The organism is Streptomyces sp. NBC_00461 (genome assembly GCF_036013935.1).
In the GTDB taxonomy this organism is placed as follows: Bacteria; Actinomycetota; Actinomycetes; order Streptomycetales; family Streptomycetaceae; genus Streptomyces.
Genome location: NZ_CP107902.1, coordinates 4332090 through 4389760 on the forward strand (window position 1 = coordinate 4332090; position 57671 = coordinate 4389760).

General features: G+C 71.2%; 45 protein-coding genes and 3 pseudogenes (2 of these 48 cut by a window edge). 24 read left to right on the forward strand and 24 right to left on the reverse strand.

Features of this window, described 5'->3' with window-relative positions; translation table 11 throughout:
• A protein-coding gene (locus OG870_RS20210) for an MFS transporter (RefSeq protein WP_266583731.1) crosses the window boundary here: on the reverse strand, positions 1-1542 show its 5' portion. Its footprint begins 318 nt before the window's first position; the window shows 1542 of its 1860 coding nt (coding positions 1-1542); its start codon is at positions 1540-1542; the stop codon falls past the left edge of the window.
• A 219-nt stretch (positions 1543-1761) separates the two neighbouring features.
• Entirely contained in the window at positions 1762-4335 is a 2574-nt protein-coding gene (locus tag OG870_RS20215) for a D-alanyl-D-alanine carboxypeptidase (RefSeq protein ID WP_327691224.1), read from the reverse strand.
• Between the two features lie 232 nt (positions 4336-4567).
• Between OG870_RS20215 and OG870_RS20220 the strand changes: the two genes are divergently transcribed.
• The 3 genes from OG870_RS20220 (at position 4568) to OG870_RS20230 (ending at position 6992) form a co-directional block, all read left to right on the forward strand.
• Positions 4568-5329, forward strand: a complete 762-nt coding sequence (locus OG870_RS20220) for a GOLPH3/VPS74 family protein (RefSeq protein ID WP_266516296.1) — start codon at positions 4568-4570, stop codon at positions 5327-5329.
• Positions 5330-5728: 399 nt separating this feature from the next.
• Positions 5729-6586 (forward strand): helix-turn-helix domain-containing protein, encoded by an 858-nt coding sequence (locus OG870_RS20225; protein WP_266516297.1) that lies wholly within the window; start codon positions 5729-5731, stop codon positions 6584-6586.
• 214 nt (positions 6587-6800) lie between these two features.
• The gene (locus tag OG870_RS20230) at positions 6801-6992 is read left to right on the forward strand and encodes a DUF397 domain-containing protein (protein WP_266516300.1); all 192 of its coding nucleotides are present in this window, start codon (positions 6801-6803) and stop codon (positions 6990-6992) included.
• A 150-nt stretch (positions 6993-7142) separates the two neighbouring features.
• Here the strand turns inward: OG870_RS20230 and OG870_RS20235 are convergent, their stop codons facing one another.
• Positions 7143-7982, reverse strand: a complete 840-nt coding sequence (locus tag OG870_RS20235; protein ID WP_266583727.1) for a hypothetical protein — start codon at positions 7980-7982, stop codon at positions 7143-7145.
• Positions 7983-8067: 85 nt separating this feature from the next.
• Here OG870_RS20235 and OG870_RS20240 point away from each other — a divergent pair, with 85 nt between their 5' ends.
• From OG870_RS20240 to OG870_RS20250, 3 genes are all read left to right on the forward strand, one after another.
• Positions 8068-8853, forward strand: coding sequence for an SDR family oxidoreductase (locus OG870_RS20240; protein WP_266516305.1), 786 nt, complete (start codon positions 8068-8070; stop codon positions 8851-8853).
• 227 nt (positions 8854-9080) lie between these two features.
• Positions 9081-10655 carry a sodium:solute symporter family protein gene (locus tag OG870_RS20245; protein WP_266516308.1) on the forward strand — a complete coding sequence of 525 codons (1575 nt, stop codon included), beginning with the start codon at positions 9081-9083 and terminating at the stop codon, positions 10653-10655.
• A gap of 97 nt (positions 10656-10752) precedes the next feature.
• Positions 10753-11358 (forward strand): DinB family protein, encoded by a 606-nt coding sequence (locus OG870_RS20250; protein WP_266583724.1) that lies wholly within the window; start codon positions 10753-10755, stop codon positions 11356-11358.
• A gap of 29 nt (positions 11359-11387) precedes the next feature.
• Here OG870_RS20250 and OG870_RS20255 read toward each other — a convergent pair whose 3' ends face one another.
• Positions 11388-12506 (reverse strand): ADP-ribosylglycohydrolase family protein, encoded by a 1119-nt coding sequence (locus OG870_RS20255; protein ID WP_266583722.1) that lies wholly within the window; start codon positions 12504-12506, stop codon positions 11388-11390.
• Positions 12507-12677: 171 nt separating this feature from the next.
• Positions 12678-15068 (reverse strand): tetratricopeptide repeat protein, encoded by a 2391-nt coding sequence (locus OG870_RS20260; protein WP_266583720.1) that lies wholly within the window; start codon positions 15066-15068, stop codon positions 12678-12680.
• 138 nt (positions 15069-15206) lie between these two features.
• Here OG870_RS20260 and OG870_RS20265 point away from each other — a divergent pair, with 138 nt between their 5' ends.
• The 5 genes from OG870_RS20265 (at position 15207) to OG870_RS20285 (ending at position 21651) form a co-directional block, all read left to right on the forward strand.
• Entirely contained in the window at positions 15207-15515 is a 309-nt protein-coding gene (locus OG870_RS20265; RefSeq protein ID WP_266516319.1) for a trypco2 family protein, read from the forward strand.
• A gap of 25 nt (positions 15516-15540) precedes the next feature.
• On the forward strand, positions 15541-19521 hold the full coding sequence (locus tag OG870_RS20270) for a tetratricopeptide repeat-containing serine protease family protein (RefSeq protein ID WP_266583718.1): 3981 nt from the start codon (positions 15541-15543) through the stop codon (positions 19519-19521).
• A gap of 4 nt (positions 19522-19525) precedes the next feature.
• A complete protein-coding gene (locus tag OG870_RS20275; protein ID WP_266516325.1) occupies positions 19526-19978 on the forward strand; it encodes a DUF4913 domain-containing protein in 453 nt (150 codons plus the stop codon).
• A 71-nt stretch (positions 19979-20049) separates the two neighbouring features.
• On the forward strand, positions 20050-20562 hold the full coding sequence (locus OG870_RS20280; RefSeq protein ID WP_266516327.1) for a DUF2165 domain-containing protein: 513 nt from the start codon (positions 20050-20052) through the stop codon (positions 20560-20562).
• 204 nt (positions 20563-20766) lie between these two features.
• Entirely contained in the window at positions 20767-21651 is an 885-nt protein-coding gene (locus OG870_RS20285) for a pentapeptide repeat-containing protein (RefSeq protein ID WP_266583716.1), read from the forward strand.
• A 6-nt stretch (positions 21652-21657) separates the two neighbouring features.
• Here the strand turns inward: OG870_RS20285 and OG870_RS20290 are convergent, their stop codons facing one another.
• The 3 genes from OG870_RS20290 to OG870_RS20300 form a co-directional block, all read right to left on the reverse strand.
• On the reverse strand, positions 21658-22221 hold the full coding sequence (locus OG870_RS20290; RefSeq protein WP_266583714.1) for a hypothetical protein: 564 nt from the start codon (positions 22219-22221) through the stop codon (positions 21658-21660).
• Positions 22222-22296: 75 nt separating this feature from the next.
• Positions 22297-24882 (reverse strand): bifunctional FO biosynthesis protein CofGH, encoded by a 2586-nt coding sequence (locus OG870_RS20295; protein WP_266583712.1) that lies wholly within the window; start codon positions 24880-24882, stop codon positions 22297-22299.
• 69 nt (positions 24883-24951) lie between these two features.
• Complete coding sequence (locus tag OG870_RS20300; RefSeq protein ID WP_266583710.1) at positions 24952-25845, reverse strand: LLM class F420-dependent oxidoreductase; 894 nt, start codon at positions 25843-25845, stop codon at positions 24952-24954.
• 157 nt (positions 25846-26002) lie between these two features.
• On the opposite strand from OG870_RS20300, the gene OG870_RS20305 reads away from it, so the two are divergent.
• Positions 26003-27544, forward strand: a complete 1542-nt coding sequence (locus tag OG870_RS20305) for a CehA/McbA family metallohydrolase (RefSeq protein ID WP_327691228.1) — start codon at positions 26003-26005, stop codon at positions 27542-27544.
• A 39-nt stretch (positions 27545-27583) separates the two neighbouring features.
• On the opposite strand, the gene OG870_RS20310 is transcribed toward OG870_RS20305, so the two are convergent.
• Positions 27584-28627, reverse strand: a complete 1044-nt coding sequence (locus OG870_RS20310) for a saccharopine dehydrogenase family protein (protein WP_327691229.1) — start codon at positions 28625-28627, stop codon at positions 27584-27586.
• A 133-nt stretch (positions 28628-28760) separates the two neighbouring features.
• On the opposite strand from OG870_RS20310, the gene OG870_RS20315 reads away from it, so the two are divergent.
• The gene (locus tag OG870_RS20315) at positions 28761-29696 is read left to right on the forward strand and encodes a helix-turn-helix domain-containing protein (RefSeq protein ID WP_266516347.1); all 936 of its coding nucleotides are present in this window, start codon (positions 28761-28763) and stop codon (positions 29694-29696) included.
• A gap of 37 nt (positions 29697-29733) precedes the next feature.
• On the opposite strand, the gene OG870_RS20320 is transcribed toward OG870_RS20315, so the two are convergent.
• Positions 29734-30105: a hypothetical protein gene (locus OG870_RS20320; RefSeq protein ID WP_266516350.1), complete on the reverse strand. Its 372-nt coding sequence runs from the start codon at positions 30103-30105 to the stop codon at positions 29734-29736.
• A 696-nt stretch (positions 30106-30801) separates the two neighbouring features.
• Between OG870_RS20320 and OG870_RS20330 the strand changes: the two genes are divergently transcribed.
• Both OG870_RS20330 and OG870_RS20335 read left to right on the forward strand, forming a co-directional pair.
• Positions 30802-31197: a nitroreductase/quinone reductase family protein gene (locus OG870_RS20330; RefSeq protein ID WP_266516353.1), complete on the forward strand. Its 396-nt coding sequence runs from the start codon at positions 30802-30804 to the stop codon at positions 31195-31197.
• 15 nt (positions 31198-31212) lie between these two features.
• Positions 31213-31405 (forward strand): annotated as a pseudogene (locus OG870_RS20335) (TetR/AcrR family transcriptional regulator C-terminal ligand-binding domain-containing protein); the annotation flags it as partial.
• 74 nt (positions 31406-31479) lie between these two features.
• Here the strand turns inward: OG870_RS20335 and OG870_RS20340 are convergent.
• From OG870_RS20340 to OG870_RS20360, 5 genes and pseudogenes are all read right to left on the reverse strand, one after another.
• On the reverse strand, positions 31480-32961 hold the full coding sequence (locus OG870_RS20340) for an aldehyde dehydrogenase family protein (protein WP_405626796.1): 1482 nt from the start codon (positions 32959-32961) through the stop codon (positions 31480-31482).
• A gap of 5 nt (positions 32962-32966) precedes the next feature.
• A complete protein-coding gene (locus OG870_RS20345) occupies positions 32967-34697 on the reverse strand; it encodes an N-acyl-D-amino-acid deacylase family protein (protein WP_327691230.1) in 1731 nt (576 codons plus the stop codon).
• A 127-nt stretch (positions 34698-34824) separates the two neighbouring features.
• The gene (locus OG870_RS20350; RefSeq protein WP_323178403.1) at positions 34825-35943 is read right to left on the reverse strand and encodes an LLM class flavin-dependent oxidoreductase; all 1119 of its coding nucleotides are present in this window, start codon (positions 35941-35943) and stop codon (positions 34825-34827) included.
• A 145-nt stretch (positions 35944-36088) separates the two neighbouring features.
• Positions 36089-36859: an SDR family NAD(P)-dependent oxidoreductase gene (locus OG870_RS20355; RefSeq protein WP_266516359.1), complete on the reverse strand. Its 771-nt coding sequence runs from the start codon at positions 36857-36859 to the stop codon at positions 36089-36091.
• Positions 36860-37300: 441 nt separating this feature from the next.
• Positions 37301-38266: pseudogene (locus tag OG870_RS20360) on the reverse strand (non-reducing end alpha-L-arabinofuranosidase family hydrolase); the annotation flags it as partial.
• Between the two features lie 581 nt (positions 38267-38847).
• Between OG870_RS20360 and OG870_RS20365 the strand changes: the two are divergent.
• Positions 38848-39276 (forward strand): annotated as a pseudogene (locus OG870_RS20365) (S8 family serine peptidase); the annotation flags it as partial.
• A 138-nt stretch (positions 39277-39414) separates the two neighbouring features.
• Here the strand turns inward: OG870_RS20365 and OG870_RS20370 are convergent.
• Both OG870_RS20370 and OG870_RS20375 read right to left on the reverse strand, forming a co-directional pair.
• Positions 39415-40317, reverse strand: a complete 903-nt coding sequence (locus OG870_RS20370) for an LLM class F420-dependent oxidoreductase (protein ID WP_266520378.1) — start codon at positions 40315-40317, stop codon at positions 39415-39417.
• Positions 40318-40334: 17 nt separating this feature from the next.
• Complete coding sequence (locus OG870_RS20375) at positions 40335-41573, reverse strand: amidohydrolase family protein (protein ID WP_266583704.1); 1239 nt, start codon at positions 41571-41573, stop codon at positions 40335-40337.
• A 220-nt stretch (positions 41574-41793) separates the two neighbouring features.
• On the opposite strand from OG870_RS20375, the gene OG870_RS20380 reads away from it, so the two are divergent.
• Both OG870_RS20380 and OG870_RS20385 read left to right on the forward strand, forming a co-directional pair.
• A complete protein-coding gene (locus tag OG870_RS20380; RefSeq protein WP_327691231.1) occupies positions 41794-44748 on the forward strand; it encodes an AfsR/SARP family transcriptional regulator in 2955 nt (984 codons plus the stop codon).
• A gap of 215 nt (positions 44749-44963) precedes the next feature.
• Positions 44964-45149 carry a hypothetical protein gene (locus tag OG870_RS20385; protein ID WP_266516366.1) on the forward strand — a complete coding sequence of 62 codons (186 nt, stop codon included), beginning with the start codon at positions 44964-44966 and terminating at the stop codon, positions 45147-45149.
• A gap of 68 nt (positions 45150-45217) precedes the next feature.
• Here the strand turns inward: OG870_RS20385 and OG870_RS20390 are convergent, their stop codons facing one another.
• The gene (locus OG870_RS20390) at positions 45218-46786 is read right to left on the reverse strand and encodes a FadD3 family acyl-CoA ligase (protein ID WP_266520379.1); all 1569 of its coding nucleotides are present in this window, start codon (positions 46784-46786) and stop codon (positions 45218-45220) included.
• 130 nt (positions 46787-46916) lie between these two features.
• On the opposite strand from OG870_RS20390, the gene OG870_RS20395 reads away from it, so the two are divergent.
• Genes OG870_RS20395 through OG870_RS20405 form a run of 3 tightly spaced genes read left to right on the forward strand, consistent with a single transcriptional unit; the run spans position 46917 to position 49265 of the window.
• Positions 46917-48071, forward strand: a complete 1155-nt coding sequence (locus OG870_RS20395) for a lipid-transfer protein (RefSeq protein WP_266516369.1) — start codon at positions 46917-46919, stop codon at positions 48069-48071.
• A 7-nt stretch (positions 48072-48078) separates the two neighbouring features.
• Positions 48079-48495 carry a Zn-ribbon domain-containing OB-fold protein gene (locus tag OG870_RS20400; RefSeq protein WP_266516371.1) on the forward strand — a complete coding sequence of 139 codons (417 nt, stop codon included), beginning with the start codon at positions 48079-48081 and terminating at the stop codon, positions 48493-48495.
• The gene (locus OG870_RS20405; protein ID WP_327691232.1) at positions 48492-49265 is read left to right on the forward strand and encodes an enoyl-CoA hydratase/isomerase family protein; all 774 of its coding nucleotides are present in this window, start codon (positions 48492-48494) and stop codon (positions 49263-49265) included. The genes OG870_RS20400 and OG870_RS20405 overlap by 4 nt, the downstream gene beginning before the upstream one ends.
• Before the next feature lie 9 nt (positions 49266-49274).
• Here the strand turns inward: OG870_RS20405 and OG870_RS20410 are convergent, their stop codons facing one another.
• The 3 genes from OG870_RS20410 to OG870_RS20420 all read right to left on the reverse strand — a co-directional run bounded on the left by OG870_RS20410 (position 49275) and on the right by OG870_RS20420 (position 53252).
• Positions 49275-49835 (reverse strand): hypothetical protein, encoded by a 561-nt coding sequence (locus OG870_RS20410; protein ID WP_327691233.1) that lies wholly within the window; start codon positions 49833-49835, stop codon positions 49275-49277.
• Between the two features lie 140 nt (positions 49836-49975).
• The gene (locus OG870_RS20415; protein ID WP_266516378.1) at positions 49976-52333 is read right to left on the reverse strand and encodes an outer membrane protein assembly factor BamB family protein; all 2358 of its coding nucleotides are present in this window, start codon (positions 52331-52333) and stop codon (positions 49976-49978) included.
• A gap of 169 nt (positions 52334-52502) precedes the next feature.
• Positions 52503-53252 (reverse strand): VOC family protein, encoded by a 750-nt coding sequence (locus OG870_RS20420; protein ID WP_266583698.1) that lies wholly within the window; start codon positions 53250-53252, stop codon positions 52503-52505.
• Between the two features lie 135 nt (positions 53253-53387).
• Between OG870_RS20420 and OG870_RS20425 the strand changes: the two genes are divergently transcribed.
• Positions 53388-54023: a TetR family transcriptional regulator gene (locus OG870_RS20425; protein ID WP_266520381.1), complete on the forward strand. Its 636-nt coding sequence runs from the start codon at positions 53388-53390 to the stop codon at positions 54021-54023.
• Positions 54024-54092: 69 nt separating this feature from the next.
• Here OG870_RS20425 and OG870_RS20430 read toward each other — a convergent pair whose 3' ends face one another.
• On the reverse strand, positions 54093-54560 hold the full coding sequence (locus tag OG870_RS20430) for an Lrp/AsnC family transcriptional regulator (protein ID WP_266516382.1): 468 nt from the start codon (positions 54558-54560) through the stop codon (positions 54093-54095).
• An 82-nt stretch (positions 54561-54642) separates the two neighbouring features.
• On the opposite strand from OG870_RS20430, the gene OG870_RS20435 reads away from it, so the two are divergent.
• Entirely contained in the window at positions 54643-55269 is a 627-nt protein-coding gene (locus OG870_RS20435) for a LysE family translocator (RefSeq protein ID WP_266583696.1), read from the forward strand.
• Between the two features lie 39 nt (positions 55270-55308).
• Here OG870_RS20435 and OG870_RS20440 read toward each other — a convergent pair whose 3' ends face one another.
• On the reverse strand, positions 55309-55779 hold the full coding sequence (locus OG870_RS20440; protein ID WP_266516387.1) for a nitroreductase family deazaflavin-dependent oxidoreductase: 471 nt from the start codon (positions 55777-55779) through the stop codon (positions 55309-55311).
• Positions 55776-56969, reverse strand: a complete 1194-nt coding sequence (locus tag OG870_RS20445; RefSeq protein WP_266839882.1) for an acyl-CoA dehydrogenase family protein — start codon at positions 56967-56969, stop codon at positions 55776-55778. Before OG870_RS20445 ends, OG870_RS20440 begins: the two co-directional genes overlap by 4 nt.
• Before the next feature lie 119 nt (positions 56970-57088).
• Here OG870_RS20445 and OG870_RS20450 point away from each other — a divergent pair, with 119 nt between their 5' ends.
• On the forward strand, positions 57089-57671 hold the 5' end (the start) of the coding sequence (locus tag OG870_RS20450; RefSeq protein WP_266839880.1) for a thiolase C-terminal domain-containing protein. Its footprint extends 587 nt past the window's final position; only the first 583 of its 1170 coding nucleotides appear in the window; its start codon is at positions 57089-57091; the stop codon falls past the right edge of the window.

Genomic DNA, 57671 nt, shown 5'->3' on the forward strand with positions numbered 1-57671 from the left:
ACGCTCGACCACGGCGTTGGGCTCGGCGAGCGGGGTGGGGTCGGTGACCTTGAACAGCTGCCAGTTGGTGTCGCCCCACATCTGCTTCAGATACGGCATGCCCCGCTGGACGAGCTCCCGCTCGCGCTCCCCGCCGTCACCGTCCGGCTTGCCCTTCGGCAGGACGACGAAGTGGACGGACCAGCGCTGCAGCCACTCGTGGTAGTTCGCCGAGTTGAGCGTGTCGTCGTAGAAGAGGGGGTTGCGCTCCATGTCGGCCTGGCGGTTCCAGCCGCGGGCCAGGTTGACGTAGGGGGCGAGGGCGGAGGCCTCGCGGTGGGAGGCGGCGGGGACGACCTCGACCCGTCCCTTCTCGGCGCCGACGTCCTGGAGCTCGTTGACGAGGGGCGCGAGCTCGCGCGCCCAGGAGGCGGCCGGAGTGGTGTGCACGACGTCGTCGACCGCCTTGAAGCCGATCCAGCCGTTGAAGCCGACGCACGCCATCACGGTGACGTACCACTTCCGCGAGCGCGGGACCGTGAACGGGAGCGCGGCGAGCAGCGCGACGCCGGCGAACAGCATCGCCAGGCGCGTGATGTTGGAGCCGATCTGCGAGCTGACCAGCCAGACCGCGAGGACCGAGAGGCCGTACACCGCGGACGTCAGGCGGACCGTCGTCCAGTCCTTCGGGACGAGCACGAGGACGAGGACCGCGCTCAGGAACGGCAGTATCACCGAGCCGATCGTCATCGGCTGGGTGCCGGAGAAGGGGAACAGCCAGGCCGAGACAGCCACCACCGCGGCGGGGCTGAGCCCCAGGGCCCAGGCGCCGGGGCGGCGTTTCTGCAGGAACAGGGCGACCGCGACCAGCCCCACGAACAGACCGGCGACCGGTGACGACATCGTCGCCAGCGCGGCCAGCGGGGCCGCGCACAGGGCCTTCGCCCACCGTTTGTAGCGCCACCTGTACGGCCAGCAGAAGACGACGGCGACCGCGCCCAGCGCGAACACCGTGCCCAGACCGAAGGTCACCCGGCCCGAGGCCGCGTTGCACAGGAACGCGAAGACGCCCGCCAGCGAGGCCCACAGCGGGTTCTTCACCGACCGGCTGCGGATCAGGATCATCGTGAGCAGACCGGCCGAGACCGTCCCCGCGATCATCATCGTCGTACGGACGCCGAGCACCGACATCAGATACGGCGACACCATGCTGTACGACACCGGGTGCATACCGCCGTACCAGGCGAGGTTGTACGCCGAGTCGGGGTGCCGGCCGACGAACTCCGCCCACGCGTCCTGCGCCGCGAGGTCGCCGCCGCCGTTCGCGAAGGTGAAGAACCAGACGAGGTGCAGTACGCCGGACAGGGCGGTGACCGAGAGCACCGGGTGCCGCAGGAGCCGCTCACGCAGGGCGAGGACGGCGTGTGTCACCGCCTGCTTCACCTGCGGCGTCGTACGACCGTCCTCGTGGCTGTCCTCGCGCGGTACGGGCACGCGTATTCGCGGGCCGGTTCCCGGGCCCGGATCGGCGTCGTCTGCGCGTGTCGGCTCCGCAGTGGCCACCTGAAGGCACTCCCCGTGGTGTCCCGTCTTCTGTTCTGGGACGTGTTCCGTTGCCCGCCGGTTCGCGGCTGCGTCCCCGGGGATTTCCCGGTCGCGTCCCGTGAGCGGCGGCCTGCCCCGATTCGCGACGCTAGCACGCACCCCGCCGGGCAGCGCCCTGGTGGGCCCACCGACGGGATGCGGGCCGCCCCCCCGGTGGACGGGGGACGGCCCGCCGGGTCAGCCGAGGCGCTTCAGCTTGGCGGCGAAGTCCGGCTCGGCGAGATCCTTCTGCAGCGCGACCGGCACCTTGACCGCGCCGCTGGTGCCGTCGCCCACGGTGAGCGTGCCCACCCGGGTGCCGGCCTTCGCGGTGTGCGGTACGTCGTCGGCGGCGAAGGACAGCCTCACCTTGAGGCCGGCCCAGCCGACCGCCGTGACGTCCTTGGTGAGCACGATCGGGGTGTGGCCGCCGAGCTGGTCGTCCACGTACCCGACGACGTCGCCCTTCTTGAGGATCTTCGTCGAGGTCAGAGCGTCCTGCGCGGCGAGCATGGCCGTCTTGCTGACCGCGTTGACCGTGTCGATGATCGGCGCCGTGTGCTGGCCGAGGATCGCGCCGACCACGGTGACCGTCTCGCCGCCGACGTCCTTGGTGGCGGCGAAGAGGAGATTGCCGCCGGCCTTGGAGGTGGTACCCGTCTTGATGCCGATGGCGCCGTTGTAGGGGACGAGCCGGTTGTAGTTGTCCCACTTCTTGCCGGACGGGTCGATCCAGCTGGGCAACTTGGTGATGTCCATCAGGGCCGGGATCTTCACGAGTTCGTTGCCGAGCTTCACCTGGTCCTCGGCCGAGGAGACGGTGCTCTCCTTGAGACCGGACGCATCGGTGTACGTCGTGTTCTTCATGCCGAGTTCCTTGGCGGTGTCGTTCATCTTCTTGATGAACGCCGCCTCGGAGCCCGCGTCCCAACGGGCCAGCAGGCGCGCGATGTTGTTGGCCGACGGGATCATGACGGCCGACAGCGCCTGCTTCTCGGTGAGGACGTCGCCCTTCTTGACGGTGTTGAGGGTGGACTCGTTGGCCTTGTCGTAGCCGCCCTCCTTCTCCGCCAGCGCGTCGACCGTGATCTTCTCGCCCTCCTGGCCCGGCTTCAGCGGGTGGTCCTTGAGAACGATGTACGCGGTCATGGCCTTGGCGACGGAGCCGATCGGGACGCCGGCCTGCTTGCCGAAGTTCCCCATCGTGCCGATGCCGTTGACATCCATCCAGCCCTGGCCGTCGGTCGGCCACGGGAGGGCGGCCTTGCTGCCGTCGAAGCTGTACGAGTCGTCGGCGGTCAGCGCGAGGGTGGGGGTGGGCAGCGGGCGCGCGGCCTGCACGATCGCAAAGACGATCACGAGGAGCAGCACCAGCGGGGTCCAGATCTTGACCCTGCGGACGATCGTCCGGACCGGGGTCTCCGGCGGCGGCGGTGTGTTCGTCAGCTCGGCCAGCAGATCCAGCGGCGGCTTCGGCGGCAGGGGCTGCTGGGCGGTGCGCTCGGGCCCGACCTGCGGCACCTGGGCCGTGGCGTCCGCGGGCTTCCTCGTGGGCGGCTCGTCGAGCGGCTTGAGCGCTACGAAGGTGCTGGTGCGCTCGGCGTCGGACGGCTCGGAGGTCTTCCCCGGAGCCTTCGCGGGGCTCTTCGCCTGGTCCTTGGCCTGGTCCTTGCCCTGGTCCTTCTCGGCGGCCTTGGCGGCGGCGCCGAGCTTGAGCATGGTGGTGGGCTGGTCGACCTGGCGCGACTTGGCGGGGAGCTTGAAGACGGCGGTGGGCTGATCGACGTGCTTGGCACCGGCTCCGTCCTCGGCGGACCCCTCGGGGTCGCCGTCCTGGGACTCGGCCGAGGCGTCATCGTCGGGTTCGGCGTCGGCGTCTGCCGGGGAGTCGGCGGCCCCGGGGGCATCGCCCTCGTCATCGGCAACCGTCCCGGACGTCTCGTCCGCTTCCGCTTCGGCCTCGTCCGTCGCAGCACCCTCGGACTCGTCCGGCACGGAGTCCTCGGGCTCGTCGGGCACGGAGTCCTCGGGCTCGTCGGGCACGGAGTCCTCGGGCTCGTCCGGCACGGAGTCCTCGGGCTCGTCCGCGTCGCCGGCGTCCGTGTCGGAGTCGGACTCGGAGCCGGTGTCGGTGTCGACCTGACCGTTCTCCGCCGAAGCGCTGTCCGCGTCCCCGGCGTCCCCGGAATCATCGGCTCCGGCTGTCTCAGTGGCCGTCTCCGGGCCCGTCGCGCTCTCCGGGTCCTGGGAGTCGCCGGAGCGAACCCAGGCCGCCACAGCCGCGCGCAGCCGGTCGTCACCGGGCGGACCGCCCGCGTCACCGTCCGTCGCGGGGGTGTCGGCAGCGTCGTCGGCCGGCGCGTCGGTCACTTCAGGACCGGCCGAGGCGTCGTCAGCGGAAACGTCTCCGCTGCTCGCGGCACTCGTCCCGGAATCCCCGGAATCCCCGGAGTCGCCGGAGTCGCCGGAGTCGTCCGAAGGTCCGCCGTCCGGGTCCCCGGCGCCCTCGACCTCGCCCTCCGTCTTCACATCCCGTACCGAGAAGACCCGCGTCGCCGTGTCCACGCCTCCGCGCGCCCTGGCCTCGCCGGTCTCCCCGCTCTCCCGGGACGCCGAGCCGCCGGACGCCTCGGCGTCCCGGGCCACGGCCAGGCGAGGATCACGCGCCGTGCGTTCCTCGGTGCGGGCTTCGGGAACCGGGCCCGTGCTCCCCGACGTCGGTTCTACCGACGACTCACGCTGCTTCGACCTGTCGGGGGACTCGCCCGCCACCGATGCCTCCTCCGTGCCGCACGCTTTCCGTGCGTCTACCGAACCGTAAACCGCCCGAAACACCGCCCGCACGCGCTGTCCGAACCATGTACCAGTGTCCTGTGTGCGGGCTTAACCACTGCGGTAGACGAGAACGACATACCTACCGGTTCCCTCACAAACAGGTCACGCACCCTCGACAGACCAATGTGAGAGGGGTCACCCTGTCTTTCATCCACGCGGGGAGGCATGGATGGGCAGGAGCCGCAGAACAATTCCGGAGGAGCTTCTGCTGCTGGCGTTGGACCCGACCACGGGTACCACCGCACAGCCGCAGTCGCTCGACCTCGGTCTGGCCGGAGCACAGCTAGTGGAGCTGGCGCTGGCCGGACGGATAGCCCCAGACGGGGATCGTATCGCCGTGGTAGCCCCACGGCCGACTGGAGATCCAACTTTGGACTGCGCGTTGGAGTTGCTGCGAAGGCGCGGCGCTCCCGTACGTGCGGTGAACTGGATTGGCGGGCCGCGTCTCGGGCTGCGCCAGACCTACCTCTCGCATCTGGAGCGGTGCGGCATGGTGCATGCCGTGGCGGGTCAGATGTGCGGAGTGCTGCCAACGACTCGCTACCAGGCGACGGACACCGAGATCAGCCGGGAGATCAAGGCCCGACTGGATTCCGCGATCCGCACCGGCGTACCGCCGGACCCGCGGACCGCTGCGCTCGCCGCCCTGGCACACGCGGTCGGCCTCGGCAAGCATCTGTACCCGGGCAACGAGGGCCGGTCCTCACGTTCCCGGTTGCGGGATCTGATCAGGCACGACCCGATGGGCGGCCTCGTGGCGCACGCCGTGATGGACGTCCAGAACGGCGTGGCGGCCCAGCCGCGCCGCAGCCCGGCACCGGCTCCGGCCGGCCGCCAGGCCGTAGGCCCGGGCAGGTCCGCACCGGAACCGGCTCGTGGCGTTCCGATGCAACCGCACCGCGGTTCGATGGCGCGCGTCGTGGCCCACTGAGCCGCAGTCCCACGACGAGCAGCACGAACCGCAGCAGCACGCACGCACCATCACAGCATCACGTCATGACCCGCACCACGCACCGCAGCACCAGCACCACGCACCGCCGAGCGCCGCACCGAGCCTGAGAAGGCAGTCCCCATGAACCGGTACGGGAGCCGCTGGTCCGCGCGGGGCGGCGGGGCCGTTGCGCCACATCCGATCGTTCGGATGCCGTAACGGTTCCGCCGCCCCGCGCGGCCGCATGTGGAGGACGAAAAAGGCGAACTGGCGTGTGCGCAGCGCATATCCCCTGTTTCCCAGCGGTAGTAAGCACCTTGGTGGCAGTCTGCTCAACAGCAGATACGCAAAGTGGCAAATTACAGCTAGCGCAGGCACGCAGCCGGAGGTGCACGTCCCGTGGCGTCCAATGTCAATCCCACCGTCAGGCGACGCCGGTTGGGCCAGGAGCTGCGTCGGCTCCGTGAGCTCAAGGGCATGACGGCCGAGGAAGTGGCGGAGCGGCTGCTGGTGTCGCAGTCGAAGATCAGCCGGCTGGAGAACGGACGGCGCAGCATCAGCCAGCGCGACGTCCGCGACCTGTGCGGGGTGTACGAGGTGGAGGACCACCGGATCGTCGACTCGCTGATGCAGATGGCCAAGGACTCGCGCCAGCAGGGATGGTGGCACTCCTTCGGCGACATTCCCTACAGCGTGTACATCGGGCTGGAGACGGACGCGGCGAGCCTGCGGGTGTACGACCCCCAGGTCGTACCCGGTCTGCTCCAGACCCGGCAGTACGCGGAGGCACTGATCGCGGGCGCGTTGCCGGAGACGGCCGCCGCCGACGTCGAGAAGCGCGTCCAGGTGCGTCTGCGCCGGCAGGAACGAATCACCGCCCCGGAGAACCCGCTCCGGCTGTGGACGGTGATGGACGAGGCGGCGCTGCGCCGAGTGGTGGGCAACCGCTCGCTGATGCGCGATCAGCTGGAGCATCTCGTCGAGCAGTCTCAGCTGCCGCACGTCACCGTGCAGGTCATCCCCTTCGAGATGGGCGCCCACCCGGGACTCAACGGCCAGTACGCGATCCTGGAGTTCCCGGACGCGGCCGACTCCAGCGTGGTCTACATCGAGGGCGTCACGAGCGACCTGTATCTGGAGAAGGCCAACGACGTGCAGAAATACAGCGTGATGTACGAGCACCTGCGCGCGCAGGCCCTGAACCCGGACCAGTCACGGCAGTTCATCGCGGACATCGCGAAGGACTACGCGCGCTGAAGCGCCGCACCGTACACCTTCCCGGGGTCCCAGTGGAAGACCCACCTGGAATATGCCATCCAGTCGAGTGAATAGTCGCTTCGTAGGTCGAGGTTGGCGAGTAGCGTCGATCACGCCACCACACACCAAGGGTTGGCGCAAACCGCGCTGTGGGTTCGGAGACGAATCCGTCGTGCGGTGACAGCAACTCCACAACTGGTATTTCGGAGCAAAAATGGCAATTCGTCAGGGCGCCACGGACACGTGGACCAAGTCCTCGTACTCCACTGGCAACGGCGCGTGCGTCGAGATCAAGTCCCCCGTCCGCGCGGCGATGGCCGTCCGGGACTCCAAGGTCCACGAGGGCCCCGTACTCGCCTTCCCGGCCGCCGCGTGGAACATCTTCGTCGGCTCGATCAAGGCGTAGGGGGGAGGATCTTCTGATCCTCGGCCGCATACTCCTTCGACAGTTCCACAGGCAGCACCAGCAGCACAGGAAGAGCCCTCTCGTCCAGCTTCGCCGTCCTTGCCGAGGGGGCTCGGCTTGTGCCCCGGCACAGTCGTTCAGAGAAGTCGGTCAGCGCAGTCGGTCGACGTACGTGTCCGTCCCGGGCACGGTCGGGACGAACGGCGCCACCAGTTCCACCCTCCCCAGCCCCGCCTCCCGCACCGGCGCGTCCAGGTCCGCGAAGTACGCCTCCCAGCACTCCCGCGGGTCCGCCTGAAGGAACCACAGCAGGGTCAGCCTCGTCTCCACGCCCTCGACCTGCCTGACGTACGTCATGCGATCGCCGGGCAGCGGGGTCGGCCGGAAGACGGTCACCATCGCGGCCGGTGAGCCCGCGACCCGCTTGGGCAAGTGCCGCGAGCGCAGCCACCGGAGCAACTCCTCGCGCTGCTCCGCCGATTCGGCGTCGATCACCTCGACGACCAGGCCCGCGTAGGGGTGGTCGAGCGCGTGGAAGTCGCGGGGCCCCGCGGCGCCGTCCCGGTAGACCGTGGCCTCGTGGTCCTGGAACGCCGTGAAGACGTGCGTACGGTCGTGGTAGACCCGCGCGTCGCGGTTGAGGCGCTTGTTGATGGCGACGGTCCACTTCATGTGGTCGTCGTAGCGGCCGTCCGCGATCCAGTACGTGGAGATGTAGCAGCCGGCGGTGACCGGCTGGGCGATCGCCGACTTCTCGGGGTAGCGCAGGAGTTGCAGGTCCCGGGTCGCCACCCAGCGGCGCCCGGAGTACATCCAGGGCATGGCCATCGCGCCGGCGTAGTAGTGGTCGTCCTCGTACCAGCGGTTGTACGCGTACTCGTGGCCGGGGTGCGGTTCCACCATGGTGATCAGGGCGTGCCCCGGACGAACTCCGTACGGCCCCACGGCCGCCAGCTCGGCGTACATCTCACTTCGGGTGTCCTCGGACATGGGCGCTCCCCTTCCTTCGGCCGCCGGTCGCCCATACTCTGACGCCCCGTCAGACAATGCGCCAGAGGCAGGTCGGAGGTCGCTCATGTCGTTGCTCGCGGACAGGACGGTCGTGGTGTCGGGGGTGGGCGCCGGGCTCGGTCACCAGGTTGCGGCGGCCGTCGTGCGCGACGGAGGGAACGCGGTGCTCGGGGCGCGCACGGAGGCCCGTCTCGCCAAGAGCGCCGCCGACATCGATCCGGACGGGGCGCACACGGCGTACCGGGCGACCGACATCACGGACGAGGCGCAGTGCGACGCGCTGGCGGCGCTCGCCCGCGAGCGGTTCGGGCGGATCGACGCGGTCGTCCATGTGGCCGCCTGGGACAGCTACTTCGGCGGCATCGAGGACGCGGACTTCACGACCTGGCAGTCCGTGATCGACGTGAATCTGCTGGGGTCGCTGCGGATGACCCGGGCGTGCCTGCCGGCGCTGAAGACGTGCGGGGGCTCGGTGGTGTTCATCGGGACGCAGTCGTCGGTGGCGGCCCCCACACAGGTGAAACAGGCGGCGTACGCGGCCTCGAAAGGGGCGCTGACGAGCGCGATGTACTCGCTGGCGCGCGAACTCGGCCCGCACCGCATCCGCGTCAACACCGTTCTGCCGGGCTGGATGTGGGGACCTCCGGTCCAGGCCTACGTACAGTTCACGGCCCACACGGAAGGCGTCCCGGAGCCCGACGTCCTGAAACGGCTCACCACGCGCATGGCGCTGCCGGACCTCGCGACTGACGCGGACGTGGCGGACGCGGCCGTGTTCCTCGCCTCGGACCGGGCGCGCGCGATCACCGGGCAGTCGCTGCTGGTCAACGCGGGGGAGCTGATGCGCTGAGGGGTCGGTTCCCACACATCCAAATGTTCATGTCCGTGAACTAAGGTCAGCAAGACGAACATCTTTACTCCCTCTTGACCTTACGTCCGCTTGTCGTGTCCGCGCAACCGCACCCACGATGAGCGGGCGCTTCGCGGCCTCTCCCGGCTTCCCTCGCCTCCACCCCGCTCAAGCGAAGTGCCAGCCAACTGAGCGGAGTTCACAAGGCGGACCCTGGAAGGGGGCACATGAACAGTCTCGACTGGGCCGTCCTCATCGGCTACTTCGGCGTGATGGTGGCGATCGGCGTCTGGTCGCACAAGCGCGTGGACAACGTCAGCGACTTCTTCACGGCCGGCGGGAAGATGCCGTGGTGGCTGTCCGGCATCTCGCACCACATGTCGGGCTACAGCGCGGTGATGTTCACGGGCTACGCGGGCATCGCCTACACCTACGGCGTGACGTCCTTCGTCACCTGGTCCTTCCCGATCGCGCTGGGCATCGCCATCGGCTCGAAACTGTTCGCGCCGCGCATCAACCGACTGCGCTCCAGGCTCCATGTGGCCTCGCCCCTGGAGTACTTGAAGAACCGTTACGACCTCAAGACCCAGCAGGCGCTGGTCTGGTCCGGCATGTTGCTGAAGATCGTGGACGTGGCCGCGAAGTGGGCGGCGATCGCGACCCTGCTGTCCGTCTTCACCGGCGTCACGCTCAACCAGGGCATCCTCATCACCGGCGCGATCACCGCCGTCTACTGCACCATCGGCGGCCTGTGGGCGGACGCGCTGACCGAACTGGGCCAGTTCGTCATCCAGTTGCTGGCGGGCGTCTCGATGTTCGTCGCCGTCGTACTGAAACTGAACGACAAGGGCATCGGATTCCTCGACGCCTGGGACGAGCCGGCCCTGCACGGCCACGGCAAGGCCCTGGTCGGACCGTACGGAACCGTCTTCCTCCTGGCCTTCCTCTTCATCAAGCTCTTCGAGTACAACGGCGGCATGCTCAACCAGGCCCAGCGCTACATGGCGACGGGCAGCGCCCGCGAGGCCGAGCGCTCCGCGCGGCTGTCGGCGGCGCTGTGGCTGGTCTGGCCGGTGGTCCTCTTCTTCCCGATGTGGATGTCGCCGCTGCTGGTGCACGCCGCGAAGCCCGACGGTTCCGACTCGTACGGCCTGATGACCGAACAGCTGCTGCCGCACGGCCTGTTGGGCCTGGTCATCGTCGGCTTCTTCTCGCACACCATGGCCATGTGCTCCTCCGACGCCAACGCGATCGCGGCGGTGTTCACCCGGGACGCGGCGCCGGTGCTGTCCCGGCGGGCCCGGGAGTGGGGCAGTCGCACCGCCCTGATCGCGGCCCGTGTGACGACCGTGGTCTTCCTCGGCCTGTCCATGGCGGTGGCGACCCAGGTCAACTCCCCCGCCTTCAAGGACATCATCACCGTCGTCATCAAGTGGGTCGCGGGCCTGATGGGCCCGATCGCGATCCCGATGATGCTGGGCCTGCTGCGCGGGTTCCGCCGCTCCGGCCCGACGGCGGCGCTCACCAGCTGGTCGATGGGTCTGCTGGCCTTCTGGCTGGTCAACTACCCGATCAACTGGAGCGTCGACGGCGGCGTCCCGCTCGAATACCAGGTCTCGGTCCCGTTGGCCGTCTCCCTGGTCCTGTACGTCCTGATCGGCTATCTGAAGCCGGAGGACACCCCGGACCGCCTCGCTGTCATCGACCGCATCAACACGGACGACGACAGCGCGGCGGTCGCCGTACCGGCCCCGGCGGGCGGCGTGGAGGACGCGGTGGGCCGCACAACGGTGAAGGACTGACCACCGACGCGACACGGCAATCCGTTTCCCCGGTCCCTCCGTGGAGGGGCCGGGGAATTGCCGTGCCCGAAGATCGCCCGAGCGGCAGACTGGCCGTATGACCGCATCCGATCCCAAGGCCGACCTCCTGCGCTATCTGCAGGACGCCCGTGACGCGCTCCTGTGGAAACTCGAAGGACTCTCGGAGTACGACGCCCGGCGCCCGCTGACGCCGACCGGCACCAACCTCCTGGGCCTGGTCAAGCATGTGACCTTCGTCGAACTGGGCTACCTGGGCGACACGTTCGGGCGTCCCTCCGGCAGACCGCAGCCCTGGTCCGCCGACAACCCCGATCCCAACAACGACATGTGGGCCACCGCCGAGGAATCGCGGGAGCACATCGCCGACGGCTACCGCAGCGCATGGGCCCACTCGGACGCGACCGTCGAAGCGCTGCCCCTGGACACGGTCGGCACGGTGCCCTGGTGGCCGGACAGCAACGAGATCACGCTGCACCACGCCCTGGTACGGGTCATCGCCGACACCCACCGGCACGCCGGACATGCCGACATCCTCCGCGAGAACCTGGACGGGGCCGCGGGCATGCGCCGGGACAACTCAAGCCTGCCGTCGGACGATTCGGCGTGGTGGAAGGAGTACCGGGACCGGCTGGAGCGGGTGGCCGAGGAAGCGGCTCGCACGGCGCAGGACGGCAGGGCGTAAGGACGGCAGGGCGTACGTAGGACGGCCGGTCAGCTGCCCCGCGGGTACCTGGCGAGCCAGCCCGGCGCGGAGCCGGCCGGCCCGTGCAGGGCCGGGCCCTGGGTCATCTCCATGGCGAAGTCGTCGGCCAGTTCGAGGAGGGTGGCGCGGCCCTCCAGTTCGGCCAGCCAGGCCGGCGGGACGGCGGTCTCGCCGTGCAGGGCGCCCAGGAGGCCGCCGGTCACGGCGCCCGTCGCGCCGGACGGGCCGTCGTGGTTCACGGCGAGGCACAGCCCGAGCCGGACGTCCTCGGCGACCAGCGCGCAGTACACGGCGGCGGCCAGCACCCCCTCCGCCGTACCGTCCCCCGCCAGCTCGGCGACCCGGGCCGGTGTCGGCATCCCCTGCCGTACCGCGCCCAGCGCGTGCTGCAGCGCGTCCGAGACGGACTGGTGCCCCGGCCGCGCGGCCAGCAGCGCGAGCGCCCGCTGCACGGCGCCGTCGAGGCTCTCGCCACGGGCCAGACCGTGCACGATCACGGCGTACGCCCCCGCCGAGAGGTAGGCCATCGGATGCCCGTGGGTCTGCGCCGCGCACTCGACGGCCAGCTGGACCACCAGCTGCGGCTCCCAGCCGACCAGCAGCCCGAAGGGCGCGGAGCGTGCGGTCGCCTCGGGTCCGACGTCGCCCGGGTTCTTGGGCGCGTCCAGGGTCCCCATGGTCTCGTCGCCGAACCCGAGCAGCAGTGAGCGGGCCGGGTCCCGGCGGGCGTACAGCCACTCCTCGCGCGCCAGCCACCCGTCGTCCTTGCGGCGCTCGTCGGGCCCCCAGTCGCGCTGGGTGGCCGCCCAGCGCAGATACGCCCGGTGCAGATCGGTCGGCGGATGCCAGGCGCCCGTGTCCCGCCGCACCTGGGCCCGTATCAGCCCGTCCACGGTGAACAGGGTGAGCTGCGTGAGATGCGTGACGGCGCCGCGTCTGCCGTATGCGGGGGCGAGGTCCACGACACCCTCGGCGCCGTACGCCGCACGGATCTCGTCGAGATCCAGCCCGTCGACGGGTGCTCCCAGGGCGTCCCCGAGGGCGGACCCGAGCAGGGCCCCCCGCACCCGGCTGCGGAAGTCCTGCTGCTCGGCACGGCCCCATATGGCCCCGGCTGTCGCACTCACCAAGACCTCCCCGACGGCACCGCCCGACGCATGACAGCTCAGCACTGTAATCGAACGGGAACGGTCCGTTCAGGGGGCGGATTGCTATGTGAGATGTGACCTGAGTGGTCCCGAGTGATCAGTTTTCACCCTTACCGGGTGACATGGCAGACGTGGACGCACTGACCGCGTTCACGAGGCTTCGAGGACCGCCTCGCGCTGCTCGCGCGCCCAGGGGTAGTCCGGGTTGAGTTCCAGGGCTCGGTCCAGGGAGGCCAGCGCCTCCTCGTGGCGTCCCAGGTTGAGCAGCGAGGCGCCGCGGCTGGCGTGGGCCGACGCGTAGTCGGGGTCGACGGCGAGCGCTTGGTCGTAGGCGGCGAGGGCCTCCGTGTCGCGGCCGGCCACCCGCAGGGCGTCGCCGCGTTCGCAGTGGCCCCAGCCCCAGTCGGGCCAGAGGGTGAGGGCGTGGTCGAGGTCGGCGAGCTGGCGGGTGTGGTCGCCGAGGCCGCGCCAGACGCGGGCGCGGCGGCCGAGGGCCCAGGCGTAGTCCGGCTTGAGTTCGAGGGCGCGGTCGAAGTCCGCGAGGGCCGCGTCGAGCCGGCCCAGGCGCTCACGGGTCGCGCCGCGGGAGGCGCGGGCGAACGCGCTGGTGGGGTCGAGCCGGATGCCCTCGGACAGGTCGCGGAGCGCTTCCTCGGAATGGCGCAGGAGGCGGTGGAACTCACCGCGCAGGATGATGTTCCACGGGTTGTCCGGCTCCAGGGCGACCACCCGGTCGTAGAGGCCGAGCGCCGAACGGTGATCACCACGGACCTGGCTCAGCGTGACGGCCTTGGCGCGCAGGGCCCGCACCAGGCCGGGATCGAGGTCGAGGGCGTGGTCGTACTCCTGGAGCGCGCGCTCGTTGTCGCCGTCGCGCGAGAGGGCCTCACCCCGCGCGGCGTGGGCCCGGGCGCGCCACGGCTCGTCGGTCCGGGCCCGGCTCAGCAGCAGGCGCAGCGCCTCGGCGATCCCGCCCTCCGCGAGGGCCTCGGACAGGTCGCGGCCCCACGCCCGTACGGCATCCGCGTCCGTGTCCTCGCCCGCCTCGGTCAGCAGCCTCGCCCAGCGCCGGGCCGTGTCGTCGCCGTGGTCGCAGGAGGTGACGAAGTCCTCCAGGGCCGTGGGCAGTGCGGCCCGCGGCGTCGCGCACAGGAAGTGGTACGACTCGGCGAGGCGCAGCTCCCGCCAGCGCTCCTCCTGCCGGAACTCGGCGGGTTCCAGGCCCTCTTCGGCCTCCTGGCGCCACCTCGCGAATGTGTCGGCGAGCCGCCCGTGCCGCTCCGTCCACCCTCGCGGGGACCGGCTGCGCTGCAACCGAAGCATCGGCGTCCGTACGACGTCGTGGTACTGCGCTCGCGCTCCGCGCTCGTCGACGAACGGCAGGCCTCTCAACCATCCGTACAGTGCGTCGAGTTGATCGTCCGGGCAGTCGACGACGGCCCGGAACACGTCCGCGTCAAGGCGCCGCGGCAGTGCGCAGGCCAGCGCGACCGAACGCCGTACGGGATCGCGCTCCCACTTCAGGAACCGTTCCACCGCGTCGGCGCTCGGGTCCCCCACACCTCCGGGGTCGACGGGCCGGGTCCGGGCGAGGGTGGACACGAGCACCGGGAGGCCGGCCGTCAGCCGCAGCACCTCCGCCACCACGGGCTCGTCCACGACTCCCTCACCGGCCAGCAGGTCCCGCGCCTCCGCCTCCGTGAAGGGCCCCAGCGGCAGCTCGGTCATGAAGTCCGCGAAGCCGCCCCAGCGGGCCGTGCCGAAGGGGCGCTGCCCGGCCGTCACCACCATGGTGGTGGCGGGCAGGGTGCCGTATCTCTCGGTCGCCATCAGGTCGTGCAGCCAGCCGTCGAGGAACGGGCCGGTGCGCTCGTACGTGTCGAGGAACAGGACGAGCCACGGTGCGGTGTCCGCCGCCTCCGCGAGTTCGTTCAGCAGCACCGGGGTCAGGACGCGCTCGGGGGACAGCACGATCTGCACGTCCTCCTGATTGCGGAAGCGCGCGCTGAGCCCGGCCCGCAACCGGTCGGCGCCCTGGGCGAGTTGACCGGCGTCGACGGCACCGACGAAGGGGCCGGCGCCGGGCAGCAGCCCCAGTCCGGCGAGGCCGACGCGGACCGCCGTCGCGGTCACGGCGGAGGGCCCGTCGGGCTCGGGGTCCAGGGCCGCCAGGGCCGCCTCCGCCTCGTGCCGCCGCTCGCGGTGCGCGGCCAGCAGGCGGTCGAGTTCCTTGAACCTGGCTCCCTGCCCGGAGAGTTGCCGGCTGATCGCCGCCATCGCCTCCGGTACGCTCCCGGCGCTCTCGTCGACGTATGCCGTCAGCGCCCCGCGCTCCCGCGCGATCTGCTCCAACTCCCTGACCAGGAAGGTCTTTCCGACGCCCGCGTTGCCGTGCACGTGGAAGAGGAAACGGTGCCGCTCGTCCTCAGGGGGGAGGTCGAAGTTGGCCCGGAACGCGGCCCGTTCGTCGCTCCGTCCCACGAATCCGGCCCGCCTGCGCTGCCGGATCAGCTCCTGCATCGACGGCCGCGTCGGCCTCATCGGTCCCACCCCCGTAGCCGGTCCCGTGTAAGTCTCGCAGAGATGTTCACTGCCTTTGGTCGCCGACAACCCATCGCCGACCCGGAATCTCTACGATGCAGATGTATGCGTGCGATGACGGGGTGACGGAGGGTGAGCATGCCACGGGGTGGGCACGACGAGGACTGGCTGGACCTGGCTGACGCCATCGAGGTACTGCGAAACCAGCTGTCGGAGGCGCAACGCCGGGGTCAGGGCTCCCCGCTGCGCTTCGTGCTGGGCGAGATCACGGCGGAGTTCGAGATCGAGCTGGTGAGGGCGAAGAACGGCGGCGGCGCGCTGCGGTTCGGCGTCGTGGAGGCCGACGCCCGCCGGGAACGCTCGGCGCGGTCCACCCAACGCGTGACCCTCCGGCTGACCCCGGAGCAGGGCGGCAGCGGGCCCGTGGCCGTGAGCGACGTCGAGTGAGCCGGGTGACTCAGGGGGCGGCCCGATGCAGCTGAAGCAGGTCGTCAAGGTCCGCGGCGCGGGTTTCGGCACGGGCTATCTGATCGCGCCGCGGCTCGTCCTGACCGCCGCGCATGTGACGCCGCCGCTCCACGGGCGGGCGGAGATCGTTCTTCCCGAGTCGGACGATTCCGTCCCTGCGGTCGTGCGGTGGCGAAGGCATGACGACACCGTGGACGCCGCCCTGCTGGAGATCCCGGCCGACCTGGACTGGCCGACGCCCGAGCCGCTGCGCGGTCCCCGCGGCCGGCGCCCGCAGCGCTGGGGGCGGTTCGTGACGGGCGGCACCCAACTGCGGGTCTCCCTCGCGGGATTCCCCCGGCAACAGCGGACCAGCACGGTCCGGGACGGGGAGACGCTGATCAGCCGGGGCTGGGAGGCGCCCACCGGCTGGGTCAGGCCGCATGGCGGCACGAACCCCTTCGAGATCCTCGACGACGCCGGCACGCTGGCGGTCGACACCAAGGGACTCGACTACGGAAGGGCCGCGAAAACCACCTCCTGGTCCGGGATTTCGGGCGCGGCAGTCTTCCCGTACGGGGAGGAACTGCTGCTCGGCGTGGTGCGGGACGACCTCCGGCCCAGCCATGGCACCCGGCTGGCGTTCACCCGCAGCGAGGACCTGCTGGCCTCAGCCGAGTTCCGCGCGGTGGTCCGCGAGGCGACCTCCGTCGACCCGACGCCCGAACCGGCCGAGCTCACCGGCCTGTTGGAGCCGACGCCGCCCAAACGGGAGGTGACCTCCCCCACCATGCTGCTGCGGGCCGACGCCGAGGTCGTGTCGTTCCACGGCCGGGAGGACACGCTCACCGAGCTGGTGCAGTGGTGTGTGACAGATCGGGACGGTCTTCCCTCCGTCCGGGTGCTCACCGGCCCGGGCGGGCAGGGCAAGACCCGGCTGGCCAGGCAGCTGACGGCGCGGATGCGGGAACGCGGCTGGGTGGCCGGCCAGGTGGTCCGCGAGCCCCTCGACCTGCGGGTGCTGCGCACCGTCCAGCGCCCGCAGCTGCTGGTCGTCGACTACGCCGAGACCCGGCCCGAGCTGGTCAGGGAGCTGCGGGAGCAGACCGAGCGGGCCGGGCACACGGTGCGCCTGCTGCTGCTCGCCCGTTCGCTCGGCTCCTGGCAGATCAGGGCGACCGGCGCCCTGCGCGAGATCAGGCTGCACGCGCTCAGTCCCGCCGCCGCCGACCGGGCACACTCGTTCCGGACGGCGGCCCGCGACCTCTCCCGACGCCTGGCGGAGGTGACGGGCGAGACGGGCGTCGACTGGCCCGGCGTCGCGGACGCCCTCCCCGCGGCCCGCCCCCAAGGGAGCACAAGGACCGAGACGGCGCTGACCGCGCAGATGGCGGCACTGGCCGCCCTGCTGAGCCGGGTGCGGATCACCCCGCAGGACGGGGAGCCGCTGGAGGCCGAACTCCTGGGCCACGAGCTGAAGTACTGGCTGGAGAGCGCGGACGGGTGGGGCATGGGGCGAAGAGAGAAGAGCCTGCTCGACGTCGCCGTGGCGGCGGCCGTGCTGTGTCCCGTGCAGGACGAGCGGGAGGCCCGCGAGACCCTCGCACGACTGCTGCCCGACGAACCGCCGTCGCTGAGGGCGAACATCGCCGCCTGGCTGCGCGAGGTGTACCCGCCGTCCGAGGACCGTTACTGGGGCCAGTTGGAGCCGGACCGGCTCGCGGAGTACCACGCCTCCGACCAGGTCATCCAGGACGCGGGACTGCTCGGGAGGCTGTTCGCCCACGCCCCGGACCACCAGCGGGTGCAGACCCTCACCGTGCTGGCCCGGTCCGCCGTGGCCCACGTCAACGAGGGCCGCCCGGACAAGGCGCGCATCGTCATCGACCGGCTGCGCGAGGCGCTGCGCTCCGTGCCCGCCGACGTGCCGCTGACCGCCGCGATGCTGCGCGCGCACTCCGACACCCTGCCGGAACAGTCCCACGTACTGCGCGAGTACGCGCTCGACGTCGCCCGCGAACTGAGCCGTCTGTGCCACGCCACGGGAGACGATCCGCGGGCGCTCGGGGAGCGCGCGTGGGCTCTGCACAACCTGGCCGAGCGGCACCTGGCGGTCGGTGACTGGGAGGACGCGCGGGAGGCGGCCGGCGCCGCGGCGGCGATGCGCGCACGGACGGCGGACGACGGGGCGACGACGCACCGCACGGAGTGGGCCGACTCGCTGCTGGTGCTCTCGCGTGCCCTGAGCATGACCGGGCGCCTGATGGAGGCGCACCAGGCCGGGGACCAGGCCCTCGCCCTCTTCCGCGCATTGGCGGCGGAGGACGGCGAGGAGGGGGAGAAACGCGAGCACGGCCTGGTGCGGGCACTCGTCAACCAGTCGCGGGTGGTCTGGCAGCTCGATCCGAACGCGATCTCCTTCGACCAGATCGCCAGGTCCGACGACCACACCGACGAGGCCGTCCGGCGGGCCCGCGAGCTGGCGGACCGCCACCCCGATCTGGATCCGCTCCTGCTCCCCGACGCTCTGGTGGCACGGGGCACGAGTCTGTGGCGTTTCCAGCGGCATGCGGAGGCGTTGGCGCTGAGCGAGGAGGCCGCCGAGACCGCTCGGCGGCTGGCGGGGGAGAACCCGGACGCCTACACCGCCGACCTCGCGCGTGCTCTGATGGGCCTGGCGGTCGACTCCAGCATCGCCTCGCGGCCACGCGGCGAGCCGATGGCGCTCGTACAGGAGGCGATCGGACTGCTGCGCCCGCTGGCCCGGGATCTTCCCGCCGTCCACCGCTCCACACTGGCGCAGATGCTGCACAACCTCGCCTGGGAGCAGAGCGAGGCCGAGGACCTCGCGGCGGCACAGGAATCCATCGCGGAGGCCATCAGCCATCGCCGGGACCTGGCGCGCGATCCGTACGGGACCGCGGTGCCGGCCCTGGCCCAGTCGGTGAGCGCGCTCGCCTACTTCCATACGGACGCGGGGGACCACCGAGCGGCGGTGGAGCGTTTCGAAGAGGCTCTCGACATCTACGCAGCGGCCCCACGGCCGCTCAGCGCAAGCAACTTGAAGGACCGCTCCGGAACGGCTCTCTCACTCGGTCTCGCCTACGACGCGCTCGACCGCCCGACGGAGGCGCTGGCCGCCCTGAATCAGGCCCTCGACATCCGGCGCCGCCTCAGTGCGTACGCCCCCAGCCTCTACGCACAGGGGTACGCCCACACCCTCCACGACAGCTCCGACCTGTACCGCAGGCACGACCGGCAGGTCGCGGTACGCATCCTGCTGCGCCAGGCGCTGCCGCACTACCGCCGCCTGTCCCGCGAGGACGAACGGGGACGTCAGGGGCTGGCCTTCTGCCTGCACGACCTCGGCAGCAGCTATGCGGCGGCCGCCTGGGGAGTGACCGCCGCCCGCGCGGTTCCCGTGCTGCGGGAGGCGTACGAGCTGCGGGTGGAGCTCTCGGCCCAGGACCCGGGACACGAGGTCCACCTGGCCGACACCTGCGCGCAGTTGGGCCGTGCACTGATGTCGACGAGCCGCTTCCACGAGGCCGTCCGCATCGCGGAGCACGAGGTGCGCCTTCGGCGCGGGCTTTTCGGCACGGACCCGGCCGGCCAGGAGCAGGCTCTCTACCTCGCCCTGTTGCGGCTGGCCGAGGGGCAGGCCATGACGGGACACGACGCCGCCGCCTGGCAGACCGCCCTTCAGGCGGAGGAGGCCTGCCGGGCGCTGACCGATAGCCCCGGTCTCCCGCCGGTCCGGATCGCGTTCCTGCTGCAACGACTGGCCCGGGCGTTGAGCCTGTGCGGCAGGCAGGACTGGCGCCGGGCCGTCCGTGCCGTGGAGCCGGCGCGGCGGGCCGTCCGCATCTGTCGCGGCCTGGTGGATCAGGACCCGGACCAGGCCCAGGCCGACCTGACGTGGAGTCTCCGCGTGCTCGCCACCGTTCTGGACCGGGTCGGCCGCCACGACGAGGCCGTCGAAGCACAACTGCGAAAAGGAGCATGACGCCATGACGTCACCCCGCGACGAGGGTCAGGACGAGTCGCTCGACGACATCCGACGCGACGAGCAGGAGGCCGCCCGCTCGGGAGAGCTGTTCTACGGCAACGTCAACGAGTTCGTCGTCGACCGGCTGGTCTATCTGCTGACCCCGCCCGCGCCGGCGTCCGGACGGGTCTGGTGCACGGAGTGGTACCGGCACGCTCAGGCGCTGTCCCGGCTGGACTCCCTGTGGCGGGCCTGGGAGATGCTGCGCTTCGATCCCTCTCTGGGCATGTCGAACTGGTGGCTCCACCACGCGGACCCGCACTGGGCTGCCCTGACGGACCCGGTCACGGGGCCGTTCGCGCAGTGCGTGGGCGGCCACCGCACGCCTGCGCCCGTGCAGGTCATGGAGCCGCCGGACGGGCTCTTCTTCGACCAGAGGCAGTCGCCGTCCAGGGACCCGTTCGCCCTCGACTGAGTGGCCCGGGCCGCCCTGCAATCTGGCTCAACAGGCGTAGCCGGACCGGTCGTCACGAGAAGATGGCTGTCATGTCCACCAACACATCCCCCCATACCCGGGCCCTCTCGCTGACCGCCGCACTCCTCACCGCGAGCGTCGCCCTCTACATAGCCCTCGTGGCCTTCGGCAACATCACGGACTTCGGTACCAACCAGGCGTTCGTACAACACGTTCTGGCCATGGACACCACGTTCAAGGACGACGACCTGATGTGGAGAGCCATCACCAACAAGGGCCTGCAGAACGCTGCTTACGTCCTCATCATCGTCTGGGAGACCCTGGCCGCCCTCGTCCTCGCCTACGGCACCTGGCTCTGGTCCCGCCGCGACCACACCCGCGCCCGCACCGTCTCCACCTACGGCCTGCTGATGCTCCTGCTGCTCTTCGGCGCCGGGTTCATCGCGATCGGCGGGGAGTGGTTCTCCATGTGGCAGTCGAAGACGTGGAACGGGCTGGAGGCGGCAACCCGCGTCATCGTGTTCACCGGGTTCGTCCTGATCGTGAACCACCTGCCGTTCCGGGACACGGACAAAACCGCCTGACCGTTGCCACGACAGGACCCCCACGTGCGTGGGGGTCCTGTGAACCCAGCAGGTACATCCGCGTCCCGCCGACCGCGTTCCGTTCAAATAGCAGGCATGACCAGGGGCATACCGCGCGCGGGGGCACGCAGCAGACAGCTTCGGAGAATCGCGGAGCGCCGGGCTGGAGCGGGCCCATCCGCCGGGCAGCGGGCCGGAGTTCCGGTGGGAGCGCGTCGGCCGGGACAGCGCCGGAGGGCGCCGGAGCGCAACGGCGCCCGTGCCGCCCTGCCGACGGCCGCCGGAGCGGGGGATCCGTGGCAGCGGGCGGGTCTCGTCGCGGCGATGCTCCCGGGGCTGGCGGCGGTCGCCGCACTGGTCTTCACCTGGGTGTCCGTGTGGCAGGTGTCCCAGGAACTGACCATCTCCCAGCAGGGACAGAGCGCGGACCGGTTCGACAGGGCCATCGAGCGGCTGGACGACGGCTCCGCGAACATCCGCCGAGGCGCCGTCTTTTCACTGCAGGGCGTGATGGAGGACTATCCGCGGCTCCAGCCCGCGGTGATCTCCGCCCTGTCCGAGTACATCCACGACCATGCCTCCAAGAAACCGGTCACGCCGGACAAGGCGCCCGACATCCAGGCGGCGCTCTCCGTGCTCGGCCAGCGCGACCCGGCCCACGACCGCGGCCGCGCCATCGATCTCAGAGGCGTCCGGCTGGACGACATCGACCTCAGGCGGGCCAACCTGGGCGGGGCGAACCTCGCCGGCGCGGTCCTCTCCCACAGCAACCTGGAGGGCTCGGTACTGTCCGGCGCCGACCTTCACGGCGCCGTCCTCAACGCCACCGTGCTGACCGGCGCGGACCTGTCCAACGCCCGCCTCGACTCCGCCCGGTTGAGAGCCGCGGTCCTGGTGAGCGCGGATCTTCGCAACGCCTCGCTGCACAAGGCGGACCTGCGGAAGGCGGACCTGACCGACGCGGACCTGGGCGGAGCCGATCTCAGCGCGGCGGAGCTCGCCGGAGTCGACGGGGACCCGCCGACGTCGCAACCGAGCGCCACCCCCGGCTCCCCGCGCCCGGCCGGCCCGCGGGACGCGGCGCGATGACCGGCGTCAGCCGACCACCACGACCTTCGTCGCCGCCGTCCCGAACGTCCACACCGCCGAGCCGTCCGCCGCCCGCATCCGGATACCGCCCGTCGGGGTTCCGGAGGCGGGGGGCGGTGAGGTGCCGTCGACCGCGTTGGAGAAGGCGATGTTGGAGCCGGACCTGACCGTGAAGTACACGATGTGTTCGATCTTCACGCCGTCGGAGCCGGTGATGGGACCCTCGGTGCGCGTGCCGACCGTGTAGGTGCCGGGGTCGGGGCTGACGGTCCCCGGCCACACCGCGAAGGCACGGCGCGTCGCGTCGCTCGCGTCGACCAGCCACACCGTCTTCTGCCCGAGGGAGTAGACGATGCGCCGCCCGGTGCCGGAGCCGTCCGGCACCGTGGCCGGTGCCCTGGACCTGGTGGGCTTGGGATGCGCGCCCGCCGACGCCGACGCGCTCGGCCGGGCGGCGACCGCACGGGGCTTGGCCCCCTTGTCGGCCTGTTCGGCCAGGACGACCACAGCGGCGATCGCTCCCACCGTGAGACCGGTCACCCAGACCTTCGGGGCTGGCACGGCACGCATCTCCTCAGCTACGGATCCCCGTGGAGGAATCCCCGTCGTAGGAATCCCCGTCCAACGGGGGTCGGATCATCGTACTCAGTCCAGGACCGGCAGCAGCTCCGGCAGATGCCCGTCCGACACCGCCGCGGCCCGCTGCCGCTCCTGGGACACCTCGCCGTACAGCGTCGTGCGCGGCTTCGCCGGACGTCCCGCCGCCTCGGCCACCGCGATCAGGTCCTTGACCGACTTGTAAGAGCCGTAGGAGGAGCCCGCCATGCGGGAGATGGTCTCCTCCATGAGGGTGCCGCCCAGGTCGTTCGCGCCGGAGCGGAGCATCTCCGCCGCGCCCTCCGTGCCCAGCTTCACCCAGCTGGTCTGGATGTTGGGGATGTACGGGTGCAGGAGGAGCCGGGCCATCGCCGTCACCGCGCGGTTGTCGCGGGTCGACGGGCCGGGGCGCGCGATCCCCGCCAGGTACACGGGCGCGTTCGTGTGGATGAAGGGGAGGGTCACGAACTCCGTGAAACCGCCGGTCTGTTGCTGGATCCGGCCCAGGGTCCGCAGGTGCCCCAGCCAGTGCCTGGGCTGGTCCACGTGGCCGTACATCATCGTCGACGACGACCGGATGCCCAGCTCGTGCGCGGTCGTGATCACCTCGATCCATGTCGCCGCGGGCAGCTTGCCCTTGGTCAGGATCCAGCGGACCTCGTCGTCGAGGATCTCGGCCGCCGTCCCGGGCATGGTGTCCAGGCCCGCTTCCTTCGCGGCGCTCAGCCACTCCCGGATCGACATGCCGGTGCGCGTCGCGCCGTTGACCACCTCCATCGGCGAGAAGGCGTGTACGTGCATAGCAGGGACGCGCTCCTTCACCGCCCGTGCGATGTCGAAGTACGCCGTCCCCGGCAGGTCGGGATGGATGCCGCCCTGCATGCAGACCTCCACCGCGCCCACCTCCCACGCCTGTTGGGCGCGGTCCGCGACCTGGTCCAGCGACAGCGTGTAGGCGTCCGCGTCCGTGCGGCGCTGCGCGAAGGCGCAGAAGCGGCAGCCGGTGTAGCAGACGTTGGTGAAGTTGATGTTCCGCGTGACGATGTACGTCACGTCGTCGCCGACCGCCGACTTCCGCACGTCGTCGGCGATCCGCGTCAGGGCGTCCAGCGCGGGGCCGTCCGCGTGCAGCAGGGCGAGGGCCTCCTCGTCCGTGAGCCGCGTCGGGTCGTCGGCGGCGGTGCGCAGTGCCTCGCGCACGTCCGTGTCGATGCGCTGGGGCACCATCCCGGGTGCCGCCGCCTCCCGGAGCTCGGCCCAGTCGCCGTACACCTCGTCGAAGTCGTCGCGGCGGTCGGACGTACGGCCCTCGGTGTCGATGGAGGCGTGCAGGTCCGTACGGCCGGAGGAGATGAAGGCCTCCTCCGGTTCCTGCCACGCGTGGCCCTCGACCACCGCGTCGGGGAGCGCCAGGCCCGTCTCGGGGTCGGCCAGCGCCCGTACGTGCGGGCGCAGGCGCGGGTCCAGCCAGGGCTCGCCGCGCTGTACGAACTCCGGGTACACGCAGAGGCGTTCGCGCAGCGAGAAGCCGGCGGCCTGCGACCGCGCGGCCAGCTCCTCGATCTGCGGCCAGGGGCGCTCGGGGTTCACGTGGTCGATCGTCAGCGGCGACACCCCGCCCCAGTCGTCGATGCCCGCGCCGATCAGCCGCTCGTACTCGGAGTCCACCAGGTTGGGAGGGGCCTGGAGGCAGGCGCTCGGACCCATGATGAGCCGGGCCACCGCCACCGTCGCCACCAGTTCGTCCAACTCGGCGTCCGGCATGCCCCGCATCGCCGTGTCCGGCTTGGCGCGGAAGTTCTGGATGATCAGTTCCTGGATGGAGTGGTAGGCCCGGGACACCTTCCGCAGCGCGAAGAGGGACTCGGCGCGCTCCTCGTACGTCTCGCCGATGCCGATCAGGATCCCGGACGTGAAGGGTACGGAGGAGCGGCCCGCGTCCTCCAGGACGCGCAACCGCACGGCCGGTTCCTTGTCGGGGGAGCCGTGGTGCGGGCCGCCGGGCTCGGACCACAGGCGGGTGGCGGTCGTCTCCAGCATCATGCCCATGGACGGGGCCACGGGCTTGAGCCGCTGGAAGTCCGTCCAGGACATGACGCCCGGGTTGAGGTGGGGCAGCAGGCCCGTCTCCTCCAGGATGCGGATGGAGATGGCCCGGACGTAGGCGATCGTGTCGTCGTAGCCGTGCGCGTCGAGCCACTCGCGCGCCTCGGGCCAGCGGTCCTCGGGCTTGTCGCCGAGGGTGATCAGGGCTTCCTTGCAGCCGAGCGCGGCACCCTTGCGGGCGATGTCGAGGACCTCGTCCGGGGACATGAACATCCCGTGCCCGGCACGGCGCAGCTTGCCGGGGACGGTGACGAAGGTGCAGTAGTGGCACTTGTCCCGGCACAGGCGGGTGAGGGGGATGAAGACGCTCTTCGAGTACGTGATGACGCCGGGGCGGCCGGCCGCTTCGAGGCCCGCGTCACGGACCCGGCCGGCGGACGCGGCGAGGTCGTCGAGGGCCTCGCCGCGGGCCTGGAGGAGGACGGCCGCCTCGGTGACGTCGAGGGCCACGCCGTCCCGGGCACGTTTGAGGGCACGACGCATGGAGTTCTCGGTGGGGCCGGTTCCGGAGGTCGCGGAGGTCGTCATCCTTCGAGCATACGAGCGAGGTGATCAGGTCGGGCAGGCGCCGCCCGATCCGCCCTGGCCCCCCGCCCGTTACACGGTGTCACTGGCAGCGGGACCTCCGGCGACACGGAAACCCGGAGAACCCAGGGACCCCAGGGAGTCCAGCACCCTCAGCACCTCCGCCTCCCCCGCCGGCGGCAGCTGCACCACGACCTCCTCGATGCCGAGGTCCGCGTAGTGCGCGAGCTTGCCCGGGGTCGGGAAGACCGCGTACGGGACCACCTGCAGCGCCTCCGGGTCGCGGCCCGCCTCGGCCCAGGCCCTGCGGAGCACCGGCAAGGACTCCGACAGCCCGCGCCCGCCGATCGGCATCCAGCCGTCGGCGTACTCGCAGATGTGGGAGACGAGCTTGGGGCCGGCCGCCCCGCCGATGAGCGTGCGCGGGCCGACGACCGGGCCGCGCGGCTTCTGTACGGGCTTCGGGTACGCGGACGAGGCCCGCACGCTCCCGAACTCCCCCTCGTGGGCGGTCGGTTCCTCCGACCACAGCGCGCGCATCAGGGCCATCCGGTCGCGGACCAGATCGCGCCGCGTACGCCACTCCACTCCGTGGTCGGCGGCCTCCTCGACGTTCCAGCCGAAGCCGAGGCCGAGCGTGAAGCGGCCCGCGGAGAGGTGGTCGAGGGTCGCGATCTGCTTGGCGAGGTCGATCGGGTCGTGCTGGGCGACCAGCGTGATGCCGGTGCCGAGGCCGAGGCGCTCGGTGACCGCGGCGGCCTGGCCGAGCGCGACGAAGGGGTCGAGGGTGCGGCCGTACTCGGGCGGCAGCTCGCCGCCCGCCGGGTACGGCGTCACGCGCTCCACCGGGATGTGCGTGTGCTCGGGCAGATACAGACCGGCGAAACCGCGCTGCTCCAGCTCACGGGCGAGCCGGACGGGGGCGATGGTCTCGTCGGTGAGGAAGATCGTCACGGCGATGCGCATGTCCCATCTGTACCGGCCTGGAATCCAGATGTCCATACCGACCAGTCGGCCCCAATTACGGTCGGAATCCCCCCTGACCTCCGTGTACATGACATATCGTGGCGCCGATTCCCTTCCCGTTCACGGGAGTTCACGACCGGACCCGAAGGTGGCCCGTATGTGTGAGGACACGCACGGCATCGGGCGACGCGCTCTGTTCGTGACGGGCGCGGCCGCCGCACTTACGTTGGGAAGCGTGAGCTTCGCTGCGGCCGACGGCCAGGACCAAGGTGACCAGGGTGACCACGGTGACCAGGGCACCCGGAGGACGGCGACGATCCGCGGCACCCTGCCCCCGGGGTCGCCGGACTTCGTGTACGTGCCGGTCGAAGTCCCGTCCGGGGTACGGGAGATCAAGGTCGCCTACACCTACGACAAGCCGTCCGTCCCGGCCGGCACCCAGGGCAACGCCCTGGACATCGGCCTCTTCGACGAGCACGGCACCGACCTGGGCGGCCGGGGCTTCCGCGGCTGGTCGGGCGGGGCGCGCTCGGAGTTCTTCGTCCGGGCGGACGACGCCACCCCCGGTTATGTGCCCGGGCCCGTGCGGGAGGGCACCTGGTACGTGGCGCTGGGCCCGTACACGGTCGCGCCGCAGGGTCTGTCGTACGAGCTCACGATCACGCTGACGTACGGGGAGCCCGGCGAGACGCCGCGGCCGGTGTACCCGCCCTCACGTGCCGTCGGCCGGGGCCGGGCCTGGTACCGCGGCGACTGCCACCTCCACTCCTGGTACTCCGACGGGCGCCGCACCCCGGCCGAGATCGCGGCCCTCGCGCGGGCGGCCGGCCTCGACTTCATCAACACCTCGGACCACAACACGCACACCTCGCACCCCCATTGGGCCGGCGAGGCGGGCGACGACCTCCTCGTCCTTCTCGGCGAGGAGATCACCACGCGCAACGGGCACGTCGTCGCGCTCGGCACCGAGCCCGGCACCTTCGTCGACTGGCGCTATCGGGCCCGCGACAACCGCTTCGGCACGTACGCCCGCCGGATCCGCCGGGCGGGCGGCCTGGTGGTCCCCGCCCATCCGCACGCCACCTGCATCGGCTGCGGCTGGAAGTTCGGTTTCGGCGAGGCGGACGCGGTCGAGGTGTGGAACGGCCCATGGACGCCGGACGACGAGGTGAACCTGGCCGAATGGGACAACCTGCTGGTCGCGTCCGTGCGCGAGGGGCGCACGTGGCTCCCGGCCATGGGCAACAGCGACGCGCACCGGGACCCCGACGTCGTCGGACTCCCCCAGACGGTCGTCCTCGCCGACGACCTGACCCGGGAGGCGATCCAGGACGGCATCCGCGCGGGCCGCTCCTACGTCGCCGAGTCGAAGAACGTCTCGCTGTCCTTCACGGCGACCGGCGGCAAGGGGCAGCACGCGGGCATCGGCGAGCGACTGGAGGCCGGCCCCGACACCCCCGTCACCATCCGCGTGGAGGCCTCGGGCGCCCCGCGCTGCACGATCCGCATCGTCACCGACCAGGGAGTGCTGTTCACCAGCGACCCGCTGCCGGTCACCGGCTCCGGCACGGCGGAATGGCACACGACACCGGCGTACGCGGCCTACGCACGGGCCGAGTTGCGGCACGAGACGGCGGTGGGGCCGCTGCCGGGGGTGATGGCGGCGTTCACGAACCCGATCTTTTTGGGGCACCGGTGAGGTCGGGCGCGCGCCCGACGGCCGGGCGGATGGCTCGGGTCAGGCGTTCTGCTGCTGCGGGTGCAGGTCGAGTGTGATGTGCGGGTCGAGCGCGCGCAGGAAGTCGGGGGCGTCGAAGATCTCGCCCGCGGAGACGACGCCGACGGTCTTGGTGCGGCCGGTCAGAACGCGCTCAAGCGCCTCCGTGACGAGGGGCGCGGTGACGGCGTAGATGTCCTGGCCGCCGGCCGTGGCCCGGCGTTCGGCTCCGCCGGAGCGTACGACGACGTCGACGAGGAAGGTCTGGTCCGAGCGCCCGCTGTCGTCGGTGGCGGTCGGGGCCGGCGTGTGGGGGGCGGAGACGTCTCGGGCCGCATCGGCGGTCATGTAGGTGGTCACGTCGGGGATGGCGAGGTGCTGGGGGACGGTGACGACGTCCGCCATCGTGAACTCCCCGATCACCGGCCGGGGTCCCATCGGTTCCGGGAAGGTCCACTCCAGGGTGGGCGCGGCGTCGGTGCGGTGCTCCCACTGTCCGCCGCTGTAGCGCAGGCGGTGGTCGCCGCGTCGCTCGCGGGAGACCGCGCCCGAGAGCCGGGTACCGGCGGTGGGGTGCCAGTTGCTGAGCGCGTAGGCGATGTGTGCCTCGTCGGCTTCGGTCCAGTCGCCCATCGCCGCGGTGGCCAGCAGGTCGCCGAGGCCGCCGAAGAAGGCCATGGCCGGGACGACCACCGCTCCCGCGGCCCGGGCCCGCTCGCGGTAGTGGGCGAAGGTGTCGAGGTTGGCCTCCAGTTCGGCGGCCACGTCCAGGTAGGGGATCTTCGCGCGGAGCGCGGCCTCGATCACGGGGCCGACGGTCGAGGCGAAGGGGCCGGCGCAGTTGATGACCGCCGCCGTTCCCGCCAGGGCCCGGTCCAGCGAGTCCGGGTCGTCGACGGACGCCACCCGGGCCTCCAGCCCGTGCTCCTGGGCCAGCTCCGCCAAGGTCTGCGCGTTGCGCCCGGACAGCACCGGGACGAACCCGCGCGCGGCCAGTTCCGCGACCACGAACCGTCCGGTGTGACCGTATGCGCCGAACACCGTCACCAGCTGACCTGACCCCATGAGACCGACCCCTCCATGCACTCTCGAACGCCCGCTGCGATGTCGATCCGCTGCGGCCCGACACCCACAGCCTGCCCCTCCGACAGCACCCCGCGCGAGCGTCGGAAACGACACGCCGCGTACAGTTTCGGACATGCCCGCTGTTGCACTGGCCGTCACCGACGGCATGCTCCACTACGAACTGTCCGTGGCCGTCGAGGTCTTCGGAGCCGAGCTGACCCACGTCGTGGACCCCTGGTACGACTTCTCCCTCTGCGGGAGCGGCCCGGTGCACATCGGCCGCTTCCGCCTGGACCCCGACCACGGACTCGACCACCTCGCGCAGGCGGACACAGTGATCGTCCCCGGCTGGGCCGACACCGACCGCGAGCCGCCCGCCGAGTTGGTCGAGGCGGTGCGTGCGGCCCACGCGGCCGGTGCCCGCGTGGCCTCACTGTGCACGGGCGCCTTCGTCCTGGGCGCGGCAGGACTGCTAGACGGCAGGCGCGCCACCACACACTGGGCCCACACTCGGGAACTGGCCCGGCGCCACCCGGCGGCCACCGTCGATCCGGACGTCCTCTACGTCGACAACGGCGACGTCCTCACCTCCGCGGGCAAGGCCGCCGCCATGGACCTGTGCCTGCACCTGGTCCGCCTCGACCACGGCTCGGCCAACGCCAACAAGATCGCCCGACGCCTGGTGGTGCCACCCCACCGCGACGGCGGCCAGGCCCAGTTCATCGCCACCCCGCTCCCCGCCCCGGGCAACCACCCCCTGGGCCAGCTCTTCCCCTGGGCGCTGGAGCGGCTGGACCAGCCGCTGACCGTGGAGGACCTGGCCCGCCAGGCCCGTATGAGCTCACGCCACCTCGGCCGCCACTTCAGGCACCTCACCGGCACCACGCCACTGCAATGGCTCCACACCCAGCGCATTCGCCACGCCCAGGAACTGCTGGAGACGACCGACGCCACCGTGGACACCATCGCCGCGGCCACCGGCATGGGCACCGCCACTACCCTGCGCCGTCACTTCCACCGCAGCGTCGGCGTCCCACCCGACACCTACCGCCGCACCTTCCGTCCCTGAAGGAGCAGTTGCGAGAAGGTCGACGGGTGGGCGCCACTCAGCACTGGGGCAGCAGGTCTTGAGCGCGCCAGAAGTCCGCGTCGGTCAGGTTGACCATGTTGACGTACACGTTGGTGTGGCCGGTGTCATCGTCGGTGCGGAGCCAGGCACCAGAGGTGTGGTCGTTGCCCTGGTACCAGTCCCCGGCGGTCCAGCAGTAGAAGTAGTTGCGACCTGCGTAGAGCGTTCCTGCGTGGCTGTGCAGGTTGGGCTGGTAGTGGGTCCACTGGGTGACGGAGGTTGTCAGGTAGACCTTGGCTCGCGCCTGCGCGGGGGCTGCCTGCGCAGGACCGGCGCCGGCGATGGCACCGACCAGACCCGTAGCGGCCAGCAGACCAATGAGACTGTGGCGAAGGCGATGCTTGCGCATGTACTGGTTCTCCCTGAGGTGAGCACTGGATAGCGGTGTCATCTGTAAGCGATGCGCCGAGCGGCTGATCGGGCCCGACCAACGACATCGGCGTGCGGTCCGCCCCCGTCCCGAACCGCACGCCGTGGTGTTTCCTGCACCATCGTGCTCACGTGCCACGCACCGGAACAGCTCACGAACCGTTCACGTGTGACCGGTCGCCGGCATCGACGACCTGCTCGCGCGTCTTCCAGCGCCGTCATGACCTCAGGCGTTCCTGATCAGGACGCGATGCCGGTAGGCACGGACCACGGCCGCGGCGCCCACGAAGTCGTTGGTGGGGGGCGCGCCTGTGGCGCTGAGTCCAGATCCGCCACCGCCGCCGCATGGTCCGACGGTCACACCCCGTCGACCGGCCTGTCCCCGACCCGCCCTACGCCTCACACGGTCCCGACCCCGTCGGGTCCGGCCGGGCCGCGCGCGAAGAGGTAGTCGATACGGGCGCCGGGACCCCGACCGGCAACACCGCGAGGATCGCCTTCTGCTGCTCCGCCCAGGGACCGAACCGCCACCACAGGTTCCAGGTCACGACCCGCATCCGCCGACCGCCCGCCTTCCTCGCGCGCGCGTGGGAGACCATTGCAGCAACAGTTCGGGACTCGGACGTGCTCAGAAGTGAACCCGGGTCTCCTCGGATGCGAAGGAGTCGTACGGACCATGCCCCGCCCCACCGGCCTGCGCCACCGCGCCACCACCGCCTTCCAGCGTCACGTGGCCAACCCGTTCACGCGCCGGATGCCCCTGCAGACCCTGCTGGAGACCACCGGCCGGACCTCCGGACTGCCCCGCCGCACCCCATTGGGCGGTCGCCGGATCGGCGGCTCCTTCTGGCTGGTCTCGGAGTTCGGGGAGCTGTCCCAGTACGTCCGCAACATCAAGGCCGACCCGAGGGTGCGGGTCCGGATCCGCGGGCGCTGGCACACCGGCACGGCCCACCTCATGCCCGACGACGACCCGGTGACCCGTCTGCGCACCCTGCCCCGCAGCAACAGCACGGCGGTACGGCTGCTGGGGACGAACCTGCTGACGGTGCGGGTGGATCTGGACGACTGAGCGTCCGGTCCGACCGTCGGCAGGGGCGAGGTGCCTGAGGGCACCGATGTCCACGAGGTGATCCGTGCTGTCTCCGCAGCCCTCTACTACCGGCCTGCTGACCACCTGCGACCGCCTCGACGTAGCCGCCGCGGACCAGGCCGCCGAAGCCGCCGCGGCCGCGGCGCGTGCGGGAGCGTACGTGCGGGTCGACGAAGGCCGTACGTGACCGGCTTCCCTCATCCGCCGCCGAGCGCGGGTCACCGCGCGGGCTTGTCTCGGCGACCCCCTGACGGCCCGCGCCTACCCCGGCCACACGATCGCCTGCACCTCGCTGTACGCGTGCAGCGCGTACGACCCCACGTCCCGCCCCACCCCGCTCTTCTTGAACCCCCCGAACGGCGCCTCCATGTTGCGCCCGACGGTGTTGACGCCGATCCCGCCGGCCCGCAGCCGCCGGGCCACCCGGAAGGCGCGGGCCACGTCCCCCGACCAGACATAGTCGATGAGGCCGTAGTCGCTGTCGTTGGCGAGCGCGATGCCCTCGTCCTCCTCGTCGAAGGGGATGACCACGAGCACCGGTCCGAAGATCTCCTCGCGGGCCACGCGCATGTCGTTGGTGCAGTCGGCGAGGAGGGTCGGGGCGACGTGGAAGCCGCGGTCGTACGGCGGGCGTTCACCGCCCGTGACCAGCACTGCGCCTTCCTTGCGGCCCAGTTCGACGTACGACTCCACCCGCTCGCGATGGGCAGCGGAGATCACCGGCCCGACCACGGTGTCCGGCTGCCGCGGGTCCCCCACCTTCAACCGGCGTGCGTACGCGGCCAGTTGCTCGACGAGACGGTCGTAGACCCCGCGCTGCGCCAGGACCCGCGTCGGTGCCGTGCAGATCTGCCCGCTGTAGAAGGAGAAGGTGGTGCCGATGCCCGCCACCGCCGAGGCCACATCCGCGTCGTCGAAGACGAGCGCGGCTCCCTTCCCGCCCAGCTCCATCAACTGACGCTTCATGTCCCGCCCGCAGGCCTCGGCGATGCGCTGCCCGACCGCGGTGGAGCCGGTGAAGCTCACCATGTCGACGTCCGGTGACGCGACGGCCGCCTCGCCGACCGAGGCCGAGCGGCCGGAGACGACGTTCACCACACCCGGCGGCGCCCCCGCTGCCTCCAGCGCCTCCGCCATGCGGTAGACCGACAGGGGGTCCTGCGGGGCGGGCTTCACCACGACCGTGTTGCCCATGGCGAGGGCGGGGGCGATCTTGCCGGCCGGGTTCGCCCACGGGTTGTTGTACGACGTGACGCAGGTGACGACCCCGACCGGCTGCCGCACGGCCAGCGCCCCCATCACGCTCGCCTTCCCCGCCCCCACTGCCTTAAAGGCGTGGGAGGTGCCCCCAGCCGCCTCGTTGACCTGCGGCGGGATCGCCCACTCGGCGGGCTCCACACGTGCGTACCGCCGGAACCGGGCCACACCCACCCCGACCTGCATCGCCCGCGCCGTCCCCGTCGTGGCACCGGTCTCGGCCTGCGCGAGTTCGGCGTACGGCGCGAACCGGCTCACGATGATGTCCGCCGCCCGCCCGAGGACCGCCGACCGCTCCTCGGGCGAGGTCCTGGACCACGGCCCGAAGGCCTCGCGGGCCGCGGCACACGCCGCGTGCACCTGATCCCGCGAGGCCTCCGGAGCCCACCCGACGGTCTGTTCGGTCGCCGGGTCGACGACGGCGTAGTGCCCGTCGTCCGGCTCGACCCAGGCGCCACCGACGAACAGCGGCTGCCCGTCGGTCACTTCGCTCACCGGGTGCTCACCGTCCTGGTGTCCCGCCCGGACCTGAGCACCTTCCCGGGTACGGCGCCGCTCACCACGTCGTCCCGGATCGCCTCGACCCCGTTGACCCACACGGCCCGTATCCCGATCGCCCTGGCGTCGAGCCGCGGGCTGTCACCCGGCAGGTCGTGCACCAGGGTGGCCTGGCCCGCGTCGATCCGTTCCGGGTCGAAGAGCACCAGGTCCGCATGGAAGCCCTCCTCCACCCGTCCCCGCTCGCGCAGCCCGAACAGCCGCGCCGGATCGGCGGTCAGCATCTTCACCGCCTGCTCCAGGCCGACCAGCTTCCGCCGGCGCAGACAGTCACCGAGGAACCGGGTCGTGTACGGCGCCCCGCACATCCGGTCCAGATGCGCGCCCGCGTCGGAGCCGCCCAGCATGACGTCCTCGTGCTGCCAGGTCTCGGCCCGCAGCGCCCAGGACGCCGGGTCGTTGTCGGTGGGCATGGGCCACAGGACCGTACGCAGGTCGTCGGCGGCGCAGATCTCGACCAGGCACTGGAAGGGTTCCAGGCCCCGCTCCTCGGCGATGTCCCCGACCACCCGCCCGCTCAGCCCTCGGTTCGCCTCGCTGTAGGTGTCGCCGATGACGTACCGCCCGAAGTTCGCGAGCCGCCGGAAGACGCCCGCCTCCTTGGACCGGGCGCGGAGCAGCATCTCGGCCCGCACGTCCGCGTCCCGCAGCTTCGCGATCCGCTCCGGGACGGGCAGCCCCAGGATCGGGCCCCAACCGGGTATCAGGTTCAGCGCGCAGAACGTGCCCAGGGACATGTTCATCGGCGTGAGGATCGGCATGGTGAGCGCGACGATCCGACCGCCCGCCTTGCGCGCCTGCTCGCTCGCCAGCAGCTGCCGGGGTACGCGCTCGGGGACGGCGGCGTCGATGGTCAGGACGTTCCAGTTCAGGGGGCGTCCCGCGGCCGCGCTCATCTCCGCCAGCAGGTCGATCTCGGCGTCGCTGAACTGGTCCAGGCAGCCCGCCACGATCGCCTCGATCTGCGTGCCCTCGTGCTCGCCGACGGCACGTGACAGCGCGAGCAGTTCCGCCGGCTTCGCATGCCGGGAGGCGACCGGCTGCCCGTCGCCGTCGGAGTGGGTGGACGACTGGGTGGTGGACAAGCCCCAGGCACCGGCGTCCATCGCCTCATGGAACAGGCGGAGCATGGCGTCCAGTTGCTCGTCGGTCGGTTGCCCACCGACGGCGTCCGGCCCCATCACATACCGCCGCAGCGCACAATGCCCCACCATGAAACCCGCGTTGACGGCGATCCGCCCCTCCAGGGCGTCCAGATACTCCCCGAAGCCGTTCCAGCTCCAGGGCGCCCCCTCCTCCAGCGCGACCAGCGACATCCCCTCGACCTTGGACATCATGCGGCGCGTGTAGTCGGCGTCGTCCGGGCGGTCCGGATTCAACGGTGCCAGCGTGAACCCACAGTTCCCGGCCGCGACGGTCGTCACCCCGTGGTTCAGGGACGGCGTGGCATACGGATCCCAGAACAACTGGGCGTCGTAGTGCGTGTGAGGATCGACGAAGCCAGGGGCGAGGACGAGCCCGGCGGCATCCTCCGTCGTCCGGGCCTCCTCGGTGATGATCCCGACGGCGGCGATACGACCGTCCCGTATCCCGACATCGGCGGTGAAGCCAGGCGCGCCGGTCCCGTCGACGACGGTCGCGCCTTTGATGACGTGATCAAGCATGAGGGTGCCCTCCTCAAACCTCCGTTGCGCCGGCCTACCTGTCTTCAGGGGCGCGGGGCTGTATCGATATGCGGCTCCGCCGCGTGCGGGCGACCGGCCACAGCGCACCCGCACCCGCCGACGGCGATCAGACGGCGGCCCGGAACCGCGAAGTCCGATGAACGGGATCCGTATCGATCTTCGGAATCACGTGCTCCCCGATCAGCCGAATCGTCTGCAACGTCTCCTCCTTCGGCACCCCCACCGGCAACCCGAAGCTCAGCTGATCGGCCCCGGCCTGCTCCCACCGCTTGCACTGCGTGAACACCTCGTCGGGATCACCGCAGATCAGCAGCTCCTCCTCGATGAGCAGCTCCACGAACTCCGGCGTGTACTCCGGCAAGGTCTCCGGCCACACCGGGAACCCCTCGGGACGGGGAAACGTGTCGTGGTACCGGAACACCAGCGAGGGGAGGTAGTGCAGCCCCCCGTGCACGGCGATGTCGATCGCCTCGGCATGGGTCGGCGCGCAGATCGCCGTCGTCGTCACCATCACGTTGTCGTTGACGAACTCGCCGACCGGCTCCGCGTTCACGACCGCCGTCTTGTACTGCTCCAGCACCCACTCCATGTCGGAGACCTTCTGGATGCTGAAGCCCAGCACTCCGAGCCCCTTGCGGGCGGCCATGGCGTACGACGGGGGCGACCCGGCCGCGTACCACATCGCCGGGTGCGACTTCCCGTACGGCTTCGGCAGGATCTTCCGTGGCGGCAGCTGCCAGTGCTTGCCCTGGAAGCCGACGTACTCGTCCTGCATCCACATCTTCGGGAACTCGGCGATGGTCTCTTCCCAGATCTCCTTGGTGTAGTTCATGTCCGTCACGCCCGGAATGAACCCGAGGATCTCGTGCGAGCCGGCCCCGCGCCCGCTGCCGAACTCGAAGCGGTTGCCGGTGAGATGGTCGAGCATGGCGACCTTCTCGGCGACCTTCACCGGGTGGTTGACCTGGGCGAGGGGGTTGAAGATCCCCGAGCCGAGGTGGATGCGCTCGGTCGCGTGAGCGAGGTACCCCAAGAACACATCGTTGGCGGAGAGGTGCGAGTACTCCTCCAGGAAGTGGTGCTCGGACGCCCAGGCGTACTTGAAGCCCGACCTGTCCGCCTGGATGACGTACTCGGTCTCCTCCATCAGCGCCTTGTGCTCGGCGAGCGGGTCGGTCTCGGCGCGCTTGCCCACGTATCCCTGTACAAAGAGCCCGAATTCCAAGGCGGGTCACCATCCCTACATTCCTGACGCACCGTCAGATTCCCTGCCGCCCGACTGTTGCACCGCCCGCACGCACCGTCAATAGCTGACGGCCAGTCAGATAGTGGCGGGACGACCGGCCCTGAAGACCGACCCCGGCGACCGGTCAGAAGACCGACACGCCCGCCAGCCACCCCCCGTCGATCACGAACGGCTGCCCCGTGATGTACGAGGAGTCGTCAGCGGTCAGGAACAGCGCGAGGCGAGCGACCTCCTCCGGCCTCCCGATCCGCCCGAGCGGCACGAGCTTGCGGTACAGCTCGTCCAGGGCCCGGCCCGTCTCCGCCGCGTCCGCCGCCGGGTCCAGCCGGGCCGGGTTGGACATGGCGGTGTCGATGGCGCCGGGGCACATGGCGTTGACCCGGATGCGCCGGTCCGCGAGTTCCAGGGCGGCGACGCGGGTGAGGCCGAGGATGGCGTGCTTGGTGGCGGCGTACGTGCCGACGGCAGCCATGCCCGTCACAGCCGTGTAGGACGCGGTGTTGACGATCGTGCCGCCGTCCTCCATCACCGGCGCGACGGTCTTGATGCCGAGGAAGCAGCCGACCTGGTTGACCCGCACGACCTGCATGAACTCGTCGAGGGGTGTGTCGAGGAGGGAGTTGAAGCGCAGGATGCCGGCGTTGTTGACCAGTCCGTCGACGCGGCCGTACGCGTTCTTGACCGTGCTCACGGCGGACCGCCACTGGTCTTCCTCGCCGACGTCCAGGTGGACGTACCGGCCGCCGATGTCCCGCGCCAGGGCCTCGCCCTGTTCGTCGAGGACGTCGGCGACCACGACCTCGGCCCCCTCCGCCCTGAACAGGCGGGCCTCCTGCTCCCCCTGTCCGCGCGCCGCGCCGGTGACGATGACTACGCGTCCGTCGAGCTTGCCCATGACGGCCCCCTTCTACATGGTGGACACGGTGGACTCGGCATCGTAGCGCCATATCTGACGGAACGTCAGGTGTCAGATGCGCTGCCTGTCGTGACCGGGAACCCGAGGAGACTGACGTCATCCGCCTGCTCGAAGACCCTCAGGCCGCACGCCGACCCGGACCACCCTCGGCCGGAACCCGCCCGGCACATGGCCGAGCAGGTCACCAAGCAACTGAAACCGACCGACTCACCAGGCTTGACACGTTCCGCGTCTCGTGGTCGACGAGGACGAGGCCGCCACCATCCGAGTTCTCCGCGTGCACGGGCGGGCTCGGCCTTGCACCGAGCCCGCCGCTCCAACTCCACCCGTTCCTGATCGCTCGCTGTGACGCTCACCCGGTTCGGCGTACGTCGCTGCCCGCGAACGTCAGGAACACCAGGACCTGGGGCACGCCACCGGCTAGGGCTGCAGTGTCAGCACGCCCGGCCGGTACGGCAGGAGGCCGTAGTCCATGCCGTCGGTGCTGGGGTCGCGCCCCTGGTAGAGGAACTGGAGGTTGCAAGGGTCGATGGTCTTGGTCTGGTCGGGGTTGGTGCGAACCAGATCGCCGTGGCTGATGTCGTTGGTCCAGGCGGCGCCACTGTTGGCCTTGCCGGCGAAGGGGTTGCTCACGGTGTCGGCCTGCGGTGTCCACGGGCCGTCCAGGCTGGTGGCGGTGAACGAACGGAAGAAGCGCCCGTTGTTGCCCCCCTGCGCCTCGACGATCATGAGGTACTGGTTCTGGCCCTGGACTTTGTAGACCTCCGGCGCCTCGAACAGGTTGGCCGCCGTGTCGCTCATGATCTTCGTGAACGACGAACCGAAGCTGCCCGGGAAGTTCCCGATGGACATGTTGGACCGATAGATGTTGCCTTGGTCGTCGGCGAAGAACATGTACATGTTCGTGTCGTCGCCGATGAGGGTCACGTCGAGGGGGCCCCCAGCCGGGAGGGTGCCCGTGAACAGCGTCTGCTGCGCGGACCAGCCGTTGGGGTCGGTGGGGTCGCTCGAAGTGCGGTAGGAGAAGGCATCTGGCCAACCCCCGTTGTAGGCGAGCACCCAGATGTTCTTCGGGGCGAAGTAGAACAGCGTCGGCGCGATGCCATCGAAGGGAATCGTGTTCTGGGTGGCGGTGGCCATGTCGGACCAGTTCGTGAAGGGGCTGAAGGTCGTCAATCCCCAGCGCCCATCGTTACCGGCGAGGGTGTTGTGCGTCGTGGCATAGACGACGTGCTTGCCGTTGTAGACGACGCTGGTGAAGTCCTTGAGCGAGGCCCACCCCGACTTCGGCTGCGCCAGCGGGCCGGTCGATGTCCAGCGGTACGTCGACGGAAGAGCACACGCGTTGCTCGCCCGGGGCACGTCGGTCCCTTTCTGGTTGTCGCCGGCCGCCTGAGCCGGGCTGACGACGAGCAGCCCCGCCAACGCGGCCAGGGCCGCAACCGCGGCGGCTAGCACCACGGACGGACGTTTGAGACTGAACCTACTTCTGCGCATAAGGACCTCGTCATCCTTGGGCAAGCGACTCCGGTTTGGCCCGTCAGGGGCTGTCCGGGGGCGGTGTGGTGCGGCCCTGAGTGTTCGGCATAGCGAACATTGACCGAAGGGTCGAGCAACTGGATCATAGGGTTCCGGTGATCAGCGTCAATACCTCTCGCAAAATTCGCGGGCAGAAACGTTCGCAGGCCGAAACCAGTCGGCTTCAAGTCCCGTGGTTGTACGGGTCTTTGGCTGGGGGTCAGGTAGCGGTGCGGGCGCGGGCTTGGTGATCATTGCGGACCCCGACCAGGTCGCTCACCTGAGTCTCTGGTTCGGCTCGGTGCCCGACCCGCGCTCGCTTGCGGGGCCGGCGGCACTCACTGACGCCGGTCCGGTCGACGCGTGCCTGCGGCGGCCGTCTGCGGTGCGGGGAGCGTCGAGAACTCGCCGAGCGGGTGCGAGGGCCTCGGGTGGGCCGAGGAGGAGGGATCACGCATGCCCCCACCCCCCACCCCACTCGGATATCGGGCGCGCGACGCGTCGCCCGAGTCGCCGTGGCCGCCGGCCTCGTCTCCGCGCTCGCCGCGCTCGGCCCCCTACCCGCAGCCTTCGCCGCGGACGGCTCCACCGTCGCCACGGCCGACCCCGGCTTCAAGTCCGCGCACGCCAAGCTCGGTTCGGACGACACCCACCTCCTCGCGCAGGCCAAGGCGCACCGCGACAAGAACGTCACGATGATGATCGCCACCGCTCCCGGCGGGACCGAGCAGGTCGCCCGCGAACTGGACGCCGTCAAGGGCGGCTCCGTCGCCCGGACGTACGACAGGCTCGGATACATCCGGGCCACCGTTCCGACCGGCAGGGCGGACTCGGCCATCGCCGCCGCCGCGAAACTCACCTCCGTGCAGGCCATCGAGGCATGACAGCGAGCGGCTACCGAAGTCGCACGAGTGGCCCCATGCCGCTGCCCCCGCCGCCGGACCGGCCGGGGCCCGGCTCCCTGCAGCGGCTGAACGAGGGGCTGTCCGTCCTGTGGTCAACGGGAAGGGCAGCCTCTACAGCAGGGTCCGCACCTCCGCCCCGAAGGCCGCCATCTGGTCGGTGAGTTCGGTGCGTCCGCGGCACCGGAACCGCACCTGGATCTGGTGCACCCCCATGGCGCGGTAGGCGCGGAGGGACTCGGCGAGCGCGTCCGGGGAGCCGGTGAGGGTGCGGCGGCCGACGTCCCAGGTGGCCGTTCCGAGGTACAGGGGCTCGGTGATCGCGCCGATCACGAACGGCCCCTCGATGCACGCCTCTTCCCGCAGTCGCCGGATCCGTTCGATCTGTGCGGGCAGCCGGTCGCGCGGATCGCCCTGCGGCAGCCAGCCGTCGCCCTTGAGGGCGGCCCGGCGCACGGCGGCGGGCGAGGAGCCGCCCACCCAGAGGGGGACGTTCTGCTGGGCCGGCCTGGGGCGCTGGCCCAGGCCCGCGAAGTCGTGGAGCTTGCCGTGGTGCTCGGGGAACTCGTCCGGGCCGAGGGCGGCGCGCAGGGCGTCGATGTTCTCGTCGAGCACGGCCCCGCGCCGCTCGAAGTCGACGCCGAGCGCCTCGAACTCCTCACGCACGTGCCCGGCCCCGACACCGAGGATCAGCCGCCCGCCGCTGAGGTGATCGAGGGTGGCGTACTGCTTGGCCGTGAGCAGGGGGTGCCGTAGCCCCACGACGGCCACGTGACTGAGCAGCCGCACCCGCTCGGTCACCCCCGCGAGGAAGGCGAGGGTGGCCACGGGGTCGTACCAGACCGTGCTCATGGCGGCGGCCAGGCGCCGCGGAACGGCCACGTGGTCGCAGCTCGCGACGTAGTCGAAGCCGGCCCGGTCGGCGCCGCGGGCGATCTCCGCCAGGTCCTCGGGGCCGGCCCCGGCCTCCCACTGCTCGGCGTAGATGGTGCTCTGGGACTGGACGGGCAGCTGCATCCCGTACGAGAGGGCACTCACCGCGCCCAGAGCCCTTCGGGGGTGAGCCCCAGCAGCTCGATGGCGTTGCCCCGCACGATCCGCTCCACCACCTGAGCCTCCAGGTGCCCCATCTGCGCCTCGCCGACCTCGCGGGACTTGGGCCAGGTGGAGTCGGAGTGGGGGTAGTCGGTCTCGTACAGGACGTTGCCCGGGCCGATGGAGTCGAGGTTCCTCAGGCCGAAGGCGTCGTCGAAGAAGCAGCCGTAGACGTGCTCGGCGAACAGCTCGGACGGCGGGCGGTGGACCTTGTCGGCGACCCCGCCCCAGCCGCGGTTCTCCTCCCAGACGACGTCGGCGCGCTCCAGGATGTAGGGGATCCAGCCGATCTGCCCCTCGGCGTACATGACCTTGAGGTTCGGGAAGCGCTCGAACTTGCCGCTCATCAGCCAGTCGACCATCGAGAAGCAGCAGTTGGCGAAGGTGATCGTCGAACCCACCGCGGGCGGCGCGTCCTTGGACGTCGACGGCATCCGACTGCTGGAGCCGATGTGCATGGCGACGACCGTGCCGGTCTCGTCGCAGGCCGCGAGGAAGGGGTCCCAGTCGTCGGTGTGGACGGACGGCAGGCCGAGGTGCGGGGGTATCTCGGAGAAGGCGACGGCCCGGACACCGCGGGCGGCGTTGCGCCGCACCTCGGCGGCGGCGAGTTCCGCGTCCCACAGGGGTATGAGCGTGAGGGGTATGAGCCGCCCCTGGGCCGCCGGGCCGCACCACTCCTCCACCATCCAGTCGTTGTAGGCCTGCACGCAGAGCAGGCCCAGCTCGTGGTCCTTGGCCTCGGTGAAGGTCTGACCGCAGAAGCGGGGGAAGGTCGGGAAGCAGACGGCGGACTGGACGTGGTTGACGTCCATGTCGGCGAGGCGCTGCGGGACGTCGTACGAGCCGGGCCGCATCTGCTCGTAGGTGATCACCTCCAGCTTGATGTCGTCCCTGCTGTAGCCGACCGCCGTGTCCAGGCGGGTGAGGGGGCGGTGCAGGTCCTCGTAGACCCACCAGTCGCCCAGCGGGCCGTCGTCGCCCGGTTTGCCCATGACCGGCCGGAAGCGCCCGCCCAGGAAGGTCATTTCCTTCAGCGGTGCGCGGACTATGCGCGGGCCGACGTCCCGGTACTTCTCCGGGAGGCGGCTCTGCCAGACGTCGGCGGGCTCCACCGTGTGGTCGTCGACGGAGATGATCAGCGGAAACGTGGTCTGCGCGGTGGCTTGGGTGTCCATGGCGGCCACGGTAGCGCCGATCTGACGGGCCGTCAGCTATGTGGTTGTGGACTTCTTGGCGCTCGGGAATGGCCCGGGAATGTTCGGAAGTGTGCGAAGAGCAGGTGAGGGCCTTGTGATATCCCGCGCGTCTGTCGGTGACCGCGCGCTCCACAGCTGACGCATCCGCCGAGAACAAGGCAAACTGACGGAGTTGCTCACTGTGTCTAGGGGGACGGCGATGGACGGTGTACCGCGAGTGCCGGAGCAGAGGCGGTCCGGCTCCTGCGCGGAGCCGGTCGCGCTGAGCTTCGGCGTGCTCGGTCCGGTACGAGCCCGACGCGGCGAGGTGCAGCTCAGCACCGGCTCCCCGCAGCAACGCGCCCTGCTCGCCGCCCTGCTGCTGCGCGAGGGCCGCACGGCGACCGCGGGCGAGCTGATCGACGCCCTGTGGGGCGAGGAGCCGCCGTCGCAGGCACTGGCGGCACTGCGCACGTACGCCTCCCGGCTGCGGAAGGTGCTGGACCCCAGGGTCCTGGTGAGCGAGTCCGGCGGGTACGCGGTGCGCGGGCTCGCCGAGGGCGCGCTGGACCTGGCGGTGGCGCAGGAGCTGGCGGCCGAGGCGGAGAAGGCGCGGGGCTCCGGGGACCTGCGCCATGCACGGGAGGTGCTGGGCCGCGCGCTGGCGCTGTGGGACGGCGAGGCGCTGGCCGGCGTGCCGGGCCCGTACGCGGAGACCCAGCGGGTCCGTCTGGAGGAGTGGCGGCTGCAACTCCTCGAATCCCGGCTGGACATGGACCTGGAGCAGGGGTGCCACGCGGAGGCGGTGTCGGAGCTGACCGCCCTGACGGCCGCGCACCCCCTGCGCGAGCGGCTGCGCGAACTGCTGATGCTGGCGCTGTACCGCAGCGGCCGCCAGGCGGAGGCGCTGGCCGTGTACACGGACACCCGGCAGCTGCTGGCGGACGAACTCGGCGTGGATCCACGTCCGGGGCTGCGGGAACTGCAGCAGCGGATCCTGCGGGCCGACCCGAGTCTGGCGCAGGCCCCGTCCCCGAAGGCCGAGCCGGCCTCCACCCTCGTCCGCCCGGCCCAGCTCCCGGCCACGGTCCCGGACTTCACCGGCCGTTCGGCCTTCGTGGCCGAGCTGGGTGAGGTGCTGGCCTCGGCGGAGGGCCGGGTGATGGCGGTGTCGGCGGTGGCGGGCATCGGGGGCGTGGGCAAGACCACGCTCGCCGTGCACGTCGCCCACCAGGCGCGGGCCGCCTTCCCGGACGGGCAGCTGTACGTCGACCTCCAGGGCGCCGGCGCGAGTTCGGCGGAACCGGAGACCGTGCTCGGGTCGTTCCTGCGCGCGCTCGGCACCGTGGACTCGGCGATCCCGGACTCCCTGGAGGAACGCTCGGCGCTGTACCGCTCGGTCCTGGACGGCCGCCGGGTGCTGGTCCTGCTGGACAACGCCCGGGACGCGGCCCAGGTACGGCCCCTGCTCCCCGGCACGGAGGGCTGCGCGGCCCTGGTGACGTCACGGGTGCGGATGGTCGACCTGGCGGGCGCCCACCTCGTGGACCTGGACGTGATGTCGCCGGACGAGGCTCTGTCGCTGTTCACCAAGATCGTGGGCGCCGAGCGGGTGGCCTCGGAGCGGAAGGCCGCCCTGGACGTCGTGGCGGCGTGCGGGTTCCTCCCGCTGGCGATCCGCATCGCGGCCTCCCGCCTGGCGGCCCGCCGCACCTGGACCGTCTCCGTCCTCGCCGCCAAGCTGGCGGACGAACGCCGCCGCCTGGACGAACTGCAGGCCGGCGACCTGGCGGTCAAGGCCACCTTCGAGCTGGGCTACGGCGCGCTGGAGCCGGCCCAGGCACGCGCGTTCCGTCTCCTGGGGCTCGCGGACGGCCCGGACATCTCGGTGGCGGCGGCCGCCGCGGTGCTGGACCTTCCGGCCGACGAGACGGAGGACCTGCTGGAGTCCCTCGTCGACACCTCCCTGCTGGAGTCGGCGGCTCCCGGCCGCTACCGCTACCACGACCTGGTCCGGCTCTACGCGCGTGCGTGCGCGGAGCGGGACGAGTGGCCGCCGAGCGAGCGTGATGCGGCGATGTCGCGGTTGCTGGACTTCTACCTGGCCACCGCGGCCGGGGTGTACGCGATCGAGCGGCCGGGGGACCGGCTGGTGGACCAGCTGGCCCCGACCGCCCATCCGGGGCTGGTCTTCGCCGACCGCCACGCGGCGCAGGACTGGCTGTACGCGGAGGCGATCTGCCTCCTGGCCTGCGTCACCCGGTCCGCGGGCCGGCCGGAGACCCTCGCCCGCGCCATCGACCTGCTGTGGGCCGCGCACGACCTGTCCGAGTCGGGCGCCAACTCCAAGGGATACGAGGCGACCGCGCAGACCCTGGTGGAGGCTTCCCGGCGGCTCGGCGATCCGCGGGCCGAGGCGCGTGCCCTGATGACCCTGGTGACCGTCCATCTCGTGATCGGCCGCTTCGAGCAGGCGGACCAGGAGGCCGAGCGCGCCACCCTCCTCGCGCGACAGGCGCGGGACCTTCTCCCGGTCTGCTGGGCGAGCAACGCACGCGGGATCCTCGCGCTCTACCAGAACCGCCACGCCGACGGCGAGGAGCACCTCTCCCAGGCCATCGAGCACTTCCGCACGCTGGGCGACCGCCCCGGCGAGGCGAGCGCCCTGTGCAACCTCTCCCGCATCCACCTCGCCACCGGGCGCACGACCAGCGCGGTCGCGCTGGCCCGGGAGGGCATCGGCGTCTACGACGCGATGGGCAACACCATGCGGGGCGCGAACGCCCGGTACGCGCTCGGTCTGGCGCTCACCCAGAGCGGCGAGCTGGACTCCGCGACCGACCGGCTGCACGAGGCGCTGGAGGTGTTCCGGGACAGCCGCCAGCGCCTGTGGGAGGGCATGAGCCTGTTCCGGCTGGCCGAGGTCGATCTCGCCGCCCGGCGCCCCGCGCAGGCCGCGGCGAACGCCGAGATGGCGCTGACGGTGCTGCGCGGCATCGGCGGGGAGTGGCGGCGGGGCAACGTCCTGACCGTCCTGGGCCGTGCCCTCAGCGGCATCGGGCAGACGGGCCGGGCGCAGGTCTGCTGGCAGGAAGCCGTGGCGATCTACGAGGACCTGGGCTCCGACGAGGCCGTGGAGGTACGGGCACTGCTGACACCGTTGCGCGCGGCCTGAGGGGCCCGCGGAGGCGTTCATCATTCGTTTATCGCCTTCCGCCATGCTGAAGGCAGTCGATCCGTCGCGTCGGGGGGCAGACGGGTCACTGGCGGGCCCCATACCCACTTATCGGGGCGAGCGGCCCAGCAGGGTCCGTCCGGTCGTCCTCGGGGGAGTGACCGGGCGGGCCCTGCCGATCCATCCATGCGATCCACCAAGGGGAGTTGACGACCATGAGCGACGAGCTCAAGCCGGAGGACCTGCACGCCACGTCCACGACGGACGGCAAGGTCACGACCCAGGACCTGCACGCCACGGACAAGCCCGTGAAGCCCGACGACCTGCACGCCACGGACGAGCCCTTGGAGACCAAGGACCTGCACGCCACGTCGGAGCCCTTCAAGCCGACCAAGGCGTAAGCCTCCTCGCACGGGGACCGGCCGCGGCGGCACGGAGGGGAGCCGCCGCGGCCGAGGTGTGCCCGCGCTCAGCGCGCCCGCCCCCGCAGTTCCCCCTTGACCACCTTCCCGCTCGCGTTCCGGGGCAGTTCCGTCAGGAACTCCACCTGCCTGGGCACCTTGTAGTTCGCCATCTCCCGCCGTGCCCACGCCATCAGGTCGTCCGCCGTGAGGACCGCGCCCGCCCGCCGCACCACACAGGCCTTCCCGACCTCCCCGAGCCGCGGATCCGGTACGCCGATCACCGCGACGTCCGCCACATCCGGGTGCAGGCCCAGCAGTTGCTCTATCTCCGCCGGGTAGGCGTTGAAGCCGCCGACGATGAACATGTCCTTGATGCGGTCGGTGATCCTGAGGCAGCCCGTCTCGTCCAGCACGCCCACATCCCCGGTCCGCAGCCAGCCGTCCGCCGTCAGCACCTCGGCCGTGGCCGTCTCGTCCTCGTAGTAGCCGCGCATGACGTTGAAGCCGCGCACCAGGACCTCGCCGGGCTCGCCGGGCGGTGCCTCGACCCGCACCTCGGTGCCCGGTATCGCCCGCCCGGACGTCGAGGCGATCACCGTGGGGTCGTCGCCGCGCCGGCACATCGTCACGATGCCGCTGGCCTCCGAGAGGCCGTACGCCGTCAGGACCGTCTCCACGCCCAGTTCCCCGCGCAGCCGCTCCACCAGCCTGAGCGGCACCACCGCCGCGCCCGTCACCACCAGTCGCAGTGCCGAGAGGTCATGGGTGTCGCGGGACGGGTGGTCCAGCAGGGACTGGTGGAGGGTCGGCGGTCCCGGCAGGACCGACACCCGCTCCGCCGCGATGTTGGCCAGGGCCGTGTCGATGTTGAACACCGGCTGGGGGATCATCGTCGCGCCGCGCATCAGACAGGCCAGGACTCCGGCCTTGTAGCCGAAGGTGTGGAAGAAGGGGTTCACGATCAGATAGCGGTCGCCGCGCCGCAGCCCCGCGAGATCACTCCAGATCTCGTACGCCCTGAGCGTCTGCGCGTGGGTGATCACCGCGCCCTTGGGGCGGCCCGTCGTGCCGGACGTGAAGACGATGTCCGACGGCTGGGAGCCGTCCACCGCCGCCGACCGCGCCCGCACCTCGGACGGGCCCACTCCGTCCCCGCCCGCGAGGAAGTCCTTCCACGTACGGAAGTCGGCGGGCGCGTCGTCCGACAGCACCACCACCTGCTCCAGCGACGGCAGTTCCGGCCCCTCCGCGACCGCCCGCCGCAGAGACGCCACGTACGAGGTCCCCAGGAACGTCCCCGTCACGAACAGCAGCCGCGCTCCGCTCCTGCGCAGCACGTCCGCCGCCTCCGCGCCCTTGAAGCGCGTGTTGACCGGCACGAGCACCGCCCCGGCCGACACCGCGCCCAGCGCCGCCACGATCCAGTCCAGGGAGTTGGGGGCCCAGATCGCGACCCGGTCACCCGGCGAGAGGCCCCTCGCGATGCAGGCGGCCGCCGCCCGTTCGACGCGGGCGCCCAGTTCGGCGTACGAGATCCGGGTACGGCCCTCCACCACCGCCTCGACGTCCGCGTACCGCTCGGCCGCGGACCGGACGAGTTCCGGAATGCTGCCCCACTCGACGTCACCGCGCACAACGACCCCCAACCTTCCCCACCTCTCAACTCCGTTCGAGCCGGGGACACCCCATTGCTGACTGTCCGTCAGATTAGCTGTAGCCTGACGACCTGTCAGCTGCCCTGGCATCTTGCGGAGGTCCCCCACCATGACCGGAATCAAGGACGCCACCGCGATCGTCGGGATCGGGCAAACCCCTTTCGCCAGACGGCTGGACGAGGACGAGAAGACCCTCGCCTGCCGGGCCGTCCTCGCCGCTCTCGACGACGCGGGCATCGCTCCGGGCGAGGTCGACGCCCTCGCCTCGTACACGATGGAGGAGACGGACGAGGTGGAGCTGGCGAAGGCCGTCGGCTTCGGTGACCTCACCTTCTTCAGCAAGGCCGGCTACGGCGGCGGCGGTTCGTGCGCCACGGTCGCCCATCTCGCCACCGCCATCGCCGCGGGCCAGGCCACGATCGGCGTCGCCTGGCGCTCGCGCAAGCGCGGCAGCGGCCCCCGCCCCTGGAAGAACACCACCGTCCAACTCCCCACCCCCGCCCAGTGGACCCGCCCCTTCGGCCTGCTGCGCCCGGCCGACGAGATCGCCATGCTCACCCGCCGCTACATGCACGAGTACGGCGTGACCCGCGACCACCTCTTCAACGTCGCCCTCGCCTGCCGCAACAGAGCGAACCAGAATCCGGCCGCGGTGATGTACGACCGCCCTCTGACCCGCGAGATGTACATGACCTCCCGCTGGATCAGCGAGCCGCTCTGCCTCTTCGACAACTGCCTGGAGACGGACGGCGCGTTGGCGTGCGTGGTCGTGTCCGGTGAACGCGCGCGTGACTGCCGCCGGACCCCCGTCTACGTCCACTCCGCAGCGCAGGGCCTGCCCTCCCAGCACCACGGCATGGTCAACTACTGGAACGACGACCCGCTCACCGGACCCGCCCAGGCCGCCGCCCGACACCTTTGGAAACACGCGGACTTCACGCCCCAGGACGTGGACGTGGCCCAGATCTACGACGCGTTCACGGCGCTCGTACCGCTCTCCCTGGAGGGCTACGGGTTCTGCGACCGCGGAGAGGGCGGTGCGTTCACCGAGCAGGGGGCCCTGGAGATGGGCGGACGGCTGCCCCTCAACACCGGGGGCGGCGGGCTCAGTGAGGCCTACGTCCACGGGTTCAACCTCATCAACGAAGGCGTGAAGCAGCTCAGAGGCACCAGCACCGCCCAGGTCCCGGACGCCACCACCTGCCTGGTCACCGCCGGCGAGGGAGTCCCGACGTCCGCCCTGCTGCTGACGAACAGGAGTTGAGCCACCCATGCTGACCCCCGTCACCGACGCCGACGGCGCCCCCTTCTGGGGCTACGCGCGCCAGGGCGAACTCCGCGTCCAGGCCTGCGCCGCCTGCTCCGAACTCCGCTTCCCGCCCCGGCCCTGCTGCCCCCACTGCCAGTCCTTCGAGAGCGAGTGGCGGCCGGTCGACGGACACGGGCGCATCTGGTCCTACGTCGTCCCGCACCCGCCCCTGCTGCCCGACTACGCGCGGCAGGCGCCGTACAACGTCGTCGTCGTCGAGCTCACCGAGGCCCCGCGCATCCGTCTGGTCGGCAATGTGGTCGCCGAGGCCGGCGCGCGGCTCGACTCGGTCCCGCCCGAGCGCATCCGGATCGGCGCCAGGGTGCAGGTCGTCTTCGACGGCGACGGGCTGCCCCAGTGGGTCCTGGAGCGGCCATGACCGTGCGCGTGAACGCCGACAAGACCACCGGCATCGCCGTCGTCACCCTCGACCGGCCCGAGCGACTCAACGCAATCAACCTCCCGATGCGCGACGAACTGCGGCGGATCTGGCGGGAGTTGAGGTTCGACGACTCCGTGCGCGCCGTCGTCCTCACCGGCAGCGGCGAGCGCGCGTTCTGCACCGGCCTCGACCGGGACGCCGAGGTACCGCAGCCGGGCTCGCCCTACATGGCCGACGATCCGCTGCTGCGCGTCGGCCCCAAGTCGAACGACCTGTGGAAGCCGGTCGTGGCCGCCGTGCGGGGCATGGCCTGCGGGGGCGCCTTCTACCTCCTCGGGGAGTCGGACTTCCTCGTCGCCGACACCGACGCCACCTTCTTCGACCCGCACACCACCTACGGCATGGTCAGCGCCTACGAGTCGGTGCTCATGGCGCACCGCATGCCGCACGGCGAGGTCGCGCGGATGATGCTGATGGGCACGGCGGAGCGGATCGGGGCCCGCCGGGCGTACGACATCGGGCTGGTCTCCGAACTCACCGACCCCGGCGGGGCGTTGGCCGCGGCGACCGCCTGTGCCACCGTGATCGCCGGATATCCGCCCGAAGGCGTGCAGGGGACCGTGCGGGCCCTGTGGGCCGCCAAGGAGGCCGCACTCGCCGCCGGGTTCGCCCAGGCGCCGCATCTCATCTCCCTCGGCAACCTGCCCGCGCACCGCCAGGCGGAGCTGTTCGCCGTGCGGCGCGGCGGGGGGTTCCGGGTGCGGTGAGGCGGCCGGTCAGCTGCTGGTGGCGCGCGCCGACTCGTCGACGTCGCAGTGGTCGACCGAGGCGACCAGGCTCGCGCTGCCGACCTGCACCTTCGCCGTCGCCGTGTCGTTCGCGGGCACCTCGACGTCGGCGAACCCGGTGACGAGGTATTCGTCCCGCTTGTCCTTGAAGGTGACGCTGACGGAGAAGGTCGCGGCGACCGCGTTCGGGTTGGTGACCTCGACGGTCGCGTACGGCGCCGTCGCGCTCGCGCAGCGCACCAGCTTCACCGTGGCGTCCTGCAGCGACGCGGTCGTGGACGAGGTACCTCCGGAACCGCCGGACGAGCCGGACGAGCCGCTGGAGGAATAGTCGTCGTCATCGTCGTAGTACCTGTGGCTGCTCGACGACGAACTGTCGTGATCCTGCGCCGAACTGCTGCAGCCGCCTCCGCCGCCGTGGCTGTTCCCGATGCCGTGGCTCTTCCCGATGCCGTGGTGTCCGTGGCTGCGCCCCGTGAACCCCGTCAGCGAGAGGACCACGAACGCCAGTACCGCCGTGTACTTGAGACCGCGCCCCCGTAGATGCATGCCATGACCCTATCGATCACATGTCACGGCCATGTCACCGCGTGGCGATCGTCGCGTACCCGGCGTAGCGTCTGCCGTGGACGGCCGCCGCCCGGCCCCTTCCGTGAACCCGTACGACGGCCGTCACCGAACACCACCGGCTATGCGGTGCGGGCCGTGCCCGTGCCCTTCTCCGCGTCCAGCGCGTACACGCACCGGTCCTTGCTGCACGCGTACACGACGCCGTCCTTGACCACCGGCGAACCGGTGATCTCGCCGCCGGTCGCGAGCTTCCAGCGCAGCCGTCCGTCGTCGGCCTTCAGCGTGTACAGCAGGTGGTCCGTCGACCCGAAGTGGATGCGGTCCTCCGCCACCACCGGGGCGCCGACGATGTCGCCGCCCGCCTGGAAGCGCCACTTGGGCGTGCCGGTGACCGCGTCCAGGGTGTACAGCCCCTTGCCGCTGCCCACGTGCACATGTCCGCCCGCCACCAGGACCGGCTCGACGGACGCCCGGGACTCGGTGGCGATGCGCCAGCGGTCGCGGCCGTCGGTGGCGTCGAGGGCGTAGACCGTGCCGAGGTAGTCGGCCAGGTAGATGCCACCGCCGGTGACCGCGGGGCCCGGCGCGAAGGTGGGCTGGGAGAGGAAGACGGCGGGCGCCTCGAAGTGCCACTTCACCCGGCCGCTCGCCACGTCGATCGCCAGGACCCGGGTGCCCGCGCAGACGTACACGTAGCCGTCGGGCGCGTGCGTGATCCGCACCGGCACACCGCCGCAGGAGGCCGCGTCGCCGATCGGGTAGGACCAGCGCTCGTCGCCGGTGCGGGCGTCCAGGGCGCGCAGCCGGGCGTCCTGCCAGACGTACACCGTGCCCTCGTGGACGGCCGGCCCGGACTCGGGCGACTCGAAGTCGGTCTGGGCCCCGGTGAGCTCCCACAGTTTCTGGCCGGTCGAGGCCTCGCGGGCCTGGACGCCGCCGCCGCGCGTGCCGGTGACGACCGTGCCCCGGTCGGCCTTCAGCGAGTACACCCAGGCGTCCGTGGACAGCCGCCACAGGTCGGCGCCCTCGCGGCAGTCCAGGGCGAACAGCGACGGCCCGTCGGAGGCGTGGATACGGCCGTCCGCGACCGCCATCGACCAGGCCACGTCCCGCGTCTTGAAGCGCCGGCGGCCGGTGGCCACGTCCAGGGCGTGGACCTCGAAGGACGTGACGTAGACGAGGTCGCCGGCGACCGAGGGGGTGCCCCATACGTCGTTCGACATGCGGAAACGCCAGGGGCGCCAGCCTGCCGCGGCTTCCGGTGCCACGGGCAGCGGCGCGGGTACGGCGTTCATGGGGGGTTCGGCGCCGTTGACGCCGGGGCGCGGCTTGGACCAGGAGGCGGCCAGGGCGGCCTCCGGAGGCGGCGCCTTGACGGCGGCGGCGCGGACGTCGGAGACACGCGGTCCGGGCCCGATGGGCACCTGGGCGCCGGCGAGCCGGACGGGGCCGGTGTCCGGGGCGCCGACGGGCACCGGGGACGCCGGTACGACGGGGTCGTGCGAGGGCGGGGGCGGCAGGGGGGCCGGTCGCGCGCCGCCGCCGCTGCGGCCCGAGCCCTGTCCCGGTTTCACCGCCGGACGGCCGTTGCGCCGCCCCTCGATCAGGCTCACCGCCCGCTCGGGCAGCCACGCCGACGCCGTACCGCTGTCGTCGGAGCCGGAGCCGAAGAGGTGGGGGGCGAGCTGGGCCTGGAGGTCGGCCGGGTTGGGGCGGCTCGTCGCCTCCATCTGCATCAGGGACTCGATCAGCGGGCGCAGCTCGTCCGGCAGGCCCTCCAGGTCCGGCCCCTCCCGCAGCAGCATGAAGACCGTCTCGACCGGGTTGGCGCCGTGGAAGGGCGGGTGCCCGGTCGCGGCGAAGACGAGCATCGAGCCGAGCGAGAAGACGTCACTCGCTCCGGTCACGCTCCTGGAGTCCTTCGCCTGCTCCGGCGACATGTAGGCGGGCGTGCCCACCGCCACGTTCGTCATCGTCAAACGTGTGTTCGATACGCCGGACGCGATACCGAAGTCGATGACCCGGGGGCCGTCCTCGACGACCAGCACGTTCGACGGCTTCAGGTCCCGGTGCACCAGACCGGCGCCGTGGATCGACTGCAGCGCCTCGGCCACACCCGCCGCGAGCCAGCGCACCGCCTGGGCCGGCATCGGCCCGCACTCGTTCACTATCTCTTCGAGGGAGGGCGCGGGGACGTACGCGGTGGCCAGCCACGGCACGGCGGCCCGCGCGTCGGCGTCGACCACGGCCGCCGTGTAGAAGCCGGAGACCGCCCGGGCGGCCTCGACCTCACGCGAGAAGCGGACGCGGAACAGCTGGTCCTCGGCGAGTTCCGTACGGACCGTCTTGATCGCCACACGCCGGCCGGACGCCGAGCGCGCGAGATAGACCAGCCCCATGCCGCCGGCACCGAGCCGTCCCAGCACCTCGAACGGACCGATTCGCCGCGGATCGTGCTGTGTCAGCTGATCCACCACTTGCCTGCCACCTCCCCGTACGGGCCGCGCCGGTCACATCTGTGCGCGACCCCGTGCAGCGTCTCACCTGCGCACCGCCATGGCGGTGCGCACCCCGATTCTTCCTGTCCCGGGCACTGGTTGCGAACCCGGGACCCATTCGGGATGTCTCACCCCAAAACGGCAAGTCTCACTGCTCGGTCTGCTTCCGTCGCTCCAGAACGGCGAACGACGCCCCCTGATTGTCGGTGACGACGGCCACCCTTCCGTAGGACGTCTCGAATGGTGGCGCCTGGATCCGACCACCGAGACGAGTCACCGTCCCGAGCACGTCCTCGCAGTCGTCCACACCGAAGTGGACGACGAAGTGGGGCGGCATCTCGGCCGGGAAGACCTCCGCCACGGGCGCCCGGCCGAAGTCGGGCCTGGCGTCCGGCCCGAACAGGGCGTCGTGGAAGAGCTCGCCGTAGAAGGTGTTGGCGGCCTCGGTGTCCCGGGCGTACAGCTCGGCCCAGGCGAAGGTGCCGGGCTCGTGCCGCCTGCCGAAGCCGGTGTGGTCACCCGGCTCCCACAGACCGAACACGGCACCCTCGGAGTCGGTGACCAGCGCCGTCGTGCCCAGCTCCGCGACCGGTACGGGCGCCGTCACGACCTGCCCGCCGGCGGCCCAGACCCGGTCGGCCAGCGCCTCGGCGTCGGGCGTCGCGAAGTACACGGTCCACACGGTGGGCAGCCGGCCGTCCGTCTTGCGGGCCAGCGCGGCGACCGGCTCCCCCTTGTGCAGCGCCCACACCGTGCCGCCGGACCACTCCGGCCGGTCCTCGAAGCTCCACCCGAAGAGCTCTCCGTAGAACCGCTTACCCGCCTCCACGTCGGGGAGCTGCGCGTCCACCCAGCACGGGACGCCCTCTCCGTACGCGGATGCCCTGTTTTCGGCCATACCGCCAAACTAACGGCGTCTCACGCACCCCGCAGGACCAGGCACACCCGCCTCTGTGCACTCATGCACCCCATTTGCAGTCGGCCGAATCGCGCTCCGATCACCCCTCGGTAAGCTGACGACATGACAGGACAAGTGCGTACCGTCGACGGCCGCGTGGCCGGCCGGCGTGGGCAGGCGACCCGGCAGAAGCTGCTCGACTGCCTCAGCGAGATGCTCAGCTCCTCCCCTTATCGGGACGTCAAAGTCATCGATGTCGCCCGGAAGGCGGGCACTTCGCCCGCGACCTTCTACCAGTACTTCCCGGACGTGGAGGGCGCCGTCCTGGAGATCGCCGAGCAAATGGCCACCGAGGGCGCCGGGTTGACCGAGTTGCTCGAAGGCCGGTCGTGGGTCGGCAAGGCCGGCTGGCAGACCGCGCAAGAACTCGTGGACGGCTTCCTGGAGTTCTGGCGCAAGAACGACGCGATTCTGCGCGTCGTCGACCTCGGTGCGGCCGAGGGCGACAAGCGGTTCTACAAACTCCGCATGAAGATCCTGAACTCGGTGAACAACTCCCTTGCGGATTCGGTCGCCGAACTGCAATCCAAGGGCAAGGTCGACAAGGAAGTGAATCCGGCGGCGGTCGCCGGTTCGCTGGTCGCGATGCTCGCGGCCGTCGCCTCGCACCAGAAGGGCTTCCAGACCTGGGGCGTCAAACAGGCTGAACTCAAGCCGAATCTGGCGCTGTTGGTACACCTGGGCGTGACAGGCAGGAAGCCGACGAAGTAACACACGTCACACGCCTCTTTCCAGGTCCCCAAGTCCTGTCTGGCAGGCGGCGGTTCACGCTCCCGTGGATCACCGCCTGCTCTGCTGTGCGGGCAGTGGCCGATCCTTCACCACGTGCTTCATCACCAGCGTCGAGGTGAGCTTCTGCACCCCCGGCAGGCTGGCGAGCCGCTCGTCGTACAGCCGTTGGTAGGCCGCGAGATCGGCGGCGACGACCCGCAGCAGATAGTCCGGCTCCCCGAACAGCCGCTGCGCCTCCAGCACCTCGTCCACCTCCCCGAGGGCCCTCTCGAACTCGGCGACCGTCTCCCGGTCCTCCTGCCGCATGGAGACGAAGACCAGCGCCTCGAAGGTCAGCCCGACGGCCGCGGGGTCGACGACGGCCCGGTATCCGCTGATGGCTCCCGACCGCTCCAGCTCCCGCAGCCGCCGGTGGCAGGGCGAGACGCTGAGCCGCACCCGCGCGGCCAGCTCGGTCACGGTCAGCCGCCCGTCCTGCTGCATCTCGGCAAGGATTTTCCGGTCTACGTCGTCCATGGGGCAGATCTTTCCACTCAACCCCCGATCTCGGGGAAACTTTGGGAACACTTTCGGCCCTTCTGAGCCTAATCTCCCCACCATGAACTCGGGAACGCTGCTCTCCTTCCTGGCCCTCGACCTGCTGCTGGTCTGCGTGCCCGGCGCCGACTGGGCGTATGTGATCGCGAACGGGGTGCGCGGCCGTTCGGTGGGACGGGCGGTGGCGGGACTGGTCGCGGGGTACGCGCTGCACACGACGCTGGCCGTCGCGGGCCTCGCCGTCCTGGTCGCGAGCTCGCCGGCGCTCCTGACGGCGCTGACGGTGACGGGGGCCGGATACCTGGTGTGGCTGGGCTGGAGCGTCCTGCGCCGCCCGGCGGTACCCGAGGCGGACGCACAGGGCGCACAGGACACGCAGGCACCCTCCGGCGGCCTCTTCCTGCGCGGCGCGACGATCAGCGGCCTGAACCCGAAGGGCCTGCTGCTCTACCTCTCGGTACTCCCCCAGTTCCTCGTCACCCGGGGCGCACACCCGCCGGTGGCCGTCCAGACGGCGGTGCTCGGCCTCCTCCACATGGCGTGCTGCGCCGCCGTCTACCTGACCGTAGGTCTCCTGTCCCGCGCCCTGCTGGCCGCCCGCCCCCGGGCCGCCCGCGCGGTCACCCGCACCTCGGGGGCGGCGATGCTCGGCATCGGCGCGCTCCTGCTCGCGCAGCACACGCTGTGAGCGCTCCCGCCCGCGCGGCACACGCGATGACTGCCTCGACTACCGCCGCGTGATCCGGAACAGCCGTATCTCCCGCTTCACCCGTGCCTGATACGTGGCATACGGCGGCCAGAAGGCCAGTGCCCGCTGCCAGACCACGGCCCGCTCCTTCCCCTCCAGCGGCCGGGCCGTCACCGGGATGTCCGCGCCCTTCCAGCTGATCTCGGCGTCGGGATGCGCGAGCAGGTTGTGGGTCCACGCGGGGTGGTCCGTGCGGCCGAAGTTGGAGCCGACGAGGATCCAGCCGCTGCCGTCGTCCTCGGGCATGCAGGCGAGCGGAGTGCGCCGGGGCAGTTGGCTGCGTGCCCCCGTGGACGTGAGGACCAGGCCCGGCAGCATCTGCGCGCTGAGCAGTACCTTCCCGCGCGTGAGCCGGTGGACGGCCCGGTCCAGCGCGGGAACGAGATACGGGGCCACCTTGCCGAACCCACGCGTCGACGAGACCTTCTGCACCACCCGCACACCGATCACACCGTCACCTCCCTGCCCTCGAAGAGTCGTGCCGCGTCGGCGGCGTGCGCCCGCAGCCGGTGCACCGGGCCGAAGAGCAGCTCGTCACCGGCGGCGCGCTTGAAGTACAGATGCGCCTCGTGTTCCCAGGTGAACCCGATGCCGCCGTGCAGCTGGATCCCTTCGGCGGCGGCAGCGCGCAACGCGTCCAGTGCCTGCGCGAGGGCGAGCGCGCCGGCCCTCTCCCCGTGGGCCGCCGCCCAGGCCGCGTAGTAGGCGGCCGAACGCGCCGCCTGCACCTGGACGTACACGTCGGCCAGCCGGTGCTTCACGGCCTGGAAGGACCCGATGGCCCGGCCGAACTGCTCGCGCTGCCTGACGTATTCGACGGTCCCCTCCAGCGCACGGTCGGCGGCCCCGACGGCCTCGCAAGCCAGGACGGCAGCCGCGCGGTCGCCGAAGGCGGCGAGCGCGCCAAGCACGTCCGTACTCTCCGCACTCTCCTCACCCAGCAACTGCGCCTCCACATCCCGCAGTTGGACACGCCCCTGCGGCCGGGTCGCGTCGAGCGCGGTCTGGCGTACGCGTACGAGACCGGTCGCCTCTCCCGTCACGAGGAACAGAAGGGTGCGTGAGCGGGCGAAGCCGCCGGCGTGGGCGGCGATCACGAGCAGCTCCGCGCTGTGCCCGTCCAGCACCTGGTCGACCTGCCCGAACAGCCGCCAGCCCTCCCCCGCTCTGCGGGCCTGCACGCCCCCCGCCCGGCCGCCGCCCGCCCAGTCGCCGCCGCCCGTGCCGGTGAGGGCGAGAGCGGTCGCGAGGGCGGCACCCGGGACCGCGAGGGCGGCGGTCAGACCGCCCGCGGCGATACGGGGCAGCAGAGCGGCGCGCTGGGCGTCGGTGCCGAGGGCGAGGATCACCGGTGCGGCGAGGACAGCCGTGGCGAGGAAGGGCGAGGGGGCGAGCGCACGACCCGTCTCCTCTGCCGCCAGGGCGAGTTCGGTCACCGAGCAGCCGGCGCCACCGTACTCCTCCGGGAGGGCCAGGCCGGGCAGTCCGAGCCGGTCGGCGAGGGCGGTCCACAGGGCCGGGTCGTGTCCGGCGGGGGTGTCGAGGGCGGCGCGCAGCTCCTCGGGACCGCAGCGTTTGCGGAGCAGTTCGCGCAGGGTTCGGCGGATCTCGCCCTGCTCAGCGGTGAAGCCGGCATCCATGGCTCTCCCCCTTCTCCCTCTTCACGCTTCCCTCTTCCTTCGTTCCTCTTCCTTCCGGATCTGACGGTCCGTCATATTAGGAGGGCCGAAGCGATATGCCCAGGGGCAGGAGGCCTCGCATGACGTCCGGGAGCCGGAAAGTGGCGGTGGTCGGTGTATCCCTCTCCGACTGCGGCCGGGTGGACGACGCGACCCCGTACGCCCTGCACGCCCAGGCGGCCCGCCGCGCCCTGGCGGACTCGGGGCTCGGCCGGGAGGTGGTGGACGGCTTCGCGTCCGCCGGGCTTGGCACGCTCGCGCCCGTCGAGGTGGCCGAGTACCTGGGCCTGCACCCCACCTGGGTCGATTCCACTTCCGTCGGGGGCTCGGCCTGGGAGGTGATGGCGGCCCACGCGGCGGACGCGATCGCGGCCGGGCACGCGAACGCGGTGCTGCTGGTCTACGGCTCCACCGCCCGCGCCGACATCAAGGCGGGCCGCCGCACCGGAAACCTCTCCTTCGGCGCCCGGGGCCCGCTCCAGTTCGAGGTCCCCTACGGCCACACGCTCATCGCCAAGTACGCGATGGCGGCCCGCCGCCACATGATCGAACACGGCACGACGATCGAGCAGTTGGCGTCCGTGGCGGTGCAGGCCAGGGCGAACGCGGCGCTGAACCCGGACGCGATGTTCCGCACGCCCATCACGGTGGACGAGGTCCTCT

Coding starts and splice junctions, on each gene's coding strand:
- OG870_RS20245 (WP_266516308.1), top strand. CDS start 9,081: ATGAACAGTCTCGACTGGGCCGTCCTCATCGGCTACTTCGGCGTGATG.
- OG870_RS20295 (WP_266583712.1), bottom strand. CDS start 24,882: ATGACGACCTCCGCGACCTCCGGAACCGGCCCCACCGAGAACTCCATG.
- OG870_RS20410 (WP_327691233.1), bottom strand. CDS start 49,835: ATGCATCTACGGGGGCGCGGTCTCAAGTACACGGCGGTACTGGCGTTC.
- OG870_RS20330 (WP_266516353.1), top strand. CDS start 30,802: ATGCCCCGCCCCACCGGCCTGCGCCACCGCGCCACCACCGCCTTCCAG.
- OG870_RS20400 (WP_266516371.1), top strand. CDS start 48,079: ATGCTGACCCCCGTCACCGACGCCGACGGCGCCCCCTTCTGGGGCTAC.
- OG870_RS20420 (WP_266583698.1), bottom strand. CDS start 53,252: ATGGCCGAAAACAGGGCATCCGCGTACGGAGAGGGCGTCCCGTGCTGG.
- OG870_RS20315 (WP_266516347.1), top strand. CDS start 28,761: ATGCCCGCTGTTGCACTGGCCGTCACCGACGGCATGCTCCACTACGAA.
- OG870_RS20385 (WP_266516366.1), top strand. CDS start 44,964: ATGAGCGACGAGCTCAAGCCGGAGGACCTGCACGCCACGTCCACGACG.
- OG870_RS20370 (WP_266520378.1), bottom strand. CDS start 40,317: ATGCAGCTGCCCGTCCAGTCCCAGAGCACCATCTACGCCGAGCAGTGG.
- OG870_RS20435 (WP_266583696.1), top strand. CDS start 54,643: ATGAACTCGGGAACGCTGCTCTCCTTCCTGGCCCTCGACCTGCTGCTG.
- OG870_RS20355 (WP_266516359.1), bottom strand. CDS start 36,859: ATGGGCAAGCTCGACGGACGCGTAGTCATCGTCACCGGCGCGGCGCGC.
- OG870_RS20265 (WP_266516319.1), top strand. CDS start 15,207: ATGCCACGGGGTGGGCACGACGAGGACTGGCTGGACCTGGCTGACGCC.
- OG870_RS20270 (WP_266583718.1), top strand. CDS start 15,541: ATGCAGCTGAAGCAGGTCGTCAAGGTCCGCGGCGCGGGTTTCGGCACG.
- OG870_RS20230 (WP_266516300.1), top strand. CDS start 6,801: ATGGCAATTCGTCAGGGCGCCACGGACACGTGGACCAAGTCCTCGTAC.
- OG870_RS20380 (WP_327691231.1), top strand. CDS start 41,794: ATGGACGGTGTACCGCGAGTGCCGGAGCAGAGGCGGTCCGGCTCCTGC.
- OG870_RS20290 (WP_266583714.1), bottom strand. CDS start 22,221: ATGCGTGCCGTGCCAGCCCCGAAGGTCTGGGTGACCGGTCTCACGGTG.
- OG870_RS20260 (WP_266583720.1), bottom strand. CDS start 15,068: ATGAGGCCGACGCGGCCGTCGATGCAGGAGCTGATCCGGCAGCGCAGG.
- OG870_RS20310 (WP_327691229.1), bottom strand. CDS start 28,627: ATGGGGTCAGGTCAGCTGGTGACGGTGTTCGGCGCATACGGTCACACC.
- OG870_RS20305 (WP_327691228.1), top strand. CDS start 26,003: ATGTGTGAGGACACGCACGGCATCGGGCGACGCGCTCTGTTCGTGACG.
- OG870_RS20250 (WP_266583724.1), top strand. CDS start 10,753: ATGACCGCATCCGATCCCAAGGCCGACCTCCTGCGCTATCTGCAGGAC.
- OG870_RS20280 (WP_266516327.1), top strand. CDS start 20,050: ATGTCCACCAACACATCCCCCCATACCCGGGCCCTCTCGCTGACCGCC.
- OG870_RS20220 (WP_266516296.1), top strand. CDS start 4,568: ATGGGCAGGAGCCGCAGAACAATTCCGGAGGAGCTTCTGCTGCTGGCG.
- OG870_RS20405 (WP_327691232.1), top strand. CDS start 48,492: ATGACCGTGCGCGTGAACGCCGACAAGACCACCGGCATCGCCGTCGTC.
- OG870_RS20345 (WP_327691230.1), bottom strand. CDS start 34,697: ATGCTTGATCACGTCATCAAAGGCGCGACCGTCGTCGACGGGACCGGC.
- OG870_RS20430 (WP_266516382.1), bottom strand. CDS start 54,560: ATGGACGACGTAGACCGGAAAATCCTTGCCGAGATGCAGCAGGACGGG.
- OG870_RS20445 (WP_266839882.1), bottom strand. CDS start 56,969: ATGGATGCCGGCTTCACCGCTGAGCAGGGCGAGATCCGCCGAACCCTG.
- OG870_RS20240 (WP_266516305.1), top strand. CDS start 8,068: ATGTCGTTGCTCGCGGACAGGACGGTCGTGGTGTCGGGGGTGGGCGCC.
- OG870_RS20275 (WP_266516325.1), top strand. CDS start 19,526: ATGACGTCACCCCGCGACGAGGGTCAGGACGAGTCGCTCGACGACATC.
- OG870_RS20395 (WP_266516369.1), top strand. CDS start 46,917: ATGACCGGAATCAAGGACGCCACCGCGATCGTCGGGATCGGGCAAACC.
- OG870_RS20320 (WP_266516350.1), bottom strand. CDS start 30,105: ATGCGCAAGCATCGCCTTCGCCACAGTCTCATTGGTCTGCTGGCCGCT.
- OG870_RS20300 (WP_266583710.1), bottom strand. CDS start 25,845: ATGCGCATCGCCGTGACGATCTTCCTCACCGACGAGACCATCGCCCCC.
- OG870_RS20235 (WP_266583727.1), bottom strand. CDS start 7,982: ATGTCCGAGGACACCCGAAGTGAGATGTACGCCGAGCTGGCGGCCGTG.
- OG870_RS20375 (WP_266583704.1), bottom strand. CDS start 41,573: ATGGACACCCAAGCCACCGCGCAGACCACGTTTCCGCTGATCATCTCC.